55 protein-coding genes, 1 tRNA gene and 4 pseudogenes (2 of these 60 running past the window's edge) are annotated in these 56,156 nt (G+C 59.1%); 26 read left to right on the top strand and 34 right to left on the bottom strand.

Going from position 1 to position 56,156, the window contains the following annotated elements:
* Both AC3IP0_RS10680 and ptrR read right to left on the bottom strand, forming a co-directional pair.
* Positions 1–318: the start of an OsmC domain/YcaO domain-containing protein gene (locus AC3IP0_RS10680; RefSeq protein ID WP_489319199.1), read on the bottom strand. Its footprint begins 1,887 nt before the window's first position; only the first 318 of its 2,205 coding nucleotides appear in the window; it begins with the start codon at positions 316–318; its stop codon lies beyond the left edge, outside the window.
* Positions 319–395: 77 nt separating this feature from the next.
* A complete protein-coding gene (gene ptrR / locus AC3IP0_RS10675; RefSeq protein ID WP_008047600.1) occupies positions 396–1,274 on the bottom strand; it encodes a putrescine utilization regulator PtrR in 879 nt (292 codons plus the stop codon).
* A gap of 100 nt (positions 1,275–1,374) precedes the next feature.
* Between ptrR and AC3IP0_RS10670 the strand changes: the two genes are divergently transcribed.
* Complete coding sequence (locus AC3IP0_RS10670; RefSeq protein WP_489319198.1) at positions 1,375–2,766, top strand: aldehyde dehydrogenase family protein; 1,392 nt, start codon at positions 1,375–1,377, stop codon at positions 2,764–2,766.
* A gap of 183 nt (positions 2,767–2,949) precedes the next feature.
* Here AC3IP0_RS10670 and AC3IP0_RS10665 read toward each other — a convergent pair whose 3' ends face one another.
* Together AC3IP0_RS10665 and AC3IP0_RS10660 are read right to left on the bottom strand one after the other, a co-directional pair.
* Positions 2,950–3,261 (bottom strand): TM2 domain-containing protein, encoded by a 312-nt coding sequence (locus AC3IP0_RS10665; protein WP_489319751.1) that lies wholly within the window; start codon positions 3,259–3,261, stop codon positions 2,950–2,952.
* A gap of 270 nt (positions 3,262–3,531) precedes the next feature.
* Positions 3,532–3,735, bottom strand: coding sequence for a hypothetical protein (locus AC3IP0_RS10660; protein WP_489319197.1), 204 nt, complete (start codon positions 3,733–3,735; stop codon positions 3,532–3,534).
* Between the two features lie 576 nt (positions 3,736–4,311).
* Between AC3IP0_RS10660 and AC3IP0_RS10655 the strand changes: the two genes are divergently transcribed.
* Complete coding sequence (locus AC3IP0_RS10655; RefSeq protein ID WP_489319196.1) at positions 4,312–4,653, top strand: hypothetical protein; 342 nt, start codon at positions 4,312–4,314, stop codon at positions 4,651–4,653.
* A gap of 109 nt (positions 4,654–4,762) precedes the next feature.
* Positions 4,763–5,005, top strand: a complete 243-nt coding sequence (locus AC3IP0_RS10650) for a hypothetical protein (RefSeq protein ID WP_489319195.1) — start codon at positions 4,763–4,765, stop codon at positions 5,003–5,005.
* A gap of 210 nt (positions 5,006–5,215) precedes the next feature.
* Here the strand turns inward: AC3IP0_RS10650 and AC3IP0_RS10645 are convergent, their stop codons facing one another.
* Positions 5,216–5,497 carry an excalibur calcium-binding domain-containing protein gene (locus AC3IP0_RS10645; RefSeq protein ID WP_489327356.1) on the bottom strand — a complete coding sequence of 94 codons (282 nt, stop codon included), beginning with the start codon at positions 5,495–5,497 and terminating at the stop codon, positions 5,216–5,218.
* A 90-nt stretch (positions 5,498–5,587) separates the two neighbouring features.
* On the opposite strand from AC3IP0_RS10645, the pseudogene AC3IP0_RS10640 reads away from it, so the two are divergent.
* Together AC3IP0_RS10640 and AC3IP0_RS10635 are read left to right on the top strand one after the other, a co-directional pair.
* Positions 5,588–5,809: pseudogene (locus tag AC3IP0_RS10640) on the top strand (integrase); the annotation flags it as partial.
* A gap of 283 nt (positions 5,810–6,092) precedes the next feature.
* Entirely contained in the window at positions 6,093–7,547 is a 1,455-nt protein-coding gene (locus tag AC3IP0_RS10635) for a tyrosine-type recombinase/integrase (protein ID WP_489327355.1), read from the top strand.
* 365 nt (positions 7,548–7,912) lie between these two features.
* On the opposite strand, the gene AC3IP0_RS10630 is transcribed toward AC3IP0_RS10635, so the two are convergent.
* A complete protein-coding gene (locus tag AC3IP0_RS10630) occupies positions 7,913–8,866 on the bottom strand; it encodes a LysR substrate-binding domain-containing protein (protein ID WP_489327354.1) in 954 nt (317 codons plus the stop codon).
* 127 nt (positions 8,867–8,993) lie between these two features.
* Here AC3IP0_RS10630 and AC3IP0_RS10625 point away from each other — a divergent pair, with 127 nt between their 5' ends.
* From AC3IP0_RS10625 to AC3IP0_RS10560, 14 genes and pseudogenes are all read left to right on the top strand, one after another.
* On the top strand, positions 8,994–10,376 hold the full coding sequence (locus tag AC3IP0_RS10625; protein ID WP_489327353.1) for an MFS transporter: 1,383 nt from the start codon (positions 8,994–8,996) through the stop codon (positions 10,374–10,376).
* 77 nt (positions 10,377–10,453) lie between these two features.
* Positions 10,454–11,995: a UxaA family hydrolase gene (locus AC3IP0_RS10620; RefSeq protein ID WP_489327352.1), complete on the top strand. Its 1,542-nt coding sequence runs from the start codon at positions 10,454–10,456 to the stop codon at positions 11,993–11,995.
* A 35-nt stretch (positions 11,996–12,030) separates the two neighbouring features.
* Positions 12,031–13,512: an NAD-dependent succinate-semialdehyde dehydrogenase gene (locus AC3IP0_RS10615; RefSeq protein WP_489327350.1), complete on the top strand. Its 1,482-nt coding sequence runs from the start codon at positions 12,031–12,033 to the stop codon at positions 13,510–13,512.
* Between the two features lie 34 nt (positions 13,513–13,546).
* Positions 13,547–14,347: a 4-hydroxy-2-oxoheptanedioate aldolase gene (hpaI, locus tag AC3IP0_RS10610; protein ID WP_116263401.1), complete on the top strand. Its 801-nt coding sequence runs from the start codon at positions 13,547–13,549 to the stop codon at positions 14,345–14,347.
* A 205-nt stretch (positions 14,348–14,552) separates the two neighbouring features.
* Positions 14,553–14,651, top strand: a pseudogene (locus tag AC3IP0_RS10605) (LysR family transcriptional regulator); the annotation flags it as partial.
* Between the two features lie 381 nt (positions 14,652–15,032).
* Positions 15,033–15,566, top strand: a pseudogene (locus AC3IP0_RS10600) (GlxA family transcriptional regulator); the annotation flags it as partial.
* A gap of 451 nt (positions 15,567–16,017) precedes the next feature.
* A complete protein-coding gene (locus AC3IP0_RS10595; protein ID WP_489327347.1) occupies positions 16,018–17,070 on the top strand; it encodes an ABC transporter substrate-binding protein in 1,053 nt (350 codons plus the stop codon).
* 325 nt (positions 17,071–17,395) lie between these two features.
* Positions 17,396–18,322, top strand: coding sequence for an ABC transporter permease (locus AC3IP0_RS10590; protein ID WP_419709830.1), 927 nt, complete (start codon positions 17,396–17,398; stop codon positions 18,320–18,322).
* Positions 18,323–19,117, top strand: a complete 795-nt coding sequence (locus AC3IP0_RS10585; RefSeq protein WP_192308795.1) for an ABC transporter permease — start codon at positions 18,323–18,325, stop codon at positions 19,115–19,117.
* Between the two features lie 270 nt (positions 19,118–19,387).
* Positions 19,388–20,848 carry an NAD-dependent succinate-semialdehyde dehydrogenase gene (locus tag AC3IP0_RS10580; protein WP_489327346.1) on the top strand — a complete coding sequence of 487 codons (1,461 nt, stop codon included), beginning with the start codon at positions 19,388–19,390 and terminating at the stop codon, positions 20,846–20,848.
* A gap of 163 nt (positions 20,849–21,011) precedes the next feature.
* The gene (locus AC3IP0_RS10575) at positions 21,012–22,100 is read left to right on the top strand and encodes an ABC transporter ATP-binding protein (protein ID WP_489327345.1); all 1,089 of its coding nucleotides are present in this window, start codon (positions 21,012–21,014) and stop codon (positions 22,098–22,100) included.
* A 262-nt stretch (positions 22,101–22,362) separates the two neighbouring features.
* A complete protein-coding gene (gene gabT, locus AC3IP0_RS10570; protein ID WP_489327343.1) occupies positions 22,363–23,652 on the top strand; it encodes a 4-aminobutyrate--2-oxoglutarate transaminase in 1,290 nt (429 codons plus the stop codon).
* Between the two features lie 97 nt (positions 23,653–23,749).
* Positions 23,750–24,436, top strand: a complete 687-nt coding sequence (locus AC3IP0_RS10565; RefSeq protein ID WP_489327341.1) for an HAD family hydrolase — start codon at positions 23,750–23,752, stop codon at positions 24,434–24,436.
* 38 nt (positions 24,437–24,474) lie between these two features.
* Positions 24,475–24,966 carry an Lrp/AsnC family transcriptional regulator gene (locus AC3IP0_RS10560; protein ID WP_489327340.1) on the top strand — a complete coding sequence of 164 codons (492 nt, stop codon included), beginning with the start codon at positions 24,475–24,477 and terminating at the stop codon, positions 24,964–24,966.
* Positions 24,967–25,075: 109 nt separating this feature from the next.
* On the opposite strand, the gene AC3IP0_RS10555 is transcribed toward AC3IP0_RS10560, so the two are convergent.
* The 4 genes from AC3IP0_RS10555 to AC3IP0_RS10540 form a co-directional block, all read right to left on the bottom strand.
* The gene (locus AC3IP0_RS10555; protein WP_489327339.1) at positions 25,076–25,786 is read right to left on the bottom strand and encodes a cupin domain-containing protein; all 711 of its coding nucleotides are present in this window, start codon (positions 25,784–25,786) and stop codon (positions 25,076–25,078) included.
* 15 nt (positions 25,787–25,801) lie between these two features.
* Entirely contained in the window at positions 25,802–27,085 is a 1,284-nt protein-coding gene (locus AC3IP0_RS10550; protein WP_489327338.1) for an NAD(P)/FAD-dependent oxidoreductase, read from the bottom strand.
* 60 nt (positions 27,086–27,145) lie between these two features.
* Positions 27,146–27,850 (bottom strand): HAD-IA family hydrolase, encoded by a 705-nt coding sequence (locus AC3IP0_RS10545; protein WP_489327336.1) that lies wholly within the window; start codon positions 27,848–27,850, stop codon positions 27,146–27,148.
* A 142-nt stretch (positions 27,851–27,992) separates the two neighbouring features.
* On the bottom strand, positions 27,993–28,940 hold the full coding sequence (locus AC3IP0_RS10540; RefSeq protein ID WP_489327335.1) for a LysR family transcriptional regulator: 948 nt from the start codon (positions 28,938–28,940) through the stop codon (positions 27,993–27,995).
* 138 nt (positions 28,941–29,078) lie between these two features.
* Between AC3IP0_RS10540 and AC3IP0_RS10535 the strand changes: the two genes are divergently transcribed.
* On the top strand, positions 29,079–30,506 hold the full coding sequence (locus AC3IP0_RS10535; protein ID WP_489327334.1) for an aldehyde dehydrogenase family protein: 1,428 nt from the start codon (positions 29,079–29,081) through the stop codon (positions 30,504–30,506).
* A gap of 37 nt (positions 30,507–30,543) precedes the next feature.
* Here the strand turns inward: AC3IP0_RS10535 and AC3IP0_RS10530 are convergent, their stop codons facing one another.
* From AC3IP0_RS10530 to AC3IP0_RS10520, 3 genes are all read right to left on the bottom strand, one after another.
* Positions 30,544–32,277, bottom strand: coding sequence for a GMC family oxidoreductase (locus AC3IP0_RS10530; protein ID WP_489327333.1), 1,734 nt, complete (start codon positions 32,275–32,277; stop codon positions 30,544–30,546).
* Positions 32,278–32,286: 9 nt separating this feature from the next.
* Positions 32,287–33,336, bottom strand: coding sequence for an ABC transporter substrate-binding protein (locus AC3IP0_RS10525; protein ID WP_489327331.1), 1,050 nt, complete (start codon positions 33,334–33,336; stop codon positions 32,287–32,289).
* Positions 33,337–33,564: 228 nt separating this feature from the next.
* Complete coding sequence (locus AC3IP0_RS10520; protein ID WP_489327329.1) at positions 33,565–34,476, bottom strand: LysR family transcriptional regulator; 912 nt, start codon at positions 34,474–34,476, stop codon at positions 33,565–33,567.
* Between the two features lie 108 nt (positions 34,477–34,584).
* Between AC3IP0_RS10520 and AC3IP0_RS10515 the strand changes: the two genes are divergently transcribed.
* Positions 34,585–35,664, top strand: a complete 1,080-nt coding sequence (locus tag AC3IP0_RS10515; RefSeq protein ID WP_489327327.1) for a tartrate dehydrogenase — start codon at positions 34,585–34,587, stop codon at positions 35,662–35,664.
* Between the two features lie 107 nt (positions 35,665–35,771).
* Positions 35,772–36,698: a 2-hydroxyacid dehydrogenase gene (locus AC3IP0_RS10510; RefSeq protein ID WP_489327325.1), complete on the top strand. Its 927-nt coding sequence runs from the start codon at positions 35,772–35,774 to the stop codon at positions 36,696–36,698.
* Positions 36,699–36,794: 96 nt separating this feature from the next.
* On the opposite strand, the pseudogene AC3IP0_RS10505 reads toward AC3IP0_RS10510, so the two are convergent.
* The 11 genes and pseudogenes from AC3IP0_RS10505 to thrS form a co-directional block, all read right to left on the bottom strand.
* A pseudogene (locus AC3IP0_RS10505) lies at positions 36,795–37,521 on the bottom strand (flavin-containing monooxygenase); the annotation flags it as partial.
* Between the two features lie 35 nt (positions 37,522–37,556).
* A complete protein-coding gene (locus tag AC3IP0_RS10500; protein ID WP_489327323.1) occupies positions 37,557–37,907 on the bottom strand; it encodes an ArsR/SmtB family transcription factor in 351 nt (116 codons plus the stop codon).
* Between the two features lie 237 nt (positions 37,908–38,144).
* Positions 38,145–38,221: transfer RNA gene (locus AC3IP0_RS10495), tRNA-Pro, on the bottom strand.
* A gap of 89 nt (positions 38,222–38,310) precedes the next feature.
* Entirely contained in the window at positions 38,311–38,667 is a 357-nt protein-coding gene (locus AC3IP0_RS10490; protein WP_003179985.1) for a MerR family transcriptional regulator, read from the bottom strand.
* Positions 38,648–38,950, bottom strand: a complete 303-nt coding sequence (ihfA, locus tag AC3IP0_RS10485; RefSeq protein ID WP_002553164.1) for an integration host factor subunit alpha — start codon at positions 38,948–38,950, stop codon at positions 38,648–38,650. The genes AC3IP0_RS10490 and ihfA overlap by 20 nt, the downstream gene beginning before the upstream one ends.
* A gap of 3 nt (positions 38,951–38,953) precedes the next feature.
* Complete coding sequence (pheT, locus tag AC3IP0_RS10480; protein WP_489327321.1) at positions 38,954–41,332, bottom strand: phenylalanine--tRNA ligase subunit beta; 2,379 nt, start codon at positions 41,330–41,332, stop codon at positions 38,954–38,956.
* Between the two features lie 26 nt (positions 41,333–41,358).
* The gene (gene pheS, locus AC3IP0_RS10475) at positions 41,359–42,375 is read right to left on the bottom strand and encodes a phenylalanine--tRNA ligase subunit alpha (RefSeq protein ID WP_007975711.1); all 1,017 of its coding nucleotides are present in this window, start codon (positions 42,373–42,375) and stop codon (positions 41,359–41,361) included.
* A gap of 109 nt (positions 42,376–42,484) precedes the next feature.
* On the bottom strand, positions 42,485–42,841 hold the full coding sequence (rplT, locus tag AC3IP0_RS10470; RefSeq protein ID WP_007905879.1) for a 50S ribosomal protein L20: 357 nt from the start codon (positions 42,839–42,841) through the stop codon (positions 42,485–42,487).
* Positions 42,842–42,869: 28 nt separating this feature from the next.
* Positions 42,870–43,064: a 50S ribosomal protein L35 gene (rpmI, locus tag AC3IP0_RS10465; protein WP_002553160.1), complete on the bottom strand. Its 195-nt coding sequence runs from the start codon at positions 43,062–43,064 to the stop codon at positions 42,870–42,872.
* Between the two features lie 60 nt (positions 43,065–43,124).
* Entirely contained in the window at positions 43,125–43,676 is a 552-nt protein-coding gene (gene infC / locus AC3IP0_RS10460) for a translation initiation factor IF-3 (protein WP_172435341.1), read from the bottom strand.
* Positions 43,676–45,598, bottom strand: coding sequence for a threonine--tRNA ligase (thrS, locus tag AC3IP0_RS10455; RefSeq protein WP_489327320.1), 1,923 nt, complete (start codon positions 45,596–45,598; stop codon positions 43,676–43,678). The genes infC and thrS overlap by 1 nt, the downstream gene beginning before the upstream one ends.
* A 374-nt stretch (positions 45,599–45,972) precedes the next feature.
* On the opposite strand from thrS, the gene AC3IP0_RS10450 reads away from it, so the two are divergent.
* Both AC3IP0_RS10450 and AC3IP0_RS10445 read left to right on the top strand, forming a co-directional pair.
* Positions 45,973–46,275, top strand: a complete 303-nt coding sequence (locus AC3IP0_RS10450; RefSeq protein WP_489319151.1) for a hypothetical protein — start codon at positions 45,973–45,975, stop codon at positions 46,273–46,275.
* A gap of 292 nt (positions 46,276–46,567) precedes the next feature.
* The gene (locus tag AC3IP0_RS10445; RefSeq protein WP_003179963.1) at positions 46,568–46,780 is read left to right on the top strand and encodes a cold-shock protein; all 213 of its coding nucleotides are present in this window, start codon (positions 46,568–46,570) and stop codon (positions 46,778–46,780) included.
* A 70-nt stretch (positions 46,781–46,850) separates the two neighbouring features.
* Here the strand turns inward: AC3IP0_RS10445 and AC3IP0_RS10440 are convergent, their stop codons facing one another.
* Both AC3IP0_RS10440 and AC3IP0_RS10435 read right to left on the bottom strand, forming a co-directional pair.
* Positions 46,851–47,171, bottom strand: coding sequence for an I78 family peptidase inhibitor (locus AC3IP0_RS10440; RefSeq protein ID WP_008047240.1), 321 nt, complete (start codon positions 47,169–47,171; stop codon positions 46,851–46,853).
* Between the two features lie 165 nt (positions 47,172–47,336).
* Complete coding sequence (locus AC3IP0_RS10435) at positions 47,337–47,642, bottom strand: hypothetical protein (protein ID WP_150727144.1); 306 nt, start codon at positions 47,640–47,642, stop codon at positions 47,337–47,339.
* A gap of 132 nt (positions 47,643–47,774) precedes the next feature.
* Between AC3IP0_RS10435 and AC3IP0_RS10430 the strand changes: the two genes are divergently transcribed.
* Positions 47,775–47,966 (top strand): hypothetical protein, encoded by a 192-nt coding sequence (locus AC3IP0_RS10430; protein WP_046041585.1) that lies wholly within the window; start codon positions 47,775–47,777, stop codon positions 47,964–47,966.
* A 54-nt stretch (positions 47,967–48,020) separates the two neighbouring features.
* Here the strand turns inward: AC3IP0_RS10430 and AC3IP0_RS10425 are convergent, their stop codons facing one another.
* The 8 genes from AC3IP0_RS10425 to AC3IP0_RS10390 all read right to left on the bottom strand — a co-directional run bounded on the left by AC3IP0_RS10425 (position 48,021) and on the right by AC3IP0_RS10390 (position 55,703).
* Positions 48,021–48,989: a nucleoside hydrolase gene (locus tag AC3IP0_RS10425; RefSeq protein ID WP_489319747.1), complete on the bottom strand. Its 969-nt coding sequence runs from the start codon at positions 48,987–48,989 to the stop codon at positions 48,021–48,023.
* A gap of 103 nt (positions 48,990–49,092) precedes the next feature.
* Positions 49,093–49,497 (bottom strand): D-ribose pyranase, encoded by a 405-nt coding sequence (rbsD, locus tag AC3IP0_RS10420; protein WP_489319150.1) that lies wholly within the window; start codon positions 49,495–49,497, stop codon positions 49,093–49,095.
* Positions 49,494–50,411, bottom strand: a complete 918-nt coding sequence (gene rbsK, locus AC3IP0_RS10415; protein ID WP_489319149.1) for a ribokinase — start codon at positions 50,409–50,411, stop codon at positions 49,494–49,496. The genes rbsD and rbsK overlap by 4 nt, the downstream gene beginning before the upstream one ends.
* A gap of 74 nt (positions 50,412–50,485) precedes the next feature.
* Positions 50,486–51,505, bottom strand: coding sequence for a LacI family DNA-binding transcriptional regulator (locus AC3IP0_RS10410; protein WP_489319148.1), 1,020 nt, complete (start codon positions 51,503–51,505; stop codon positions 50,486–50,488).
* Between the two features lie 3 nt (positions 51,506–51,508).
* On the bottom strand, positions 51,509–52,486 hold the full coding sequence (locus tag AC3IP0_RS10405; protein ID WP_111282081.1) for an ABC transporter permease: 978 nt from the start codon (positions 52,484–52,486) through the stop codon (positions 51,509–51,511).
* Positions 52,483–54,036: a sugar ABC transporter ATP-binding protein gene (locus tag AC3IP0_RS10400; RefSeq protein ID WP_489319147.1), complete on the bottom strand. Its 1,554-nt coding sequence runs from the start codon at positions 54,034–54,036 to the stop codon at positions 52,483–52,485. The genes AC3IP0_RS10405 and AC3IP0_RS10400 overlap by 4 nt, the downstream gene beginning before the upstream one ends.
* Before the next feature lie 55 nt (positions 54,037–54,091).
* Positions 54,092–55,048: a sugar ABC transporter substrate-binding protein gene (locus AC3IP0_RS10395; protein ID WP_489327318.1), complete on the bottom strand. Its 957-nt coding sequence runs from the start codon at positions 55,046–55,048 to the stop codon at positions 54,092–54,094.
* Between the two features lie 193 nt (positions 55,049–55,241).
* The gene (locus AC3IP0_RS10390) at positions 55,242–55,703 is read right to left on the bottom strand and encodes a hypothetical protein (protein ID WP_489327317.1); all 462 of its coding nucleotides are present in this window, start codon (positions 55,701–55,703) and stop codon (positions 55,242–55,244) included.
* A gap of 352 nt (positions 55,704–56,055) precedes the next feature.
* On the opposite strand from AC3IP0_RS10390, the gene AC3IP0_RS10385 reads away from it, so the two are divergent.
* Positions 56,056–56,156, top strand: partial view of an asparaginase gene (locus AC3IP0_RS10385; protein WP_489327316.1) — the 5' portion only. 988 nt of this gene lie beyond the right edge of the window; only the first 101 of its 1,089 coding nucleotides appear in the window; the start codon lies at positions 56,056–56,058; its stop codon lies off the right edge, out of view.

The raw sequence follows: 56,156 nt of genomic DNA, 5'->3' as shown, positions 1-56,156 counted from the left end.
CAAGATCCCCTGACGGTCCTTGGCGGAGATGTCCGCCGGCAATTCGACCTGAATCTTGAAAATCTGGTTGTAGCGGTTTTCCGGATCAACAATGTTGTTCTGCGACAGGCGGATATTTTCGGTGGGGATATTGCGGGTTTCGCAATACAACTTCACGAAGTACGCCGCGCACAACGCCGACGAAGCCAGGAAGTAATCGAACGGCCCCGGCGCCGAGCCATCGCCCTTGTAGCGAATGGGTTGATCGGCAATCACCGTGAAGTCGTCGAACTTGGCCTCAAGTCGAAGGTTGTCGAGAAAGTTGACCTTGATTTCCATGCATGCTTACCAGAATAACGAGCTATACGATTTGGCCGCCATTATCCGGTTTTTCAGCACGGACCGTTAACTTTCCACTATTTTTCGACCAACACCACCCCGCGCTCCTCAAGCAAGCGCACAAACATCGTCAGGCTCTGCGACACAGTCCCCCTACGCCACACCAGCCAGGTGCGCAGATAGCGGAACGACTCCGACAACGGCCAGACGCTGACCGTCGTGCATCCAGGCATGCTTTCGAGCATGCTGCGGGGCATCAGCGCCAGGCCGGCACCGGCGCTGACGCAGGCCAGCATGCCGTGATAGGACTCCATTTCGAAAATCTTGCCGGGCACCGCCGCGCCATTGGCGAACCAGCTTTCGAAATGATGGCGATAGGAGCAGTTGGAGCGAAAAGCATAGATGTTTTCGCCATTCACATCCTTCGCCCGATGAATCGGTTCATGGTTGAGGGGTGCGATCAGGACCATTTCCTCCTCGAATGCAGGCACGCCCTCCAGCGCCGGATGCAACACCGGACCATCGACGAATGCAGCGGCCAGCCGCCCCGACAGCACCCCATCGATCATGGTCCCGGATGGCCCGGTGGACAGGTCCAGTTCGACCTTGGCGTGCTTCTGGTTATAGGCGGCCAATAACTCTGGAATACGTACCGCGGCAGTACTTTCCAGCGAACCCAGGGCGAAGGCTCCCTGGGGTTCTTCACCCGCCACTGTTGCGCGCGCCTCCTGAACCAGGTCGAGAATACGACGAGCGTAATCCAGAAAGCTCCAGCCGGCCGGCGACAGGCGTAGACGACTCTTCTCGCGGATAAACAGGTCCACACCCAGATCCAGTTCAAGCTGCTTGATTCTGGTGGTGAGATTCGATGGCACCCGGTGGATATGCTGGGCGGCCACGCTGATGCTGCCGTGCTCGGCGACAGCCTTGAAGATTTCGAGCTGAACCAGATCCAAATCATTCTCCAAACGTGAACGTTATGCTCAGTATTATTCAGTTTCCAGAAAACATATAGCCCCATACCCTGAGCACATTCCTACCTCGCAGGACGGTGCCATGACCAACGTATCCAGCCTTACCCATGCCATTTCGATCAACCCGACCACGGGCGAGCAGATCGGTCATTACCCTTTCGAATCCGATTCGGCACTACAGGCCGCGCTGACGCGGGCCGCTACCGGATTTCGCGCCTGGCGCGGTAAACCGGTTGAGCAGCGCGCGCAGCTGTTGATCAACCTCGGCCAGGCCTTGCGCAACAATGCGCAGGCCATGGCGAACATGATCACCCTGGAGATGGGTAAGCCGATTGCCCAGGCCCGCGGTGAAATTGAAAAATGCGCGCAGCTCTGCGATTGGTACGCCGAACACGGCCCCGCCATGCTTAGCCCGGAACCAACCTTGGTGGAAGGCGGCAAGGCACGCATCGAATATCGTCCCCTGGGCCCGATTCTCGCCGTGATGCCTTGGAACTTCCCCATCTGGCAAGTCCTGCGCGGCGCGGTCCCCACATTGCTCGCCGGCAATACCTTCGTGCTCAAGCACGCGCCAAACGTCATGGGCAGCGCCTACCTGCTGCTGGACGCTTTCAGGCAAGCGGATTTTCCCGAAGGTGTTTTCGAGGTCATCAACGTCACCCCGGAAGGTGTATCCAGGGCGATCGCCGATCCACGTATCGCGGCCGTCACCCTCACCGGCAGCGTGCGTGCGGGCATGGCCATCGGTGCTCAGGCCGGAGCTGCACTGAAGAAATGTGTATTGGAGCTGGGTGGTTCCGACCCATTTATCGTGCTCGACGACGCGGACCTCGATGAGGCAGTGAAAGCCGCCGTGATCGGGCGCTATCAAAACACCGGGCAAGTCTGCGCCGCCGCCAAACGCCTGATTGTCGAGCAAGGCGTTGTCGAGGAATTTACCCGCAAGTTCGTTGAAGCCACCCAACAACTGGTTGTCGGTGATCCACTGGCTACCACCACCTACATCGGCCCGATGGCTCGCTTCGACCTGCGCGACGAACTGGATCAACAGGTGCGCGACACACTGGAAGAAGGTGCGACGTTGCTGTTGGGTGGAAACAAGGCGGAAGGCCCCGGCAATTACTATGAACCCACCGTACTCGGCGACGTGACCGATCAGATGACATCATTCAAACAGGAATTGTTTGGTCCTGTGGCCTCAATCATCACGGCCCGAGACGCTGCCCATGCGCTGGAACTGGCCAATGACAGCGAGTTCGGCCTCACCGCCACGCTCTACACGCGCAATGCCGAACTTGCCCGACAGATGGCAGGCGAACTTGAAACCGGCGGCGTATTCATCAACGGCTATAGCGCCAGCGATCCGCGTGTCAGTTTTGGCGGCGTGAAGAAGAGTGGCTTTGGCCGGGAGCTCTCGCATTTCGGGGTGCGCGAATTCTGTAATGCACAGACGGTTTGGCTGGATCGGCGTTGAGGGGAGCGTAGTGCTCCAGGGATAAACCGGGGGGTATTTTTCAGACATGAAAAAGCCCAATCTTTCAGATTGGGCCAAGTCATCGGAAAATATGGTCGGAACGAAGTGATTCGAACACATCCCCTTTATTGTGATTTCGCAAAGAATCATCCGCGGCTTTCAGCGCAGGTATTGCGCACGGCTCTAGCCTTGCTGAATCAGCGACACCTCAAGACGAGCTCTGTGCCGCACTTCTTCAGCGTGCTCTCTGACAATCGCAGGAATCAAAAAGGCGTCTATCAGTAGCCAGATCCCCGTGATGATGAGCGGAAACAGAGTAAAACAGCCAATGAGTGTAATAACCAGTTGAACGGCTGCCGTTCCGGTTTTACCCAAATAGAAACGGTGACCTCCAAACCCACCCAGGAAGAACCAAAGCAGATAGGCAACGCCCGTTGATTTTTTTCCATTGGCGACTTTCTGTTCGACGAGCATTTCGGCTTGCAGGGAAGACATCGAGATCTCCTTGATCAGTTGCATCCGTGAGCAATAGACCCACAGCTGGATTGCCAAAAGATAGCATTTTGCAATCAGAAAAACACAGAGCGAGAAAACTCCTACCGCATTTCGATTCGCATCGGCCCTGAAGGTGCGCGGGAAGCCCTTCGTGTACGGAACGAAATCATTATTAGCGAAAACCTGGCGCGCGACTTCCACAATCAAAGTCTTCTCGAAATCAGACAAGACCCCGGCGAAGAGATCATCGCGCCCAACTGAAACCTGAAATCAGTTGCTGCGGCTGAGTTGAACGTTCTGGGATGTACATTCGGTGGTGCTGACAGTACCCATGAAAGCATTCATCTTCACGGCGCACTTCTCGATATTCAAGCCGTTACGTCCATCGCTTGAGATGTTGGTGACATATGGGCCAGCGGTTGTGCAGCCAGCCAAAACAGCGAGCAAGCCCAAGGCAACGACATTGAATTTCATATGAGTCCTTTCGAGCGGTGGCCTGAGCCAAATGGTTCGCCGAAAACGGCATTGAAACGTAGTCGAAAGCTTAGACCAACCCGAAAAAATCACCCACTCCCCTGTCCCATCCGGTCACGGTGAAGCAATGATTATCGCCATCGCGACGCCCCTCTACATGGCCTGGCTCATCTACAAGGGGGCGCGGCGATGACGTCAGACTCGCTTCTTCCCCTTTGCCCAGCCAGCGACCATCAAGACCAGGCCAGGAATCCAAAGGCCGGGCGCGGTGATAGCAAGACCGCAGACAACTAGCGGCAGCCCGGTTAAAAACAACGGATTTCGAAACGCCTTTTCCATAGCGACAACTCCATTAAGAATTTCTCTCATTAAACCATATAGCCTGCCAGTGAACTGCGAATAGTCACCAGCACCACTGCGCCTCACAGGGTACTCCGTCGTTGTCTCTGCTACTCGAGCGACCAGGACACACGAGGCAGTCTTCTTGCGCCGTGACCTTGGTATGAGCTGAAGATTCCACCAGAAACGCACCTACACTGAGATGTACAGCGATTGAGAGAACATGGAGCTCCACGTATGCGGACTAGCGCCCTTGTGATACTCCTTGTCAGCTATGCCGTGCTGATGGTGGTTTTTTTCAAACTAAATGCTCGAAACAATCGACGCCGCAGAGAAGGTCTTTACGAAGCCTTTGAAACTACAATGCGAGAGCATGGGATCAAATCTTTCGAGATCCTCAAGGAAAATATTTATATCGGTAACAACTTTCGGTCATCAGAACTGTACCGGGTATTGCTGGACGATTCCGGGCACTACTTTCTTTACCTGCACTCCAGCAACACACAGCCAGTTTTCATGCCGCTGACCGAGGAGCGAGCGTTACAGGCGGCACAGGGTGACATAGGAATTCAGGCATAGATCATCGCAACCGCTGCCACCAGGGACCATGAAGAAGTGGCGGGTGCCCGGCCCGGCACCGGGCTTTTTCCTACCTGCTACGCTTTTCTTAGACAAAGGAGAAGCGGCCATGCCCCTACCAGACGATCCTACCCCCGCCCTACTCAGCCGACTCAATCAGAACATCATGGCCTTGGGTTGCGCCATTGAAGAAATAGGCATTTGGATCAAACAACGCGGGTCTACGGAAGTGTCCGTCCGTATTGAGGATCATCTGGCCGTGATCACCGCAAATGCGGACTTCATAGCTGAAACTATTGCCGAGCTGATTGCCAGGTGTGAACCTGAAGAAGAGGAAGATCCCGAGGACTGAGCCCTCGGCATCGCCATGGTGGCAACTGTCGTCCAATGGGCGCCGCGTTCCCCCGAATATCTTCATACCAACAGTCACCTCTGGGGAGATTGTGTGTAACGCAACCGGGGAGGTGAACCAATAAAACGTAGCTCACCTTTAAAGCGTGCCTTACGCCCTTCATCAGATTTCCACAATCCACCTGCTAGCTTGCCGGTGAACGGCAAATAATCACCGGCACCACTGCGCCTCACAGGGTACTCCGTCGTTGTCACCGTCCATTTCCACTCCTGGGCAATTTTGCAGAAATTTTTTGGCCTCTGCGCACGAGGTCATCTGCGAACAATATTTGCGCCCATCGCATTTGACTGGAGCCGAAACAGGCTTCGGCACAGTCACGACCGTAGCGGTGATTTGGGGATTCGATAGCCGAGCCTCAGCCCAGGACTGTAATTCTGGGGAAAGCTTCCAAGCCAACAGACCAACAACAAGCACAACCAAAATCAGCTTCATCTTGATCCATCCATGATGAGAGAGCGTTTGTGTTCTCACGCTGCCTGCTTTACAGCGTAATCCACTGATCCACATACAGCCTGCCGGTGAGAGGCGGCCAACTGCTACGCGGGATGGAAAAAAGAAGAGATGCCGGGCTTCCATGAAGTGCGAGCGCTTTCGCTGCACCCGTACAACAAAGCCGGAAAGGACGGGCAGAAAATCGCGGGGGATGCCAGCGAAGGCATGGCTAAAAACTACCAACGTGACCACGAGGAAATCATCTGGTCAGAGGCAATTCCGGATCTGAATATCCGCGAAATCACCGGGTAGTTTTGCGCGAGTTTTGCGCAGGCACAAAAAAGCCGATCTATCTGATCGGCTTAAGTTTCTGATTTTACTCAGGAATAATAGTCGGGACGGAGTGATTCGAACACTCGCCCCCTAGCACCCCATCTCCTTTTTCATACTTCTTGAAAGACTCCAAAATTTCACCCCGGATTCTTCGAATCCAGTATTTACTTGAGCTCCAGCGATGTTCTGCTCTACGAGAGTCCAGTAACGTCCATCAAGAGCCGACGTTTTTGTGGGGGGAAAAGTAGGGGGAGTCCGTTTCATGGCCAAAATTACCATCAAAGAACTCGAGTCGCTGACCGCCAATGATGCCGGCCGGATCCTCCGGGAGGATGGCAATCTGGCCGGTCGAATCTCCGTCCGTAAGGACGGTGTGTCGGTCAGCTTTTTTTATCGCTATCGCTGGGGCGACCAGAACAAAGAGTACGCCTGCGGAACCTGGCCGCGCAAATCCCTGACAGACATCCGCAAGGCCCGCAACCAGGCCCGAGCGCTCATCGATGAGCAGATCAATCCCAACGAACACAAGAAAACCGTCAAGGCACAGGCATACGCCGCGGCTAACGTAGAGGCCGAACAAGTAAAAGCGGCGAAGGTGCAAACGCTGACCGTCCAGGATCTGGCCAAGGCGTGGCTGTTGGATGGCGTCGCGCGCAAAGACGGCAATGCCGAGTTGCAGCGCCGTTTTAACAAGGACCTTTTGCCAGCCCTCGGCAAGACCGCGGTGAACAATGTGTCCGAGCACGATATTCGGGCGCTGATCCGCACCGTGGTCAACCGCGGCGCTCACCGACAAGCCATCAGCTTCTTCGCCGACCTTACCCAGATGTTCAGCTGGGCTAGAAAGCGCCAACCTTGGCGGGCGTTACTGGTTGAGGGTGATCCGACTGAACTGGTCGACATCTCCCCCCTGATCCCTGCCGACTACGAAGCGGAACGAAGCCGCATCCTTTCCCCGGCGGAGCTGTTGGAACTGCACAACCGCTTCCAACAAATGACCGCCGATTACAACGCCCTCCCCGCCGGGCTAAAATACGACGGCATTCGGCCGTTAAAAAAGGAAACCCAATTCGCGCTCTGGATCAGCCTGGGCACCCTGTGCCGGATTGGCGAGTTGCTGCAGGCCGAATGGAAAAATGTCGATCTGGACCGGCAGACCTGGTTCCTCCCCAGTGAAAACGTCAAAGGCACCCGCGGCAAAAAACAGGACCACCATGTCTTCCTCTCGCCCTTCGCCCTGCATTTCTTTCAAGAACTCAAGGCCCTGACGGGCGACTCTCAGTGGTGCTTTCCGAACAAGCAGGATGATGGGCATGTGGACGTGAAAGTAGTGAGCAAGCAGGTGGGGGACCGCCAGGCCCGGTTCAAAAACCGCAAGGCTCTCTCCAGGCGGCGTCACGACGATACCCTGGTCCTTGCCGACGGCCAGAACGGTGACTGGACACCGCATGACCTACGCCGTACGGGCGCGACCATGATGCAGGCCTTGGGGGTCAGTCTGGACGTCATCGATCGCTGCCAAAATCATGTGCTGGCCGGCTCGCGGGTGAGGCGCCACTACCTGCATCACGATTATGCCGAAGAGAAGAAAAACGCCTGGCATCTGCTGGGCGACCGACTCAGCGCCGTGCTGTCCTCAACCTACGAGCATTCTCCGGCCGAATCGATGCTGTCTTTTCCAGCGTATACCACGACAGGCTCTTTACCGCCTTCTTAAGTCGGCGTCTTTAGTCTTGAGTCCTCATTGCGCAAACATCGTCGAGCACGTTCTTCAGCTTGATTTCGGCTCCATGACCGGCAGAAATCGGCCAGAAGGACGGTCGCTGGTATACCATGCGCGGATGCCATCGTCCGAGATACACCTGAGATTGTTCACGACTTTTTGCGCCCCCTCGGGTAGATGCCTCAAGGTCTACCTCGCCGAGGTTTCGAGATGCAGGATGCAGCGCGTCATAGAGTGATCGTGCTGGCGTGCCCCCTTGTTCCACTACGACCTGTTGAGCCAGACGCTCTTCTCGCTCTGCGCCGTCGACGCTCTCGAACACAGCCACCAGGTTCTCGGTACAGCCGCCGCATGCACATTCACTCAGGCGCAGTCTCACCTCTAATGTCCATGGCCTGTTCATGCAGAGCGTCGATGAGGGTGCTGGCAACGGGGGTTCTCAGCCCGTTACGTAGCAGAATGATGCCCACCGCCGGTAACTCGATCGGCACCTCCAGCGGCAAGGTGTGACCAAGGCCTACGGATTCGAGGTAATGCGCGACCTCACTCGCGACGAAACAAACGCACCCTCTTTTCCTCATGAACGTCATCGTCACCAAAAAAGAAGAGGTTTCGATAATGTCAGCTGGGGGTTGCAGCTTATGCTTGTAGAACATCTGATTCAGCTTGACCCGCGAGGATGCCCACGCTGGGGGAACGACCCAGGGAAGCGCCGCCAGATTATGCCAGGCGGGTCGGGCCACTGTGGCCAGTGGATGATCGGCGGCGACGACAACCCTCATGGGGTCGGCGTATAACGCCTCTGTTTCAAGGTCCGGAGAGCTGTAGCCCGGCTCCAGTCGGCCCACGATGAAATCGAGCTCGCCTGTGCGCAGCCTCGGCAACAGGCGCGTGAGATCACCTTCCTCGATCGACACCGTCGTCTGTGGCGAGCTGACCTTGAGGCGGCCGACAGCTCCTACCAGCAATCCAGGTGTGGCGACGACCATTGCGCCGACGCGGATACGACCGGCTCCGCCACTGGCGACTGAAGCGATGTCGTCACAGGTACGGTCAAAATCCACAAGCACCGAGCGCGCAAATCGGACAACTTGCTCGCCGTAGGCGGTCGGCCGAGTGCCTCGCGTAGAGCGGATGAATAACTCAAGTCCGAACATCTTTTCGATTTCCGCCAGCGACTTGCTGACTGCCGGTTGGGTAAGCGACAAAAATTCCGCTGACCGCCCCAAATGGCGGAACTCATCCAGCGCAACGACGAGCTGCAAATGCTTGAGCTTGAGGTTGGAGCGCAAAACTCTATCGATGTCACTCACCTGCTTTATCTCCGGCAGAAGAAGCGTATATGTCGAAACCGTTATGAAGTATGTCCACTTATTCATTGTTCAGCAATGTAACGACGATTCAGTATCGAAGAACAAAAACAATGACCGGAGACAAGCAATGCGCACTCCAAGTACCACAAAACCGCTAAGTGACGCCGTGGTGAATCAAGGCAAGAAATCCAACGCTCGTTGGGTTGTGGCAGCTCTGATGTGGTTTGCCATCGCCATCAACTATATCGATCGCACCGTTCTCTCAGTCGCAGCACCTGAGCTCGTCAAAGAATTCAGCCTGACGCCCGAGATGATGGGTATCGTCTTATCTGCTTTTTTCTGGTCCTACGCTCTGCTACAAATTCCTGCTGGCTGGGTGGCAGACAAATTCGGGCAAAAAATGGGGCTTGGCATCGCCGTAGGCTCATGGTCTCTCGCTACGGCTGCGACAGGGCTGGCGACTGGCTTTGCATCTTTGGTCGGACTGCGAGTGGCACTCGGCGTCGGTGAAGCCGGCGCTTATCCGGCCAATGCCGGGATCGCGTCCAAGTGGTTCCCGGACAAGGAACGGGCAACCATTTCGGGGCTTTTTGACAGTGCCTCGAAATTCGGCGGTGCCGTGGCGATGCCCCTCATCGTGACATTGATGATGACTTTCGACTGGCGCATGACGTTTGCAATCGTGGGCCTGACCGGCCTCGTCTGGAGCCTGATCTGGTGGTGGTACTTCTCGGACACACCAGAGAAACACAGAAGCGCCAACGCAGCCGAGGTGGAATACATCCGGGGTGGTCAGACCCAGCAGCACGGTGTTGATGCCACGATTGCGATGAAATGGTACGAACTGCTCAAGCACCGCAATATCTGGGCGATGTGCCTGGGCTTCTTCACCATCAACTACATCTCGTATTTCTTCATCACCTGGCTGCCCACTTACCTGGTGAAGGAACAGGGGATGGGCCTGCTTCAGATGGGCATGGTCGCCTCGCTTCCGCTGATTTGCGGCCTCTTCGCCGAGATTGCTGCCGGGTGGCTTTCCGACAGGGTGGTCCACAGTGGACGCCTGTCGCTCACCGCGACACGCAAACTGTTTCTCATCGTGGGTCTCTCGATGGCGCTGTGCATCGGACTGGCTCCGTTGACCACGTCGGTTGGGCTCACTGTCCTCTTGCTGTGCATCGCAAAGGCCGGCACCACCGTCGCGGCTTCGCAAGTCTGGGCTCTGCCGGGTGACGTCGCGCCGAAGAACATGACCTCGACCGTGGCCGGATTGCAGAACATGGTTGCGAACTTCGGCGGCGTACTGGGGCCGGTGATCACCGGATTCATCGTTGCCTCGACAGGGTCGTTCAAAATGGCTCTGGTCTTCTCAGCTGTGCTCGGAATGCTAGGCATCCTGAATTACGCATTCCTGCTGAAGAAGGTCGAACCCATCGTCGCGTCCAAGCCGACCGAGCCTCGGCACGCCACCACATCCTCGCAGGTGTTGAATGACCCCTATAGCCGCTGATGCCTGATGAGCTACGCAGGGATAACGCCTGCGTTTTTCCTTCTCCACCGCCGTAATCTGGACGCCAGGATTGTTTCATGACGACTACCACGACCCATGCCACTCACAAACTGATACGTCTACACGCCAACGACAACGTCCTCGTCGCTCGCCAATTGATCGGCCTTGGAGACGAGCTGCCTGAACTGGGAGTACGCGTCCGGGCGCAAGTGCCGGCCGGGCACAAGATCGCTGCGCAGGACATCATGGCCGGTGAACCCGTGCGTAAGTACGACACGATCATCGGTGTCGCTTCGCGCAATATCATCAAGGGCGAGCACGTTCATTCCCACAACATCGCACTCATCGATTTCGACCGAGACCCAGGCTTCTGTCAGGATGTGCGCCCGGTGGACTATGTAGCGCCCGATAAACGCGCTACGTTCATGGGCATCGTGCGAGCAGACGGCCGTGTTGCCACGCGCAACTTCATCGGAATCCTTTCGTCGGTAAACTGCTCGTCGACCGTGATCAAGAAGATCGCCGAACACTTCACGCCCGAGCGGCTCGCCGCCTATCCGAACGTCGATGGCGTCGTAGCATTCGCCCAGACAAGCGGGTGTGGAATGTCGTCCCCAAGTTATCATTTCGACGTGCTGCAGCGCACCATCGCCGGGTATGCCCGCCATCCCAATCTGTCGGCTGTACTGATCGTCGGACTGGGTTGCGAGCGAAACCAAGTGGCCAGCCTCGTCGATTCTCAGCACCTGGTGCCCGATCGCAATCTGCGCACGTTCGTGATGCAGGATACCGGCGGCACGCGTGCAACCATCGCTCAAGGCATTGCAGCGATCGAAGCGATGCTGCCCGAAGCCAACGATATAAAGCGTGTCCCGGTCAGTGCGGCGCACCTGAAAATCGGACTGGAATGCGGCGGCTCCGATGGTTTTTCAGGCATCACCGCCAACCCGGCATTGGGGGCTGCGATGGATATTCTAGTGCGTCATGGCGGCACGGCCATTCTGTCCGAGACACCCGAGATCCACGGTGTGGAGTTCATGCTGACGCGACGTGCGATCAGTCCCGAGGTGGGCCAGAAGCTACTGGACCGCCTGGCCTGGTGGGAAGAATACACGCGAGGTCAGAATGGCCAGTTCAATGGCGTCGTAGGCCCCGGTAATCAGGCCGGTGGTCTGGCCAATATCTTCGAAAAATCGCTGGGGTCTGCCATGAAAGGCGGCACGACACCGTTGCAGGCGGTGTACGAGTACGCCGAGCCGATTGACAAGGCCGGGTTCGTGTTCATGGATTCACCGGGCTATGACCCTGTTGCCTCAACCGGTCAAATCGCCAGCGGTGCCAACCTCATTTGCTTCACAACGGGACGGGGCTCGATGTTCGGGAGCAAGCCGGCGCCAACGATCAAACTCGCCAGCAACACCCCGATGTTCACCCGTCTGGAAGAAGACATGGACATTAATTGCGGCCTCATTCTTGACGGTGAGCTGTCGGTTGAGCAGATGGGTGAGCGCATCTTCGAGCACATCCTGGAGGCCGCTTCAGGCGCCTCGACCAAGAGCGAATTGTTGGGGCTTGGGGATCACGAGTTCGTGCCCTGGCACCTGGGCATCGTCAGCTGATCCAACCCGTTTGCACACATTCAAGGAACCTCGGCATGAGCTTGAAACTGACCCGCAACGACCTGATTCGAACGCAGAATTTCATTGGTGGCCGTTGGTGCACCAGAGATCCAGAGGCGCTGCTATCTGTCACCAACCCCGCCGACGACAGCTATATCGCCCAAGTGCCCGACAGCAACGCCATTGACGCGCGTGAAGCCGTCGATGCCGCTCATTCGGCCTTTGCAGCCTGGCGCACCACCCCTGCCAAACAGCGCGCGCAACTGATCAAACGCTGGAACGATCTGATTCTTGAGCATCAGGAGGATCTGGCCAGGCTGATATCGCTGGAGCAGGGAAAACCCATCGCAGAGGGGCGCGGCGAAGTGGTCTACGCCGCCAGCTATGTCGAGTGGTTTGCCGAGGAGGCGACGCGCTCATATGGCGATGTGATCCCGGCGCCAGTCGCGGGTCGCCGCATGATTGCAATCAAGGAACCTGTTGGCGTGGTCGCTGCGATCACGCCCTGGAATTTTCCGGCGGCGATGATTGCCCGCAAGATCGCTCCAGCACTGGCGGCAGGTTGCACCGTCGTCTGCAAGCCGGCCGAAGACACGCCACTGACGTCCCTTGCGCTTGTGCGCCTGGCTGAGGAAGCAGGCTTTCCGGCAGGAACGCTGAACATCGTCACCGCTTCGCGGGAGCGTACACCCGAAGTGGTAGACGCCTGGCTGGCTGATTCACGGGTGCGCAAGATCACCTTTACAGGGTCGACGCCAGTGGGCAAGCACCTGGCCCGAATGTCGGCCGACACATTGAAAAAGTGCTCGCTTGAACTGGGTGGTAATGCCCCATTCATTGTTTTTGACGATGCGGACCTCGACGCTGCGGTGGACGGTCTGATGGTGTCCAAGTTTCGCAATGGCGGTCAGACCTGTGTGTGCCCCAACCGGATCTATGTGCAGAGCGCTGTGCACGACCAATTCGTTGAAAAGCTGGTGGCAAGGGTCAGCGCGCTGAAAGTCGGGCCAGCCTCCCATAGCGATTCTCAGATCGGTCCGATGATCAATGCGCGAGCCGTCGACAAGATCGCTCGCCATGTGGATGACGCTGTATCAAAAGGCGCAGAAATCGCCACTGGCGGTCGACGCATCCGCGAGGGTGTCGCCGACGGCCCGAACTACTACGCGCCCACTGTGTTGATCAATGCGACCCCGCAAATGGAGCTCTGTAATGAAGAGACATTCGGCCCCGTCGCACCGATTTTCCGGTTCACGACTGAAGCGCAAGTGATTGACCTGGCCAACGACACTCCATTCGGGTTGGCGGCCTACTTTTATACCCGGGACGTCAAACGCGTCTGGCGCGTGGCCGAGGCCCTGGAATCGGGCATCGTGGGCATCAACGAAGGCGCTCTCGCCGCAGAGGCCGCACCGTTTGGGGGTGTCAAAGAGTCGGGCTATGGCCGTGAGGGTTCACGCTACGGCCTGGAGGACTACATGCACATCAAATACCTTTGTCAGGGCGCCCTGAACTAGTTCCGACAAACACAACAGAGGAGTACAGGCAATCATGGGAAATCCGTTCAAGACCGCGCTTTCGCGAGGCGATAAGGTCATCGGTCTCTGGCTTTCACTGGCCAATTCCTACAGCGCCGAAATTTGCGCCACAGCAGGCTTCCAATGGTTGCTGATCGACGGTGAACACGCGCCAAATGACGTGCGGAGCACACTTGCACAGTTGCAGGCCGTTGCGCCTTATCCGGCCCATCCAGTGGCACGCACCGTCGATGGAAATCCGGCAATGATCAAACAGATGCTCGACATCGGCGTTCAAACGTTGCTCGTACCAATGGTCGATACCGCCGAGCAAGCCATCGCTCTGGCAGCCGCTACCCGCTACCCGCCGCAAGGCACAAGAGGCGTGGGTGCAGCGGCGGCTCGTGCCTCGCGCTGGGGAGGCTACACGGACTACCTGGAGACGGCCAACGACGATGTCTGCTTGTTGGTGCAGGCTGAATCCAGGGTTGCACTCGAGAACCTTGAAGCCATTTGCGCCGTCGAAGGCGTGCACGGCATTTTCATTGGGCCGGCTGATCTGGCCGCCTCAATGGGGCATCGTGGGCATCCTGAGCACCCTGAAGTGCAGCAGGCGATCGAGAAAGCCATACGCACCATCGTTGCCAGTGGCAAAGCCGCTGGCACTCTGACAGGCGATGCCAAACTCGCACGGCACTACCTCGAACTGGGGGCCACCTTCGTCGCAGTAGGGCTCGATCTGACGCTGCTGGCACGGGCGACCCGCGGATTGGCCAACGACTTCGGTCTCGGCGCTTTATCGGCACCCCCTGCAAGTGGCGCCTCACCCTACTGACTGCTCAGGGAAAGCTGTTCCATCAAGCCGCGGCATGGGTAGGTTGCTACCACGTCGCGCCCTGGAGGCAATGTCACCCAGCCCGCCACAGTACTTCGCCTTTCACCAGAGAGGTGAATCGATCGATGAGCAGTGCTGGGTAATGAAATCGAAGATCCCGCAAGCCAGCGCCACAATCTCCTGAATCGAGCCTTCCAAACAGGAGAAGGTCAGTGCAACCCTGTCGAGCAACGACGGGGAAGTGACCGTGAGTCTCGCGCTGGAGGGGCATGGGCTGATCCTGAGATCGCGCTGGGACGTGCAGCCGGGCGACGTCATGCTCTTGTACGGATTGAGCGTCCCCTATGGGTCATTGCCAACTTGAAGCGCAACGCGCTCAGTGAACGTCGCAACAGTCATTGGCTAGGGTTAGTGAGACTGATACCACGGTAGAGAAAGTGGGCAGAAATCGGACTAGACTGCGCCCGTAACGCATATTTGAGGGAGCCAGCAACCGATTCCAGCCGGGACCCGTCGCGTCTTTTTGTATCTCATCTTAAGAGCGTCATGTATTTCTGGCTGACTTCAGCCCCCAGCGATTCTGAAAGCGGTGAATTGATCAAAGACAATCAGGTCACCCGCTCATTTTCTGTGTTTTTAGCCGCCACGGGCGCCTCGCGGCAACCATTCCCCACATTACAGGCGCATGCAGGAGGCTTTCCCGCGAATCAGCATGAGCGCGAGCCTGTTTACCCTCGACCGCAGCCGGTTCACCAGCTTTGGCGGAACGGCGCCCATGGATATGATGCTGCACCTGATCGGTCGCGATCACGGTTGCAAATTGTCTGCGGACATATCGGAGACTTTCGTCTACGAGTGCATCAACGAACAGGATCATCAGCGCGTGCCGCTCAAGCATGTACTGGACACCCATCAAACGAAACTGCAGGAAATCGTCGCGTTGATGGAGGCCAACCTCGAGGAACCGATCGATCTGGATCACCTCGTGCAAATGTGGACCTGTCACGTCTAAAGCTGGAGCGCTCGCTTCAGAAATACCTGAACTGCGCACCATCACGTTATTACCTGCGGCTACGCCTCATTCGAGCGCGGCAGTTGCTCAAGCAAACGTCGATGTCGATCATCGAGCTGACGGCCGCCTGCGGTTTTGTATTCACACCCCACTTTTCCGAATGCTATCGCGGGTACTTCGGTGTATCGCCGAGCGACGAGCGCTGCAGCTCAGGCGCCAGTCGCAAGCCCGCCATGCCTGCCATCGCTCAACCGTGATGGGTGCAACCGGTCACAGCGTTCGACCAGGCACGAAACGAATCGACATTTGCGAGCGTCCGCATGAGCCCGCGCCCCACAAACTAGATAGACGCCCCACGCCGATGCCGCCCCGGAGATTGACCGTTAACACGCCGGAACGCCACGCCAAATACCGCATCGGATAGATACCCCAGCGGAGCCGCTACGGACGAGACGCTCTCGACGCTCTCCCCCAGCACTCGACGCACGAAATACCGTGACCGTTCCGATTTTCGCAATAAACAGCTTTTCATCCGCAAATTTATAGCCGCTTCCTTCATGGACAAGCCGGTACATTAGACCTTCATGGTCCCGCAGAGCGACCGACAACAAAACCTACAGCTCGCCCAAGAAATCTGCCAACCATTCGGAGTCTTTCCATGAGCACATTGCGCACCACAGCTTTCAAACTCGCGAGCCTGGCCCTGTTAATCGGTGGCGCCACCCAGGCCATGGCCGAGGACATCACATTCGTTTCCCAGGGCGGTGCCTATCAGGAAGCACAGAGCAAGGCGATTCTCGAGCCGGCCGCGAAAAAACTCGGCCTGACGCTCAAGCAGGACAGTTCACCGAAGGCCTACCCGATCATCAAGACCCAGGTCGAAAGCGGCAAAGTCACCTGGGACGTGGTCGACTTGCCCACTGGGGATTGCATCCGGGGCGAGGCCGAAGGCCTGTTCGAGAAGCTCGACCTGTCCCTGATTCCCAACGCCGCGCAGATACCCGACAGCCTCAAGGACGAATACAGCGTCGGCTATATCAGTTACTCCACGGTGCTGGCGTATCGCACGGACGCCTTCAAAGGCGACAACGTACCCAAAACCTGGGCCGACTTCTGGGACACCAAGAAGTATCCGGGCCAGCGCTCCCTGCGCAATTTGCCGCGCCCGACCCTGGAAATCGCGTTATTGGCGGACGGTGTGCCGGTGGACAAGCTCTACCCGCTGGACGTTGATCGCGCCTTCAAGAAGCTCGAACAGATCAAGCCCGACATTGCCACTTGGTGGACATCCGGCGGGCAGTCGGCGCAACTGATCAGCGACGGCGAAGTGGACATGATTCAGGCATGGAACGGCCGTATCACTGCCGTTCAGGCCGCAGGCGCGCCGGTGGCCTTCGATTACAACCAGGGCGTACTGGAAACCAACTCACTGTGCGTACTCAAGGGTTCCCCGCATAAGGTGGCGGCGATGAAGTTCGTCAACGAAGCCATCGATGCGAAGCTCCAGGCGGTGCTGCCGATGATCATCGACTACGGCCCACTGAACCCCGAGGCGTTCAAGACCGGCGTGATCCCGGCCGAGCGCGAGGCCAAGCTGCCGTCCTCTCCCGAGAACATCTCCCGCCAGGCCCTGCTCTCGGCGCAATGGTGGGCCTCTCAGGATGGGGTCAAGGCAGAAGAGCGCTGGCTGGCCTTCGTCCAGAAAAAGTAACAGCCGATTGTCGCTACGCCGCAGGCCAAACGCCTCGGCGCAGGACATGCCGTCTGCCTCCCCGATTTCGACATAAAGCACTTCGGCGCCGGCCAATTCCACCCGCTTCGTTCGTTGGCATCCCGGTACATTAGGCCTGAGGGTCCCGCAGAGTGACCTGTGCAGACAACTCGCGCTCGCCCTAAGTACCTGCCCACCATTGGGAGTTCTTTACATGACACTATCCGAGAACCGCACCTTGCAGTCCGCGAGGACGATTGCCACCGCCAGCACTGTCCGCCAGCGCTGGATTCCCTCCAGCCCCCTACAGTGACGAGAGGTCTTTATGTCAAACGCCTATCTCGCCAAATCCATGCCCGACTCCAGCGACCAGCCTCAGCCGCCTTTGACCAGCGAAGACGCCCTGGCCCGCGAAGAACGCAAGGAACACACCTCGATGCTGTTGTTGCTCACCCCCGCGCTGGTGATGGTGGTGGTGCTGTTGATCATGCCGCTGTGCTGGCTGGCCTTGCAGTCAGTCCAGACCGAGGAAGGGTTTTCCCTGGCCAACTACATCCGGATTTTCCAGGAAACCATCTACTGGGACACCTTCGCCCTGACCTTCAAGATCAGCTTCATGGTGACCATCCTGTCGATCGTGATGGGCTTCCCCATCGCCTACGCCGCCTCGCGCCTGCAGGGTTTCTGGGCCAACCTGATCCTGATCTGCGTGATCCTGCCGTTCTGGACCAGCGTGCTGGTGCGTGCCTATGCCTGGCTGGTGTTGTTGCAACGCCGCGGGCTGGTCAACCAGACGCTGATGGACCTGGGCATCATCGACCAACCCCTGACGCTGATGCACAACACCACCGGCACAGTGATCGGCACCCTGCACGTGATGCTGCCGTTCATGGTCCTGCCGCTGTATTCGGTGATGAAGAAGATTCCCCAGGACCTCATGCAAGCCTCGGAAAGCCTGGGCGCAAAACCCTTCTACACCTTCCGCCGCGTGTTCCTGCCAATGGCTGCGCCCGGGATCATGGCCGGTTCGATCCTGGTCTTCGTCATCTGCTTGGGCTTCTTCATCACCCCTGAACTGCTCGGTGGCGGTCGCACGATCCTGGTGTCGATGCTGGTGCAACGCAACGTCGAGCTGTACCACGCATGGGGCGCCGCCAGTGCTGTCGGCCTGGTGCTGCTGTTCGTGGTGTTCCTGATTTTCTGGGGCATCAACCGCTTCATTCCCATCGAACGCATTCTGGGAGCTCGCTAAATGAACCTGCTTGCCAACCTGCGTCACCTGCGCCTGTCACACGTGCTGTTCACCGTCGTGGTCGCGGTGATCCTGCTGTACCTGATCATCCCGGTGTTGATCGTGGTACCCATGTCGTTTTCCGAAGCTCGCTTCCTGCAGTTCCCGCCCAAGCAATGGTCTTTCCATTGGTACGAGGCGTTCTTCAACAGTGTGGAGTGGATGTCGGCGGCACGGGTCAGCCTGATCACGGCATTTTTCACCATGGCGATCAGCCTGCCGATCGGCATGGCGGCCGCCTACGCCATCAACAACTCGAGCCTGAAGGTGGTGCGCACGCTGCAGATCATTCTGCTGCTGCCGATGATGGTGCCGATCATCCTGATCGCGGCCGGCGTGTTCTTCGTCTATGCCCGGGTCGGCCTGATCAGCACGCTGACCGGGCTGGTGCTGGCGCACATCATGCTCGCCCTGCCCTATGTGATCATCGCGCTGCTGGCCGGCTTGCGTAATTTCGACATGTCGCAGGAAATGGTGGCGCGCAGCCTGGGCATGAACCGCTTCCGGGCGTTCATGGCCGTGACCCTGCCGCAGATCAAGCCGAGCGTGGTGTCGGCCACGCTGTTCGCCTTCATCACCTCGCTGGATGAAACCGTGGTGGCCTTGTTCATTTCCGGTGGCGACAACCAGACTCTGACCAAGCGCATGTTCACGGCGCTGCGTGACGAGATCGATCCGACCATTGCCGCCATCAGCTCGATCCTGATCCTGGCCTCCTTGATCCTGGTGGTGATCGCAGGACGCAACAAGCAGTAATCGCTTCCGCAGAAACGCCTTTGCCCGCCTGGGCGGTGCGCCGGACATTGATGATGTCCGGCGCACCGCCCAGGCGGGCAAAGGCGTTTCCGGGGGGTCATTGCGTAGCGGTCGATCACGCGCCACCCGGCCATTTCCAGCCCCAGCACAGCCTGCCGTCACGCGCCTGATTTCAGCATCTATCACCCGTGCGCAGGCTCATCTCGGCATCGGCCACTGGACGGGGCTTTTTACAATGGACCCATCGTTCGCACCCTCGAGGCCCTGATCATGTTGAAAAACCAACTGCGTGACCCTTCCCTGCTTGTCGAACGCGCCTACGTCAACGGCGCCTGGATCGAGGCCGATGACGGCGCGACGATCGACGTGACCAACCCCGCCGATGGCAGCGTGATTGCCCGAGTCCCGGCGTTGCAGGCCGCTGAAACCCGCCGCGCAATCGAGGCCGCGCAAGCGCGCTTCAGCACCTGGCGCGAAGTGCCTGCCGCCGAACGCGCGCGCTATCTGGAGGTGTGGTTCAGCCTGATCATGGAAAACCAGGAAGACCTGGCGCTGATCATGACCACCGAACAAGGTAAACCGCTGACCGAGTCCCGCGGAGAAATCGCCTACGGCGCCAGTTTCGTCAAGTGGTTCGCCGAGGAAGCCCGGCGCATCTATGGCGACACGATTCCTTCTCCTGCCGCCGACCGGCGCATTCTGGTGCTCAAGCAACCCATAGGCGTCGTCGCGGCCATCACCCCCTGGAACTTTCCGAACGCGATGATCACCCGCAAATGTGCGCCAGCCCTGGCGGCCGGTTGCACGGTATTGGTCAAGCCATCGGAGATGACCCCGCTGTCGGCCCTGGCGCTGGCGGTACTGGCTGAACGCGCGGGCATCCCGGCCGGCGTGTTCAACGTCCTGACCGGCCTGCCTGCCGGGGTCGGCGGCGAGATGACCGCCAACCCCGATGTGCGCAAGCTGTCGTTTACCGGTTCCACCCGGATCGGTCAGTTGCTGATGAGCCAGTGCGCCGCCACTATCAAGCGCCTGAGCCTGGAACTGGGCGGCAACGCGCCGTTCATTGTCTTCGACGACGCTGACCTTGACCTGGCCATCGCCGGCGTCATGCAAAGCAAGTTCCGCAACGCCGGCCAGACCTGCGTCTGCGCCAACCGCATCCTCGTGCAGGACGGCATCTACGACCGTTTCGCCGAACGCCTGAGCGCTGCCGTGGCCCAGTTGAAAGTCGGCGACGGCCTGCAAAGCGGTGTCACCATCGGGCCATTGATCAACGCCGCCGCCGTGGACAAAGTGGCACGGCACATCAACGACGCGCTGGAGAAAGGCGCGAGCATCGCCATCGGTGGCGCTCCTCAAGGCGAGGGGCTGTATGTGCAGCCGACCGTGCTGCGCGATGCCAACGCCGACATGCTGCTGGCCACGGAAGAAACCTTCGGCCCGGTGGCTCCGCTGTTTCGCTTCAAGGATGAGGCCGAGGCTCTGACCCTGGCCAATGCCACGCCCTACGGTCTCGGCGCGTACTACTTCACCCAGGACATGCGCCGCGCCTGGCGCGTGGGTGAGCGCCTGGAGTTCGGCATGGTCGGGCTCAACACCGGGATCATCTCTATGGAGGTAGCGCCCTTCGGTGGCATGAAGCAATCGGGCACCGGCCGCGAAGGCTCCAAGTATGGGCTGGACGAGTTTCTTGAGGTCAAGGCCTGGCACATCGGCGGCCTGGACTGATCGAGGCGGCAGGCGTAAAGCAGCCTGTAGCCCCCCCACACGCGCCGGACAGCAGATCCTGTTGGTCCGGCGCCCCAAAACGGCACGAATCAGGCCTGCGCCTGTGTTCAGATAACCAGCAGGCTTATCGGGCAATCCCTGGTTCTACAGAGGACGACGCTTCATGAATTTCACTGAAGGTTTTGAATCGGTCAGCGTTAACAAGGTGTGCAAGCACTACGGCAACCTCAAGGCTTTGAACAACGTGGACCTCAAGGTCGAAGCCGGGGAATTCATGTCATTGCTGGGCCCGTCCGGTTCGGGCAAAACCACCTTGCTGAGCATTCTGGGTGGGTTCATCCGGGTCAGTTCCGGCAGCATTTTATTCGGCGAGCGCGACGTCACCCTGATGCCGCCGCACAAGCGCGAAATCGGCGTGGTGTTTCAGAACTACGCGCTGTTCCCGCACATGACCGTTGGCGAAAACGTGGCCTTTCCGCTGCGTGCCCGTGGCGAAAGCGCCAACAAAAGCCGCAACCGGGTCAAGAGCGCCCTGGCGACCGTGGAGCTGTCGGGCTATGAAGACCGCAACATCGCGGCGCTGTCTGGCGGGCAACGCCAGCGCGTGGCCCTGGCCCGCGCCATCGTCTTCGAACCCAAGCTGATCCTGATGGACGAGCCGCTGTCGGCCCTGGACAAGCAACTGCGCGAAATCATGCAAATCGAGCTGCGTGCCCTGCACAAGCGCCTGGGCGCCACCATGATCTACGTGACCCACGATCAGCGCGAAGCCCTGACCATGAGCGACCGTATCGCAATCATGCGCGGTGGCCAGCTGGTGCAGGTCGATACACCGCGCCGCCTGCACGATCACCCGGCCGATGATTTCGTCGCCAGCTTCATCGGCGAGAGCACCCTGGTGCCGCTGCAACGCAGCGCGGACAACGGCTTGACCCTGGGCAACACGGCCCTGCGTACCACCCGCCCGGTGCCGGCATCGGGGGATGTATTCCTGGCCCTGCAATCAGAAAAACTGCTGCTGGACAACGACAGTTCGGGACCGGAATGGAACCGCCTGCGTGGCCGTGTGGCCGACATCGTTTTCCAGGGCGAAAGCTTGAAAGTGTTCGTCAACCTCGAAGGCGGACCAACGGTTAGCCTGCGCCAACCCAGCCATCACGAAGGCAACCTCAGCCTGCCGCCCATTGGCGCGCCCATGATGATGCGCCTGCACCCGGAAGACACCATCGTCGTGCCACGCGCCGGGGTTTGATTCACCCAGAACATTTCGGCCCGTAGCAGCACGGCTTGTCGGCATTTGCGATGCAAGGTCCCGCCGACAAACCGTTCTGCCACGGGCCGATGTCGTTTCTGGCACAAACGATACCCGGCGCCCTGCGAAGCGAAATATTTCGTCACACCCCTGCAAAACAGTCGATCACTGCGCCCGACACCCCAAGTTCAGCGCTTGTGGTTCCGGGCAATCCTTATCCTGATGACATCACCCGCCACCTTCGGCATTCACGGAGATAGAGATGAATTCTGCACTGACTGAAAACCAACGCCTGCTGGCCTTGCGCGAACACCATGTACCGCGTGGTATCGCCACCGCCCACCCGGTTGTCGCGGCGCGCGCCCAGGGGGCCGAACTGTGGGATGTCGATGGCAAGCGTTACCTGGACTTCGTTGGCGGCATTGGCGTGCTCAACGTCGGCCATAACCATCCGAAGGTGGTCGAGGCCGTGCGTCGGCAGGTCGGCGAGATCTCCCACGCCAGCTTCCAGGTGGTGGCTTACGAGAACTACATTCAGGTGGCCGCCCGCCTGAACAAACTGATCGGCGGCGACGCCCACTACAAAAGCGTGCTGTTCACCTCCGGTGCCGAAGCCGTCGAAAACGCGGTGAAGATCGCCCGTGGCTACACCAATCGTACGGCTGTGATTTCCTTCCGCGGCGGCTTCCACGGCCGTACCCTGCTGGGCGTAACCCTGACCGGCATGAGCCAGCCCTACAAGCAGAACTTCGGCCCCTTCCCCGCCGAGATCTATCACGCCACCTACCCCAACGCCTATCGCGGTGTCAGCAGCGATCACGCGCTGGCCGAATTGGATGAGCTGTTCGCCACCGACGTGGCGCCGGACCGTGTCGCCGCGATCATCATCGAACCGGTCCAGGGCGATGGCGGCTTCCTCGCCGCGCCCAAGGAATTCCTGCAAGCCCTGCGCGCCCGCTGCACTCAGCACGGCATCGTGCTGATTCTCGACGAGATCCAGGCGGGTTTCGGCCGTACCGGCACGATGTTCGGTTTCCAGCATGCCGACATCCAGCCTGACCTGGTGACCGTCGCCAAGAGCCTGGCCGGTGGCATGCCGCTGTCTGGCGTGGTCGGTCGCGCCGAGATCATGGATGCGCCGACCCCGGGCGGCCTGGGCGGCACCTATGGTGGCAACGCCGTAGCTTGTGCCGCGGCGCTGGCCGTGCTGGACCTGTTCGAAGAGCAGGATCTGCTGGCACAGGGCGAGACACTGGCGGCACAACTGAATGAAGGGTTGCTGGCCCTGCAGAAACGTTACCCGAGAATCGGCGACGTGCGCGGCCTGGGCTTCATGCAGGCGATCGAAATGGTCGCCGACGATGCTGCCCGCAGCCCCAATGCCGCACTGGCGCAAAAGGTCATCGATGAAGCCCGGCACGCCGGTTTGCTGGTGATCAAGTGCGGTGTGCATCGCAACGTGGTGCGCTTCCTCGCGCCGCTGGTGACCACGCAGGAGCAAGTGGCAGAAGCCTTGCAGATGCTCGAAAAAGCGTTGGCCGCCGCCTGCTGAACGCAGTAACGGTAACACCCGGCCCGACCTGCCCCGGCAGTGTCGGGCCCCGGGTTGAATCATGATGGAACCGGCATGGCCTACTCAGGAGCAAGTCATGAGAGTCACCCATTACAAGGCATTGGGCCTGTCATTCGGCACGTTGGTTGACCGCGAACGGGGCATTCTCGAAGGCCTGCGACCGCTGGCAGTGCAAAGTGAATCCAGCGCCAGCGATGCGCAGTTGCTCAGCACTTACCGACAGGTGGCGCAAGAGCTTGCTAGCAGTGCACCGCAGATCAGCGCAGCCGCTTTCCACGGCCAGCTTTACCAACGTGTGGCGCAACAATTGCACGTCATTCCGGGCTGGGATGAAAGTGTGGCATTCAGTAGCTCTTCATTCCTGTGGCCGATTTTTGAAGACGCGCCCGGTGCCCTTCAGTACCTGGGCAAGTTCTACCGTTTGATACTGATCGCCCCACCCCAGGGTATCGATGTACTTGCCCTGGCACGTCGCCTGCCGGTCGAATTCGATGCGATCATCGAACCCAGCGATAAGGATTGGCACAACAGCCTGGAGAGCGAGTTGCATCGCCTGGGGCTGGAGCGTTCGGAACTGTTACCGGTGCGCAGCACGGAAAGCGATGACCCGTGGAACGAGCGGGTGGATTTTCCGGTCTGCACACTCCGTCGCGGCCATGACCAGCCGTGGAACCATTCGCCTCAGGCAATGGACGGCAAGCGCTGTGAGTACGCCAGCCTCGCTGACCTGGCCCATGCCCATCAAAAGGCATTGCACGCCTGAGTACGACGGCCCTGATTTGACATTGCGAGGACTGATCAATGGACGCTGCAACCAAGCTCGACCGTATCGACATCAACATCCTGGTCCAATTGCAGAAGGACGGGCGCATGACCAACGTCAGCCTTGCCGAAGCCGTTGGACTGTCGCCCAGCCCTTGCCTGCAACGCGTCAAACGCCTGGAGACCGCCGGGTACATCAGCGGCTATGAAGCCCACGTCAATCTGGCCAAGTTCGCCAACTCGGTGACCGTGTTCACCGAAATGACCCTCTCGGACCACAAGCGGGCCGACTTCGTGAAATTCGAATCAAGCATCCGCAACATCGACGAAGTGCTGGAGTGCCACTTGATCAGCGGCGGCTACGACTACCTGGTGCGCTTCCTGTGCAGCAGCATTCAGCACTATCAGGAGCTGATGGAATCGATCCTCGACAAGAACATCGGCATCGAGAAGTACTTCAGCTATATCGTGATCAAATCGCCCGTGGTCAAGAGCACCGTGCCACTGCGTAGCCTCGTTCGGGCGGTATAAAACAAAACCTGCAGCCGTGCGGCTTGCCGTGGATGGTGATCACAGGATCGCTATCGCTGGCAAACCGCGCGGCTGCAGATCAAGTTGACCCGGCAGCGCCCCTCCCCACTTACGACAGAATGCAGAACACCTTGCGCACGGTCTCTTCGCTGGTCCACGCATTGGTGGCGCCCTTGGGCACGATCACCGTTTCTCCCGCCCGCACATGATGGCTGTCGCCTTGCTCGGCCTGCAGGGTCACCGAACCTTCCAGGATAAACATCAGCTCGCTGTAACTCGGCTCGACCTGCTTGCGAGCGTACGCCTCGCATTGCCACAGCCCGATGCGCAGGTTACCGGCGCTGAACAGGGTTTCGCTCCAGGCTTTCGGCGTGGCGGTCAACAGCACATTGGCAGCCGGCGGATTCGTCGGTGCTAGCGGTTGGGAGAGATCGATCCTGATGGGAGCCCCGGGCATGCCAGTACTGGCTGAAAGCCCCGGAAACACCATGAACAGCCGGCGCAGTTGCCCACGATGCTGCCAGCGCAACTTGACGCCACGGGGCACGACGAAACAATCCCCCGCCGTCAGTTGCAGATCGAACCCCTCACCCTGCAAACGCAACTCGCCGGCTTCAATCACACCCAGCTCAACCCAGGGAAACGCCTCGATCAGCAGGTTCGCCCCCGTGCTGGTACTGCTGCCGGCCGCATAGCCCTGCACCGGGTCGTGGAAGTTGATGACGCGACCGGCTGCCAGTGGATCGCCCTGCAGGGCGAAGGGTGCGCAGGGCAATTGGCGATCGGTATGGGGGTGAGTGAAATGCAGAATCGGTGGCATACGCTTAACGCTCGCTCATCGGCCGATGACATCTAGGAATTGCTGCCAGCCCGCCGCCAGGCGCACGCCCGGCGCACGGAAGGCATGCAGAGGAATGGGATTGAAATGCTCGCCAGCCAGCAAGCCGAGCTCGACCTTCTCGCCCGCCGTCATGGCGGCCAGTTGCCTGCCCATCCAGGTCGACATCGCGACCCCGCCACCGTTGTAGCCAATGGCGTAGTAGCTGCGCTCATCGAGCTGCCCGGCATGGGGAAGGTAATCCAGGGTCATCGCCACCAGGCCCGACCAGCTATAGGCGATGGCCTGGTCGCGCAGAATCGGGAAAACATCGATCATGCTGCGCTGTAAAGCGTCGAACGCGCTTTGTGAGTCGTCCTTGCCGAAAGCGCCCCGCCCGCCAAAAATCAAGCGATCGCCGATGACGCGGAACCAGCGCAACATGCGCTTGGTGTCACCACACACCTGCCCGCCCGGCATGATCGCAGTGAGGATGTGCGGTGGCAGGGGCTCAGTGGCGATGATTGCACTGCGGAACGGAATCAACCGCCGATGCAGCGTATCGGTGGCGCGGGTCTGGTTGGAATAACCGTTGGTGGCGTAGATCACGTGCCTGGCACTGACCCGCCCTTGCGGCGTCTGCACGATCACCCGGTCACCTTCGCGACGGACCTGCCCGGCCGGGCTGTTGATAAAAATTTTCACGCCATGGTCGACCAGGTGGCGAGCCATGCCGCGCGCGTAATTCAAAGGATGGATACCGCCGGCCTTAGGTGTCAGCAAGCCGCCGGAAAAGATCGTCGAACCGGTCATTTCCCGCACCTGGTCGGCCGAGATCATCTGTGATGATGTGCCGCCGGTTTCGCGTTTGATCCAGTTCGCGGTGGACTCCAGTGCGCCCAGCGCATGGACGTTGTGCGCAGCAGCGATATGCCCGCCCAGATGCAGCTCGGCACCGGTCAGGCCGAGGGTGTCGACCATTTCCACCAGGCTGTCCACCGCCGCGTAACCGGTGCGGTACATCTGCAACGCGGTGTCGCGGCCAAAGCGCGACATGAGCGTGGGAAAGCCCACCCGAAACTTCGGTGACACCACGCCACCGTTACGTCCGCTGGCGCCCCATGCCAGGGTATTGGCCTCGACGATGAGTGGCTCGCGGCCACTGCGGGCAATGTGATGGGCTGCCGAGAGGCCGGTGTAACCCGCACCGATGATCACCACGTCGCACTGCCGCTCGCCTTCCAGGGATTGCAGCGCGGGTGCCGGTTGGGCGGTGGCCGCCCATAAGCTCTGAACAGTCATGCCAGCCTCTCAACTCAATAAGGATTGGCGCTCACGGCCAAGACCCGAGCGCCGTGGGGATCAACCCAGCTCTTTCTCGACCGCGTCAGCCAATTGCGCCAGCGAGGTGAAGTGGTAATGCGGCTCGGTGCGTTCCGATTCAAGGGTGCCGCCGGTGCCTTTCTGGGCAAAACGACGCTCGATCCAGCAGGTCTGGTAACCCAGGCGCATGGCCACGCCAATGTCGTGGTACTGGCTCTGGGCAACGTGCAGGATGTTTTCGAACAGGATGCCCTGGGTCGCCAGCACACCCCGGGTGTAGGCAAAGAACTGCGGATCAGGCTTCTCGAAACGCACGTCGTCAACGGTGACCCGCACGTCGAACGGTTGGTCGAGGGTTTCAGCCATGTAGTTCAAGGCCCAGATCTGCGAGTTGGTGGTGGCCACCAGCTTGAAGTGTTTGCGCAAACGCTTGAGTGCTTCGACCGAATCAGGGAACGCCGGGAAGTTCTTCACAGACTGCGCCAGGCCTTTGGCGTAGTCGTCGTTGTCCGGCAGCCCCAGTTTGGAGGCGATGACGTGGTAGCAACGCTCCAGGTCATCCGGCCACCAGCCCGAATCGCTCGAGGCGCGGGCCTCGCGATAGGCTTTGAGGATGTCGTCGTCGCTGCGGACCTTGCCCGCTTCACCCGCGACTTCGCGCACATGGGCCAGGATTCCGGCTTCGAAATCGATGAGGGTACCGACAACGTCAAACGTCAGGGCTTTGAACTGTTTGAAAGACATAGGGCGCTCCGCAGGAAAAGTCGTAAGGGTGAAACTGACTGGACAGGCCCATTATCTGCCCGCCTTCTCGCGAAATATTCTGTTTTGCCCTACCCCAGAGGCATAACCTACTGTTTTTTTACTCGACGTGCCGCACCTGTGCTCAATGGGTCGATTCCAGGGTGGCAAGCAACCCCAGATGAGGGTAAAGAGCGTCGATCCTGATCATGTCCTCGTGCATCTCTTCGATGATCCAGTCACGCACGCTTTCCACGATCGGGCGCACCGGGCGATTGGCCGGAACGACCAGGCAGCAACGCCTGGAATTGACCCGAAAGGCGTCCGTCGCCGGCACCAGCTCACCCTTGCACAGGGAGTTCGAAACCACGTTCAACCACCCCAGCGCCATGCCCTGGCCCAACAAGGCGGCCTGCACCACCACGGCATAATCGGAGAACACCAGCGCGTTGTCGGCGCGTCCCGGCGTCTCGAAAGCGGCGGCCCAACCGCGATCCTGGTTGTCCATGCTGATCAGCGTCGGCACCTGTTTCTTGCCCTTGCCCTGAACGACATCGGCCAGGTACTGGGCGTTGCACACCGGCAGGGTTATTTCCGGAATAACCAGTGTATCCATGGCTTTCAGGCTACCTGCTTCCAGATAACGCATGCCTAGGTCGACGTCCACCAGGGGGCCGCCGATCCTGCCGGACATCAATTGATAGCGCATGTCGACGGTGGGGAATCGCTGGCTGAAACGACTCATGCGCGGCATCAGCCAGTGGGTGGTGAACGCCGTGGACACCGACAGCGTCACGGTCTCGATCCCCGTCGCCCGAGCCTCGATCTCACTGATGGCCGACTCGATGGTACTGAAGCCTTCCTGCACGCGGCGGTACAAAATGCTGCCGCTTTCAGTCAGCCTCGCCCCGCCGCGAACACGCTCGAAAAGCTGCACGCCGAGGTGCTCCTCCAGACGCGACAACATGCGACTCACGGCCGGTTGGCTGACGCACAGTTCATCCGCCGCCCGGGTGAAGCTGCCACATCGAGCGGCCGCTTCGAAGACGAATAACGAGCTGGAGCTGGGGACCTTGCGACGAAGATTAGACATAACCTGAGTTTATGCCTGGCACAACTATTAGTAAATTGTCCCGAACAAAATTCCCCGCCTATTCTGGTGAGCGGCTGCGTAAGGCGGCCCACGGATATTCGGCGCGGCACTCCTCCCCTCACGAGACCCTTCCTTGCTATGAAAAACAACCTGAAGTTTTACATCGATGGCCGCTGGGTGGAGCCTCACAGCTTCGATCGCCTGCCCGTGATCAACCCTGCCACCGAACAGGCATTCTGCGAAATCGCCATGGGTGACCTGAACGATGTCGAGTCCGCCGTCATGGCCGCCCGGCGCGCCTTTTCAGCGTTCTCAAGCACTTCACCTGGGCAGCGCAAACTTCTGCTGCAACGGGTTCTGGATGTCTTCATGGCGCGCTACGACGAAATCGCCGAGGCCATCGTCCAGGAAGTCGGCGCGCCGAAAGCCTTGTCCCACGCTTGGCAAGCCGGGATCGGAAAGCGTCACCTGGAGCAACTGCTGCGCACCCTCGACACGTTCGAGTTCCAGAAATTGCGCGGCACCACACTGATTACCCATGAGCCCGTGGGCGTGGTTGCGCTGATCACCCCCTGGAACTGGCCGATCAATCAGATCGTCTGCAAGGTCGCGCCGGCCCTGGCCGCCGGTTGCACCATGGTCCTCAAGCCGAGTGAAATCGCACCGATCAATGCCTTGCTGTTTGCCGAAGTCATGCACGAAGCCGGCGTGCCGGCAGGTGTTTTCAACCTGATCAACGGTGATGGTCCGACGGTAGGCGCCGCCTTGTCTGCACATCCGCAAGTGGACATGGTTTCGTTTACCGGCTCGACCCGCGCGGGTACGGAGATCGCGCGCCTGGCCGCGCCGACGGTCAAGCGCGTACACCAGGAACTGGGCGGTAAATCGGCAAACATTTTGCTCGACGACGTCGATCTGCAAGCGGCAGTGACCTGCGGTGTAGACAGTTGCTTTGGCAATAGCGGCCAGTCCTGCAATGCGCCGACACGCATGCTGGTGCCCGCCGCGCTGCACGACCAGGCCGTGGACATTGCCCGCCGCGCCGCACAAAAACACATCGTCGGCGCTCCCGATGCAGCCGCCACGACCATGGGACCGGTGATCAGCGAGCGTCAGTACGACAGCATCCAGCGGATGATTGCCATCGGTATCGACGAAGGTGCGCAGCTGGTTTGCGGCGGGCCGGGTCGACCCGATCACCTGCCCCAGGGCTATTACGTGCAGCCGACGATCTTCGCCCAGGTCACCCAGGACATGTCCATCGCCCGCGAGGAAATTTTCGGACCAGTGCTGGTCATCCAGGCATACGTAGAGGAAGCGCAAGCGGTCAGCATGGCCAACGACAGCGTGTTTGGCCTGGCGGCCTACGTTCAATCGGCGGATCAGGCGCGAGCCCGCGACGTTGCCCTGCAGATGCGTGCCGGCAGCGTCTACATCAATTATCCGAGTTGGGATTCCGGTGCGCCGTTTGGTGGCTACAAACAATCGGGCAATGGCCGCGAATACGCCGAATGGGGGCTGGAGGCGTTTCTGGAAATCAAGGGGATTGTCGGTTGGGGGGCTTGATGCCCCCGTCCTGACAGCTCCGCCGGCCAGGTGGTTGCTACAGTTGAGCCGCCACCTTGGCCTCGCAGTCCGGCACCTTCGCCTCAGCCTTGATCAGGTCGGCCATCCGCTCGGCGATCATCAGGGTGGGGACGTTAGTGTTGGCGCAGGGAATCGAAGGCATCAGCGAGGCATCACACACACGCAGCCCTTCGACACCGATCACTCGACCGTCACCGGTGGTGACCGCCAGTGGATCATCGGCGCGCCCCATGCGGCAGGTGCCTGACGGATGCCAGGTGCCACCAACATTGCGCTGCACGAAATCGGTCAGTGCCTTATCGTCGGCGAGCAGCTTTTTCAGGGTGACCCCCTGGGTTACCAGGCCATGAATCAGCAACCCCCGCAACGGCCCGGCGACATCCAGCAGCAGGCTCAAGGCGCCGCGTTGCAGCGCATTGATCCAGCCCGGCATCGCGACCCTGGCCACCCGTGGCGAGTAGCTCGATGGAAACACCACACTGCACTCGCGGCTCAAAGCTTGCGCCGATAACGTCTGGGCCCCGAAGCGTAAAGCCTGCTTCAGACGCTCGAGGTCCCGCACATCGCCAAGCATGTCGAAGCGCACTTGCGGTTCGTCATGGGGGTCGCTGGACGTCAGACGCAGACATCCCCGGGAATAGGATTTGTTGACCCAGAAAAAGATCGTGCCCAATCGATAACCAATCGAATGCCAGCCCGATCGAGAAAGGATTGCGCCGTGCATATCACACGGCACCGTATCGGCCAGCCCGGAGGAAAAGCGCACGATGGCCTGTTCATGGTGCTCTTCGGGAAACGCCGTCCGGCCTTCGCGGTTGAGCAGCGCAGACACCGCAATCGAAGGATGCTCCATCAGGTTGGCGCCCACCCCTGGACGGTCCGCAACCGACGCAATGCCCAGCGAAGCCAGGTCATCCGCCGGACCGATCCCACTGCGCAGCAACACGGCGGGACTGTGGATCGCACCGGCACAGACGATGACCTCACGCGCCTTCAAGGACTCGACGCCCCCTTGGCTGTCGATAATCCTTGCGCCCGTCGCTCGACCGGCCTCGATCAACACCCGGTCCACCACGCAGTGGGTGCGCAGGGTCAGGTTCTTGCGCTTGCGCACCTCATCGGTCAGGTAACACACCGATGTCGGGATTCGCTCGCCCTGCTCGCTGACTCCAATGGCACCGACGAACACGCCCTCCTCCCAGGGCCCGTTCTGATCGACCTTGTGCGCAAGGCCGCGTCCGCCCAGGACCTTCATCACCCCTTTGACGAAAGGCGAAAGGCGCTGCGGTGGCGTACGCCGGATCCTTACGGGACCGTCGCTGCCATGCAGCGCCTGGTCCTGCGGCCCGCAAAAGTCGGTGTCGTTTTCCAGCTTGCGAAAGTACGGCAGGCAGGTTTGCCAGTTCCAGCCTTCGGCCCCCAGCGCTTGCCATTCGTCATAGTCGGCCGGCGCGCCACGGTTGGTCATCAGGGCGTTGATCGCCGAGCCTCCACCAAGGATCCGCGCCTGCTCATAGCGCCGCGTGACAGCGGCACGACGCCCCATCAACGCGGTCAGGCGCTGCCAGATATTACTGACATCCAGATAGGCCCGCCCCGGGTACCGGCTGCGTATCTCGGGGGGCATCGTGTGCAGGGAAATATCGCGCCCCGCCTCGATCAGGCACACCTGTTTGTCGGGGTCCTCCGAGAGCCGGGCGGCCAGCGCACACCCGGCCGACCCGCCCCCCAGAATCAGATAATCGATCATGCCGGCACCTTACTGAACGAACTTGAGCCAACGATCCTTGGCCGCAATCCCTTCGGCGGACGCCCACCACTCTTCCGACATCAGCGCTTGCCGGGCCGCGTTATCCGGCGAGCTTGGCAGTTCCTTGGCCCGCTCGGCGGTGATCTTGCCGGTGGCGAACGCTGACGGGTTACCCGGACCGTAGTCGATGTAGAGCGGCAGGTTGGCTTGCAGTTCAGGCGACACCGCTTCGTTGAGGAACTTCACGGCCGCCGCATAGTTGGGGGCATTTTTCAGGATGCACAGCTGGGTGTTTTGCAGCAGGCCGTCGTTGTAGGTGAAGGCCACGTCCGGATTGCTCTTTTGCACGGCACTGGCGCGACCGTTCCAGATCATCAGCATGTCGACTTCGCCATCGGCGAGCAATTGCGCCGACTGACCACCCGAGGTCCACCACACGGCGATGTTCGGCTTGATCTGCTCGAGACGCTTGTAGGCACGGTCGACATCCAGCGGGTAAAGCTTGTCGCGAGGCACGCCGTCGGACAGCAACGCTGCTTCCAGGGTGCTCATCGGATCGTTACGCAAGGCACGTACGCCTGGGAAGTTCTTCACGTCCCAGAATTCGGCCCAGGTCTGCGGCACTTTCTTCAGGTTTTTCTTGTTGTAGCCAATGACCGACGAATAGAACTCGTAGGCCACCGAGTACGGTGTGCGGTAGGCCGCCGGCATGCTCTGCACATTCGGCAGCTTGCTCAGGTCCAACGGTTCGATAAGCCCTTCCTTGCCTCCGCGCAAGCAGTTGGAGGGCGGTGTATCGATCACGTCCCAGACCGGTTTTTTCGCTTCGCCCTGGGCCTTGACCATCGGCCAGGCATCGGGCGCGCTGTCCTGCTTGATGGTCATGTTCAAAAGCTTGGCCGCCGGATCCAGGATAGCTTTGGTCTGGGCATCCTGGTAAGCGCCGCCTTGGGAAACAAAGGTGATTTCGTCGGCCACGGCGGGCATCGCGCACGCCACCGAAAGACCCAACAGAGAAATGACAGAACCGAACGATTGAGCAACAGACAAGGTTTTCATGGCAAATCATCCTGGACGTAGATTAATTCGGCAGCGTTAAAACCTCGACTGAACACCCTGCACCGGCGTGCGTTGCTCAGGTTTGATTTTATTGTTAGACCGAGCGGGACATTTCGACGTTACAAGAGCATGACACCACGGGGCAATGCACGAATAGTCAGGGAAGTCATAACCTCAAGTCATGCTGTTTTTCCCTGACGCCTGCCAGCGCCCTCCCGGGCCACTCGCTTACCTGAGCGCGGCGAACGGCAAGCGCCTGGCCAGCTCCTGGGCGAGGTAGCGGGCGAACTCCGAGATGCGTTGCGGAATATGCCGGCGATGCTGATAGACCACGAACACATCGGCCCTGGGCGCCTGGTAATCGCTCAGCACTGCCCGCAGGCGCCCGTTTTCAAGGTATTCCTGAACATTCCAGCGCGAACGCAGGATCAGCCCATGCCCGTCCAGGGCCAGGCGTAACGCGACTTCTCCATCGTTGCTCGACAGCGTGCCGCTGACCTTGTGCGAGTAATCCTGGCCATCCTTGCTGAAACGCCAGATCGCGTAATCACTGCCGAACTGACGCAGCACGATGCAGTTATGCCGTACCAGATCCGCCACCCCGGTCAGCTCTGGCATAGCTTCAAGGTATTGGGGAGACGCACAGAGAATGCGCGGGTTTTCCAGCAGGCGCACAGCGATCAGCCGCGAATCGGGCGGCTCGCCCATGCACACGCTCATGTCGAACTGATCATCCAGCAGGCTCGATGGCTGGCTGGACAACTCCAGGGAAAGCTCCAGCTCAGGGTGCAATCGGGCGAAGCTGGAGACCACCGGCGCCAGATGCTGCCGACCGAAACCCAGGGTGCCATTGATCCGCAAGCGCCCCTGCAAGGTCGGCTGCCGGCTGTTGAGCGCACTCTCCAGTTCTTCCAGTTGCCGCAGGATCGGCCGCCCTCCTTCCAGGTACAAGGTCCCCTCCGGCGTCAGTGACAGTCGCCGGGTGGTGCGCTGCAACAATTGCACCCCCAGACGCGCCTCAAGCTGGCTCAGGCGTTTACTCACCGCCGGCAACGACAGGCCGAGGTGCCGCGCGACTTCGGTGAGGCTGCCGCGTGTCGCCACCTGCTGGAAGAAGCTCAAGTCATCGATCATCGCCATGGATTCTTTCCCTAAAACTAAGAATGGCTTTCGCTCAAGACTAATTATTAATACAGGGTTACTGCATACACTGGCAATCAGTCCACATCAATCCCAGGAGTCGAATCCATGAGCAAAGCCCAGTACAAGATTGCAGTGATCCCCGGCGACGGCATCGGCAAGGAAGTCATGCCCGAAGGCGTGCGCGTGCTCGACGCCGTGGCGGCCAAACACGACCTGGAACTGCAATGGCACTGGTTCGATTTCGCCAGCGCCGATTACTACCTGGCCCACGGCAAAATGATGCCCGACGACTGGTTCGACCTTCTCAAGGACTACGACGCCATCTACTTCGGTGCGGTGGGCTGGCCAGACGTCGTGCCGGATCACATTTCCCTGTGGGATTCGCTGCTGCAGTTCCGTCGCGAGTTCGACCAGTACGTCAACCTGCGCCCTTGCCGCCTGATGCCGGGCGTCAAGGCCCCGCTGGCCAACCGCAAGCCCGGCGACATCGACTTCTGGGTCGTGCGGGAAAACACCGAAGGCGAATATTCCAGCGTCGGCGGCAAGATGTTCCCGGGCACCGAGCGGGAAATCGTGTTGCAGGAGACCGTCATGACCCGCGTCGGCGTCGACCGCATTCTCAAGTTCGCCTACGACCTGGCCCAGAGCCGCCCGAAGAAACACCTCACCTCCGCGACCAAATCCAACGGCATCGCGATCACCATGCCGTACTGGGATGAGCGCGTCGCCGAGATGGGCAAGAAATTCCCTGAGGTGAAGGTCGACAAGTACCACATCGACATCCTCACCGCGAACTTCGTCCTGCACCCGGACTGGTTCGACGTGGTGGTCGCCAGCAACCTGTTCGGTGACATCCTGTCCGATCTCGGCCCCGCCTGCACCGGCACCATCGGTATCGCGCCGTCAGCCAACATCAACCCGGAGCGCAACTTCCCGAGCCTGTTCGAACCGGTGCACGGATCGGCGCCGGACATCGCCGGCAAAGGCATCGCCAACCCGATCGGACAGATCTGGTGCGGCGCGATGATGCTCGAACACCTGGGCCACCCGGCGGCCGGCGCGGCGGTGCTGGCGGCCATCGAAACGGTACTGGCGATGGGGCCGGAGAACGCGCCATTGACCGCCGACATCGGCGGCAAGGGCAACACCGAAGCCCTGGGCAAGGCCATCGCCGCTGCGGTCTGAGCTGGCAAATAACGCGCAATCTTCCGTTCACGGCCCGTGATACGGGAGATTGTTGCGCGTGACTTTGGCATCGTGTGAACACCTTTCCAGCGTTTGCGAGAGACACCATGACCCTGCTGTTCAAAGTCGACGATGCCCGTGGCTGCGCCTGGAAATCGCTGTTCGAAAAACACGCGCCGGACATCGACGTGCGCTTCTGGCCGGACATCGGCAACCCGCTAGACGTACGCTACTTCGCCGCCTGGCAACCGCCACGGCAGTTGCATGAGCGCTTTCCGAATCTGGAAGTGATCTTCGCCACCTCGGCGGGAGTCGATCAATTCGACCTCGGCGAGCTGCCAGAGCACATCAAGATTGTACGCATGCTTGACCCCGGCATCGCTCAAGGCATCGTCGAGTACGCCTGCTTCGCCGTGTTGAGCCTGCATCGACAGATCCCGCTGTACCTGCATCAACAACAGGCCGGGCGCTGGCAAGACCACCTCCTGACCCCAGCAGCGCAACGTCGGATCGGCGTCATGGGCCTGGGCAACCTGGGTATTGCGGTGCTGCAGAGCTTGCGTGCGTTCAACTTCCAGTTGCATGGCTGGGCACGCTCGCTTAAGAGCATCGACGGCGTGCAATGCCATGCCGGCGACGACCAGCTCGAGCCCTTTCTCAACCAGTGCGATATCCTGATCTGCCTGCTGCCACTGACCGACGACACCCGCGGCATACTGAACGCGAGGACGCTGGCCGCACTACCAAAGGGTGCCAGCCTGATCAACCTGGGCCGGGGTGGTCATCTCAAGGAAGACGATCTACTTCAAGCGCTGGATGACGGGCAACTGAGCCACGCCATTCTCGACGTGCTCAACGAAGAACCGCCATCGCCGGATCATCGGTTCTGGCAGCACCCACATGTCTGGCTGACGCCGCACGTTGGCGCAATGACGGCACCGCAGAGCGCTTTCGAGGGATTGCTGGCCAATATCAGGCGTCATCAGGTCGGCGAATCCCTGCAAGGCTTGATCAAGCGCGATCATGGCTACTGAGGCTCCGTACAAACGCTTGGGGCGATGGTGTCCACTTACTATGATCTGCCCCCCTTAATGCTGGAGTTCGGAAGGTGACTTAGCCGGACGCTTACAGCGCAGATAGATCCCGTCATCAAGTACCGGCGTACTTTGGTCGTTCAACCAACGGGTCTTTTCCAACCCTGACCATTTCAGCCACGCATGAAAATCCAGGCCCAGTATCTTTTGCGGAAAAAACCGAATTGGCTCCCTGCTTGCCAGCACGACTTTGCTCACATGGGCCAGCTCATAAGCAATTTGAACAGCCGAGTTTGCAGCACCGACCACAACCACTCGTTGATCACCAAAGCCATCGGCATTTCGATATTCCGCGCTGTGCAAACTGCGCCCGAGAAAGCTCTGAAGCCCTTGAATATCTGGAATGAAAGGCTGATTGAACCCACCCGTGCACACGACTAGCGCCTTGGAGCAGAAGATTTCTCCATCGTCCGTTTGAAGCTGAAACAGCCCGCGCTCTCTTCGTACATGCTGTACCCAGGCGTACTGACGAATTGGCAATTTGAATGCCTTTGCATAGTCTTCCAGGTAGCGCACGACATCATCACGAAGCGGGTAATGATCGGGGTCTGCCGGGAAGCGCATGCCTGGCAATGACGAGTAAGCAACTGGAGAAAAAAAGCTTCAGACTGTCGTAGTAATTGCGCCAATTCCCTCCCGGCGACCGCTCAGCATCCAAAATAAGGAACCTGAGGCTTTGCTGCTGTAAGTGCCAACCGCACGCTAATCCTGCCTGGCCTGCGCCGATCACAATGACATCCAGGATTTCATTCATTACATTCATATATGCACACTCATGCACACTACAGAGCAAAAAAACTATCCGGACGTACCTGGGCAGCAAAATGGGGCGAGGCTTTTCATATGCTGAAGAATGGCTTCGAGGCGTGTCACCACCGCCGGACCGTCCACCTCGTAGAACATCTGCCTGCTGACCTTGGTGCCGCGGACAATACCTGCCTCTAACAGCACTTGCAGATGTCGGGAAACAACTGAGCGCTCCTGAGGTAGTGCTTCCGCAATTTCTCCGATGTCGGCGCGCCCCAATTGCATCACGCGCTTGAGCACAGCTACACGCGAAGGCTCGCAAAGCGCCTTGAAAAAAGCGCCATCGAGAGACTCGATTGCAGCGTCAATCGCGCGGGTTCGGTTAAGAGTTCGATTAGTCATGCAATCGACTATATGTGCATATTCATGCACGCGTTAACACTCCGAATTTGCACCTCGCACAGGACTAAAAGCTGTGCCATGAAGGTAACCAACTCCGCGAGAAAGCCAACAATTCAGGGTGTAACCCCATATGGTGCTGGTAAAGATTCCACCGAGAGCCAGTCGTTTTGTAGGGGTAAAAACGCCTAAAAATAAAAAGGGGTCGCGAGATAAAATCTCGCAACCCCTTGAATTATATGGTCGGGACGGAGTGATTCGAACACTCGACCCCTAGCACCCCATGCTAGTGCGCTACCGGACTGCGCTACGCCCCGACTAGGCGTGAAACCTGTTCCTCATCTCGAGGAACGCTCAAGAATATATCGCAAGCTTTTGAAAACTGGAAGTATTTAAAAGCGAGAATTTATTTCTTGAGTACCACCAGAACATCTTCCAGCTCGGCGATCATCTGGCGGATCATTTGTTTGTATTGGGTGGTGTCGTCTTTGGCTTCATCACCGGACAAACGCAGGCGCGCTCCGCCGATGGTGAACCCCTGATCGTAAAGAAGCGCGCGGATCTGCCGGATCATCAGCACGTCCTGGCGCTGATAATACCGGCGGTTTCCGCGGCGTTTGACAGGGTTGAGTTGAGGAAACTCCTGCTCCCAGTAGCGCAGCACGTGTGGTTTTACCGCACACAGCTCGCTGACTTCACCAATGGTGAAGTAGCGTTTGCCCGGGATGACGGGGAGCTCGTCGTTATGACTTGGTTCCAGCATAAGCCTCAACTCGGGCCTTCAACTTCTGCCCTGGACGAAAGGTGACCACACGGCGAGCCGTGATCGGGATTTCTTCCCCCGTTTTCGGATTGCGGCCAGGCCGCTGGCGTTTGTCCCGAAGGTCGAAATTGCCGAAACCGGACAATTTGACTTGTTCGTTGTCTTCGAGAGCGTGCCTGATTTCTTCAAAAAACAGTTCGACCAATTCCTTGGCCTCCCGTTTATTCAGGCCCAGCTCTTCATACAGACGTTCCGCCATCTCAGCTTTCGTCAGAGCCCCCATACGTCACTTCCTTAACGTGGCGTTCAACCTTTGTTCGAGCGAGGTGAGGATGTTTTGCGTTGCGGTATTCACCTCATCGTCATTAAGAGTGCGCGATGGATGCTGCCAGGTCAAGCCGACTGCGAGGCTTTTTCTATCAGGATCAATGCCTTTACCCTGATACACGTCAAATAGCCTGAGGTCTGTCAGCCATTCGCCTGCATTTTCACGGATTACGTCCAGTACAGCCGTGGCTGCAACGTCTTTGTGCGCAATCAGTGCAAGGTCACGACGCACTTCAGGAAAGCGCGATAACTCGTGGAATTTAGGCATTTTGCCCGACGCCACTTCCGCCAGAACCAACTCGAAGACGAAGACCGGACGGTCGAGACCGAGGGTTTTCGACAATTCAGGGTGGATCGCGCCAATGAAGCCGACTAGACGACCGTCACGTTCGATGCGCGCGGTTTGACCCGGGTGCAGCGCTGGGTGCTTGCCCGGCACGAAAGTGAACGCGTCCAGGGCGCCGGCGAAGCCCAGCACCGCTTCCACGTCAGCCTTGACGTCGAAGAAGTCGACGGTATCGCGACCCTGCGCCCAGCCTTCCGGCAGGCGACTGCCGCAAACAACACCCGCCAACATCGGCTCTTGCTTCAAACCTTCGAGCTGACCAACGAAACGCAGGCCGCTTTCGAACAGACGCACGCGATCCTGCTGACGATTCAGGTTGTGCTGAAGCGCCTTGACCAGACCCGGCCACAGCGACGAACGCATGGCAGCCATGTCATTGGAGATCGGATTGGCCAGCAGCAACGGTTCAACACCCGGATTAAACAGTTCGAACTGTTTCGGATCGATGAAGCTGTAGGTAATAGCTTCCTGATAACCACGGGCAACCAGCAGGCGGCGCAGTTCAGGCAGGTCACTACGGGCTTCTGCCTTGGCTTGCGGCGCCAGACGCGCTTGCGGATAACGAACGGGCAAACGGTTGTAGCCGTACAGGCGTGCCAGTTCTTCGATCAGGTCGACTTCCAGGCTGATATCGAAGCGATGGCTCGGTACGTCTACACGCCACTGCCCTGCCCCGTCGGCAGTAATGGCCAGGCCCAAGGCATTGAGCAGACGCTCCACTTCAGCCGAATCCATTTCCATACCCAGCATCTGGGTAATGCGCTGGGCACGCAGGGTGATCGGAGCAATTTTCGGCAGGTGCTGTTCGCTGACGGTCTCGATAATCGGACCCGCTTCACCACCAGTGATTTCCAGCAGCAAGCCAGTCGCGCGCTCCATGGCTTCGCGGGCCAACTGCCAGTCCACGCCACGCTCATAGCGATGGGATGCATCGGTGTGCAGGCCATAGGAACGGGCCTTGCCTGCTACGGCGATCTGGTCGAAGAAAGCGCTTTCCAGGAACACATCACGGGTGGTCGCGGAAACACCGCTGTGCTCGCCACCCATGACACCGGCGATTGCCAGTGCGCGGGAGTGGTCGGCAATCACCAGCGTATCGCTACGCAGGCTGACTTCCTGGCCGTCGAGCAGCACCAGCTTCTCGCCCTCTTCAGCCATGCGCACACGGATGCCACCGTTGATTTCGGCGAGATCGAAGGCGTGCAGCGGCTGACCCAGCTCCAGCATCACGTAGTTGGTGATGTCGACGGCAGCATCGATGCTGCGTACATCGGCACGACGCAGGCGCTCAACCATCCACAGCGGCGTAGGTCTGGACAGGTCGACGTTACGAATCACACGACCGAGGTAGCGCGGGCATGCAGCGGGCGCCAGCACTTCTACCGAACGCACTTCATCGTGCGCGGCAGGAACCGAAGCCACCACCGGACGGACCACAGGAGCGGCGTACAGTGCGCCGACTTCACGGGCCAGACCGGCCAGGGACAGGCAGTCACCGCGGTTCGGGGTCAGATCGACCTCGATGCTGGCGTCTTCCAGGTCCAGATAAACGCGGAAATCCTTGCCTACCGGCGCATCGGCCGGCAGTTCCATCAGGCCGTCATTGCCTTCACCGACCTGCAGCTCGGATTGCGAGCACAGCATGCCGTTGGACTCAACGCCACGCAGCTTGGCCTTCTTGATCTTGAAGTCGCCTGGCAGCTCGGCGCCGATCATGGCGAAAGGAATCTTCAGGCCCGGGCGCACGTTTGGCGCACCGCAAACAACCTGGAAGGTTTCCGAACCGTTGCTGACCTGGCACACGCGCAGTTTATCGGCATCCGGGTGCTGCTCGGTGCTCAGCACCTCGCCAACGACCACGCCACTGAAAACACCGGCGGCCGGCGTAACGCTATCGACCTCAAGACCGGCCATCGACAGACGAGCAACCAGCTCGTCGCGACTTACCTGCGGGCTAACCCAGCCACGCAGCCATTGTTCACTGAATTTCATCCTGCTCTCCTAAGAATTCGTTACGACTAGCGAAATTGCGCGAGGAACCGCAAGTCGTTGTCGAAGAACAGACGCAAGTCGTTCACGCCGTAACGCAGCATGGCCAGACGCTCTACGCCCATGCCGAAGGCAAAGCCCGAGAACTCTTCCGGGTCGATCCCGGACATGCGCAGCACGTTCGGGTGAACCATGCCGCAGCCCATCACTTCCAGCCAGCCGGTCTGCTTGCAGACGCGGCAGCCTTTACCGCTGCACATCACGCACTCCATGTCGACTTCAGCGGATGGCTCGGTGAACGGGAAGTACGAAGGACGGAAACGCACCGCCAGTTCCTTTTCGAAGAACACCCGCAGGAACTCTTCGATGGTGCCTTTGAGGTCGGCGAAATTGATGTCGCGATCGATCAGCAGGCCTTCGACCTGGTGGAACATCGGCGAGTGGGTGATATCGGAGTCGCTGCGGTATACGCGGCCTGGGCAGACGATGCGGATCGGCGGCTGTTTCGACTCCATGGTGCGGACCTGTACCGGCGAGGTATGGGTGCGCAACAGCATGTTCGCATTGAAATAGAAGGTGTCATGCATCGACCGGGCCGGGTGGTGGCCTGGGATGTTGAGCGCTTCGAAGTTGTGATAGTCGTCTTCGACCTCAGGGCCTTCGGCGATGCCGTAGCCAATACGGGTGAAGAACTGTTCGACGCGTTCCAGAGTGCGGGTAACCGGATGCAGACCACCGGAGGTCTGACCACGGCCAGGCAGGGTCACGTCAATGGACTCGGCAGAGAGTTTGGCAGCCAGATCGGCTTCTTCAAACAATGCCTTGCGCGCATTAAGGACCTCTGTGACACGCTCCTTGGCAACGTTGATCAGCGCACCGACCTGCGGACGCTCTTCTGCCGGCAAATTCCCCAGGGTCTTCATCACCTGAGTCAATTCACCCTTCTTGCCAAGGTAGTGAACCCGGATTTGCTCCAGGGCATTGATATCTTCAGCGCTTTGCACAGCCTCTAGAGCTTGAGAGACGAGCGCATCCAGGTTTTCCATGTACAGACTCCAGATACAAAATAGGGGAAGAGCTTGAAGGCTCTTCCCCTATTTATGACGTTTAACACCTGGCCCCACAGATGCGAGGTCGGGTGACTGTCGGGGGTACTTAAGCCAAGGTGGCTTTAGCTTTCTCGACAATCGCAGCAAACGCCGCTTTTTCGTTCACTGCCAGATCAGCCAGAACCTTACGGTCGATCTCGATGGACGCTTTTTTCAGGCCGGCGATGAAACGGCTGTAGGACAGACCGTTGATACGAGCACCAGCGTTGATACGAGCGATCCACAAAGCGCGGAACTGACGTTTTTTCTGACGACGGTCACGGTAGGCGTATTGGCCTGCCTTGATTACCGCTTGCTTGGCAACACGGAATACGCGGGAGCGTGCGCCGTAGTAGCCTTTAGCAAGTTTCAGAATTTTTTTGTGACGCTTACGGGCAATGACGCCACGCTTTACACGAGCCATGAGTTACTTCCTCTATTCTTGACTAAAATTAACGAAGGCGCAGCATGCGCTCGACTTTTGCCACGTCAGACGGATGCAGCAAGCTGCTACCGCGCAGTTGACGCTTACGCTTGGTCGACATTTTGGTCAGGATGTGGCTCTTGAAAGCGTGCTTGTGCTTGATACCGTTAGCAGTTTTCAGAAACCGCTTAGCAGCACCACTTTTGGTCTTCATTTTTGGCATGTTCGGATACTCCGCATTCAGTTGATAAACATAATCAGAAGGCCTGCCGTGCCCTGTTGATTACTTCTTCTTTTTCGGGGCGATGACCATGATCAGCTGGCGTCCTTCCATCTTAGGATGCTGTTCGACCGAACCGTACTCGAGCAAGTCACCTTCAACTCGCTTGAGGAGTTCCATCCCCAGCTCCTGGTGGGCCATCTCACGGCCGCGGAATCGCAAGGATACCTTGGCCCTGTCCCCGTCACTCAGGAAACGTACCAGGTTGCGCAGTTTTACCTGGTAATCCCCTTCCTCCGTCCCTGGACGAAACTTGATTTCTTTAACCTGAATCTGCTTCTGGTTTTTCTTGGCCGCAGCAATCTGCTTCTTCTTTTCGAAGATCGATTTGCCGTAGTCCATCAGTTTGCAAACAGGTGGTACTGCATCGGCGGAAATCTCCACCAGATCCAGCTTGGCCTCTTCAGCCTTAAGAAGCGCGTCTTCAATTGACACAATCCCAAGCTGTTCACCTTCAGCTCCAATTAACCGAACCTCGCGTGCCGAGATATTCTCGTTGATCGGGGCTTTCGGTGCAGCTCGTTTATCTTGTCTCATTTCACGCTTAATAATAATTACTCCGAATCTGGGCGACCACGCCGGGAAACCGCTTGCGCGAGAAACTCAGCGAACTGGGCGACGGGCATCGAGCCCAGGTCAGCACCTTCACGAGTACGCACAGCGACAGTCTGCATCTCGACTTCCCGATCTCCGATAACCAAGAGATAAGGAACCTTGAGCAAAGTATGCTCGCGGATTTTAAAGCCGATCTTTTCATTTCTCAAGTCAGACTTGGCACGAAACCCGCTTTCGTTGAGAGTTTTTTCCACTTCGGCGGCAAAATCAGCCTGTTTATCGGTGATATTCATCACCACTGCCTGGGTCGGAGCCAGCCACGCGGGGAATGCACCCTCGTAGTGCTCGATCAGAATTCCGACGAAACGTTCGAAGGACCCCAGGATCGCCCGGTGCAACATGACCGGGTGCTTGCGGCTGTTGTCTTCGGAGACGTATTCGGCTCCCAGACGGACAGGCAGGTTAAAATCGAGCTGCAGGGTACCACATTGCCAGACGCGACCAAGGCAATCTTTCAGCGAGAACTCGATCTTCGGACCGTAGAACGCACCCTCGCCCGGCTGCAGATCGTACGGCAGGCCCGCGCTATCAAGGGCTGCGGCCAGTGCAGCTTCGGCGCGATCCCAAAGCTCGTCGGAACCGACGCGTTTTTCCGGACGAGTGGACAGCTTCATTTCGACATCTTTAAAGCCGAAATCGGCGTAGACGTCCATGGTCAGCTTGATAAACGCGGCGGACTCGGCCTGCATCTGCTCTTCGGTGCAGAAGATGTGGGCGTCGTCCTGAGTGAACGCGCGCACGCGCATGATGCCGTGCAAGGCACCCGATGGCTCGTTACGGTGGCATGCACCGAACTCGGCCAGGCGCATCGGCAACTCGCGGTAGCTTTTCAGGCCCTGATTGAACACTTGCACGTGGCAAGGGCAGTTCATTGGTTTGATCGCGTAGTCGCGGTTTTCCGACTGGGTGGTGAACATGTTGTCGGCGTAGTTGGCCCAGTGCCCGGATTTCTCCCACAGGCTGCGGTCAACGACTTGCGGCGTCTTGATTTCCAGGTAGCCGTTGTCGCGCTGAACCTTGCGCATGTACTGCTCGAGCACCTGGTACAAGGTCCAGCCGTTCGGGTGCCAGAACACCATGCCAGGCGACTCTTCCTGGGTGTGGAACAGGCCCAGGCGCTTGCCGATCTTGCGGTGGTCGCGTTTTTCGGCTTCTTCAATGCGCTGGATATAAGCCGCCAGTTGCTTCTTGTCTGCCCATGCGGTGCCGTAGACGCGCTGCAATTGCTCGTTCTTGGCATCGCCGCGCCAGTAGGCGCCGGACAGCTTGGTCAGCTTGAAGGATTTCAGGAAGCGGGTGTTCGGCACGTGCGGACCGCGGCACATGTCGACGTATTCTTCGTGATAGTACAGGCCCATGGCCTGTTCGTTCGGCATGTCTTCGACCAGGCGCAACTTGTAGTCTTCGCCACGAGCCTTGAACACTTCGATCACTTCGGCGCGCGGAGTGACTTTCTTGATCACGTCGTAATCTTTCTCGATCAGCTGCTGCATGCGCTGTTCGATGGCCGCCAGGTCGTCCGGAGTGAAAGGACGCTCGAAGGCGATGTCGTAATAGAAACCTTCGTCGATGACCGGACCGATGACCATCTTGGCGGTCGGGTACAACTGCTTGACCGCGTGGCCAACCAGGTGGGCGCAAGAGTGGCGAATGATCTCCAGCCCCTCGTCATCCTTTGGCGTGATGATTTGCAGCGACGCGTCGCTGTCGATGATGTCGCTGGCGTCGACCAGCTTGCCATCGACCTTGCCGGCAACGGTGGCCTTGGCCAGGCCTGCACCGATGGATGCGGCGACCTCGGCTACGGAAACCGGGTGATCGAATGAACGTTGACTGCCGTCGGGAAGAGTAATAGTTGGCATGGCGCCTCCTCTCCTAGTGGTGACCCCTACCAAAGGTCACGTGGGTTGGGATGAGCCAGTACAAGATCCGGTCCAGGCCGTTCAATGACGAACGCCTGCCTTACAGCGGCAGGAGCCTTGCGGCCAACCGGGAAACCGAACCAGAGTGACTGGGATTCAAATCAGGGTTAATCGTGCATCTGCCGCCACCGGGACTGAAGGTCCGTCGGAGCCTGCAAACGCCCGAGCCACGCATGCTAGCACAGATGAACGGTTGCCACGGTGCGCAGGTTTTGCAGCAGGGCAAATTGGCTGTTTTTATGCCAGAGTGCTGAACTTGAAGCGCACTACCCCCTCAGATAACAAGATATCTGACCCACAAGGAGTATCTCAGCATGCGTCTGAATCGTTTATTCGCCGTAGTCGCCCCCGTCATTCTCCTGCTGCCACTGGCCGCCCATGCAGAATGGCCGAAAGGTGAACGAGAGAAATACATGGCTCAGTGCGTTCCTGCCGCTGCCGAGAAGATTGGTACGCCATCAGCGAAATCCCACTGCGCCTGCGGTGCCGATGCCATCAAATCGTACCCTGCCGCCGATATTCAGGCCCTGATGAACAACACGGCCAGCGACACATTGAAGCAGCAGGCACTGGGCAAAATTGCAGCCTGCAAGGCCACCAAAAAAGAGCAAAAATAAGCACGCCCCCACGCTTTCAGCCCCTGAAATACTGTTAAAAAGCTGCTGAAACAGGTCCTTTCGTACAATTTATTCAGGTTTTTCAGCTTTTTTTATCGCCTTAACTTTCGGCCGGAAGCCTTATAGAACGGGGCTTTCAGCCGCCAAAGGACACAAAGAAAACACGACTGGTTGGCAAACAGTGCGTCCGGGGGGCTCCCAAAGCGAACATTTCGACTATGATACCCGGGTGTGCCCAGTTGGCCTGAGCAGCACAGTACTACTGAAAATATATGTTTCTTGGAGATACACCATGTCTAATCGCCAAACCGGCACCGTTAAATGGTTCAACGATGAAAAAGGCTTCGGCTTCATCACTCCTCAAGGTGGCGGTGACGACCTGTTCGTACACTTCAAAGCTATCGAAAGCGACGGTTTCAAAAGCCTGAAAGAAGGCCAGACTGTTTCCTTCGTGGCTGAGAAAGGCCAAAAGGGTATGCAAGCTGCTCAAGTTCGCCCAGAGTAATTTCCAGGCGCACTAAAAAAACCCCGTCCATGTGACGGGGTTTTTTATGGGTGAAACAAAAGCCGAACGATCAGCCGCAGTTGACGCGGGTCACTACCCGGCTGGCATCGGTGTTCAGGTTCAGGCGATCGGAACGGTACTCCAGCGTCACCATATCGGTTGGCAGCAGGAACCGTGCACTTTGCGCCCCTGCGCGGGTACGCGCCTGCTCGAGCAACTGCGGCGATGCCTGTTTGCCGATGGTGAACTCGGCAGCCTTTGCCTCACAGCGACTGTGACCCGTGTCAGTCGTCGCAACATCTGTTGTTGCCGACTCCGTAGAGGGAGTGCTGCAACCGGCCAGCGTGGCAACGGCCAACAAAGTACCCAATGACGCGAGCTTCCAAGGCATGAAGCCTCCTTATTCAATGATTAGGCTGAGATCGTGCGACAACCAGACTGGCGTTTGGTTTCACAGGGAGCACTGGCACCCTGCCCATGATCCGGACGAACCGCGATTCTGCCTGAGCTCCGCCCTGCCCTTAATCATTGAATCGTGACTGAATATGAAAAACGCTCAATAGATGTCGATATAGTCGAAAGGCGGATTGGGCCAGTTCTCTTTCAAGGCATTGAAGATTTGCATGACCCAGACCTCATCGCTGGCCGCGACCCGCCCGACATAACCGGAGCCCTTGGCCCAGGTTTCGAGTCGGAACAACAACCCGTCGATATCGGTACCGCCCACGACACCCGAGGAGATGTAGGCAATGCCGCCTTTGGTGACCCGCAACTGGGTGTGCTCATCGTCACTGGCGCCGGCCAGCAACTGACGTACCGCCTCGAGGGTCAGGCCATCCGGGGAGTTCAAATCGATCTGCACAGCGCGTTCCTTGAATATTCATCAGAGACCAAGTGTCGCACAGCCCTCCTTTCCTGCCTAAGTCGAGGTGTCAAAAGCCCCGCAAAATGGTTAACTCGGCACTCAGACCTCCCCGACTTCACGAGTGCCATCATGACCACCGTAAGCATCGACGCTGACATCAAGGCCAAGTGGCAAGACGGCCACAGCTCCTACAGCCCAAGCAGCACGGAAGAGCTCGCCATTATCGGTATCGACCTGCTGGTCAGGGACCTTGGAACCGAAGCCGCCCAATCGTTCATCGAGCAGATTTTCGAGAAACATCTGTCAGACCAGAAGACCTAAACGGTTAGCGCGAGGGAGTGAAGCCCGCAGGCAAGCACTTGCGGGAGATGATGCTTACTTCAGGCGGGCCAGGCGCTCGGTCAGCAGATCGAAGAAGCCCTGGGCGTCGCCGCTTTCTACCCAAAAGGCGTTCTTTGGCGCTTTCAAGCCGTCATACCAGTCGACGATGGTTTGTCCAAAGGTCGGTCCTTCGCGGCTGTCGACCACCACGTTGACCGAGCGACCGCTGAACAATTGCGGCTTGAGCAGATAAGCGACAACCGTGGCGTCATGCACCGGACCACCTGAAATGCCGTAGTGCTCCATGTCGCCCTTGATGTACTCATTGAGAATATCGCCCACCAGGCGGCTGGCGTTGTTGTTCAGCGCGGCAATCTGATTCAGGCGCGCTTCGCTGGTAAGGATCTTGTGGGTCACATCCAGCGGCAGGTAGGTCAGCTTCACGCCACTGTTGAGCACCACTTCGGCCGCTTGCGGGTCGGCGAACAGGTTGAACTCGGCCACCGGCGTGATGTTGCCGCCGTTGAAGTGAGCACCGCCCATGACCACCACTTCCTTGATGCCCTGAACGATACCCGGCTCCTGGATCAACGCCAGGGCCAGGTTGGTCTGCGGGCCTAGCATGGCGATGGTAATGCTGTGGGGCTCGGCAGATTTCAGGGTATCGATCAGATAAGTGATGGCGCTGCCCTTGGCCAGACCTTTCCTGGGCTCATGCACGGCAATGCCCGACAACCCTTCCTTGCCATGAATGTCCTCGGCGTAGATGGGTGTGCGCATCAGGGGTTTGGGCGCCCCCGCATAGACCGGAACCTCTTCGCGCCCCGCCCACTCCCGGGCCAGTCGCGCATTACGCGAGGTCTTGTCCAGGCGAACGTTGCCGGCAACGGTGGTCAATGCCCGAACATTCAGTTCGTCCGGCGACGCCAGGGCGAACAACAGGGCAACAACGTCGTCAGCCCCTGGATCGGTGTCGATGATCAGGTCGATCTTTGGTGCCGCGTGGGCATTCGTTACGGTCATCAGGGACAAAAGCAGCAGGCTCCGGAGCAGTGGGTGCAGTTTCTGAGCATAACGATACGGGGCGCACGCCTTGTGCCGGGGACATCAAAACGCGGACAGCCCGTCAAAACGTAACGCCGGCGACCAGCACAATGTTGCAGTACGGTTGGCATTCGCCTGTACGAACAATCGCCCTGGCTTGTCGGCTCAGGACCTTGAATTGTTCATGGGTGAGCACCTCGCGCCGACCCAACGCACCTTCGCCGTTCAGGTCTTCCAGCGCGACCAGGGCCGACGGCTTTTTATCGAAGATTTCCTGAGCCAGCACATGGCTTTCGACCTGCATCTCACTGAGCACGACCTTCAAGGTGCTGACAAAATCCGGAATGCCATGGGTCAAGGCCAGGTCGATCAATTCAACGCCCGGAGGAACCGGCAGCCCCGCGTCCCCGATGACGACCCTGTCGCCATGCCCCAATGAAGCGATCAGCCGCGACAGCGCAATGTTGAGCAGGGGTGTCTTTTTCATGGAATTTTAAACGCCTGTACATCACTCAAGGCGGGAATCGACGGTTGCGCGCCAGCACGGGTGACCGACAGCGCCGCAGCCACCTGCCCAAAGCGGATCGCCTGCACCTCATCTTGACCCGCGGCCAGCGCCGCGGCGAAACCGCCCACAAACGTATCGCCGGCCGCCGTGGTATCGACCGCCTTTACCACGGGCGCGGGGAAATGCTCGAAGCGTTGACCATCGGCAAACAGCGAACCTTGCGCGCCAAGGGTGATGATCACCTTGCCGGCGCCCAGGGCTATCAGGCGGGTCGCCGCGGCTTGCGCGGTGTCCAGGGAGTCCACCGACAGTCCGCTCAGGGCCGACGCTTCGCTCTCGTTGGGAATCAGGTAATCGATGGACGCGTACCAGTCCGATGGCAACGGACGGCTAGCCGGTGCCGGATTGAGGATGACTGTCTTGCCCAGATCGCGACCGCGCTTGAGCGCATGGCCAACAGAAGCGTCGGGCACTTCCAGCTGACAGATGAGCACGTCCGCCGCCTGTATCTCCGAATCAAAACGGTCGATGGCTTCAGCGGTCAATTCACCGTTGGCGCCGGGAACGATCACGATGGTGTTCTGACTGCTGTCATCGACCACAATCAACGCCACGCCGCTGGAACCGTCAACGGTGCTCACCGCCTGGCAATCGATCTGCTCGGCCAACAGCGCCCCGCGCAGCGCCTCACCATAAGCGTCATTGCCCACGCAGCCGATCATCGACACCTGGGCTCCCAGCCGCGCCGCAGCCACGGCCTGATTGGCACCCTTGCCGCCGGAGACGGTGGTAAACGACTGACCGATCAGCGTTTCACCGCCCTTGGGCAAGCGTGGTGCCCGGGTCACCAGGTCCATGTTCAAACTGCCTATTACCACTACTTTTGCTGGCATACATTGCTACTCATCGATTCTGTTTCGGCGGCGCTTTTGATTCAGCGGCTTTCTGTTTTCAACGGCTTTTTGTTTCAACGGAATTGGGCAAACGCGCCGGTCAGCGGCGCCGTCGATTCACGTATGACGATACTCGGCGTCACGATCCGCTGATCGGTCGCCAGGCCCGGCGTGGCGATTCGCCGTAAAAGCACTTCGGCGGCCATTTCGCCGAGCTGCAGGATCGATTGCCCGACCGTGGTCAACGACGGGTAGACATATCGACTCATCTGGATATCGTCGAAGCCGATCACCGACAGCTCGCTCGGTACGCGAATATTGCGCTCGGCGGCGGCCCGCAGCACGCCGATGCCGATCATGTCGTTGGCGGCAAAAATGGCGCTAGGCGGATTGCTTTCCAGCAGAATCGCGGCGGCGCTGTAACCGCCGGTGCTGGTGAAATCGCTTTCCAGCATGCGCCCGGGAGAGACTTCGACGCCCGCCTCTTTCAAGGCCCTGCGATAACCCGCCAGACGCATCTGCGCCACACTGGTGTTTTCCGGCCCGCTGATCGTGGCGATATCCCGGTGCCCCAACTCCAGCAAGTGCCGGGTCGCCAGATACGCGCCGTATTCATGATCGATTCGCACCAGGTCCGCATCGACACCGTCCAGTCCGCGGTCGACGATCACCATGGGCGTGCGGACGCCTTTCAGACCTTGTACCAGGCCACTGTCGCCACCGGCCGAGGCGACAATCAGGCCGTCGATGCGTTTTTCCAGCAGCACGCGCAGGTAGCTGCGCTGCTTGTCCGGATTGTCGTCGGAGTTGCACAGGATGACGCAGTAACCGTTACGCTCGCAGTAATCCTCGATACCCCGGGCCAGTTCGGCGAAATACGGATTGAGACTGTTGGGCACCAACAGGCCGATGGTCGCCGTGGTCTTGGCCTTGAGCGAACGGGCCACGGCACTGGGAACGTAGTCGAGGGTCTGGATGGCCGCTTCGACCTTGATCCGGACTTCTTCACTGACCGGGCGGGTCTTGTTCACCACATGGGAAACCGTGGTGTAGGAAATGCCGGCAAGGGCTGCCACATCTTTGATAGTCGCCATGACTCAGGTCCGCCGGCTTGCGCGTTGACTGCGATAAGTATCCAGCACCACCGCCACCACGATCACCGCGCCGGTAATGATGCGTTTGGTCGGCTCGGTTGCCCCGATCTGCGCCAACCCCGCGGCCAGCACGGAAATAATCAGGACGCCAAAAAACGTGCTGATCACCGAACCGCGCCCGCCCATCAGGCTGGTGCCGCCGATTACGACGGCCGCGATCACCTGCAACTCAAGTCCTGAGCCGGCATTCGGGTCGGCGGCCTCCAGGCGAGAAATCTGGAACAACGCGGCAATACCGGCCAGCAACCCCATCAGGCTGAAGACCAGGATTTTGTATGGCTTCGGATTGATCCCCGCCAGCCGCACGGCCTCTTCGTTGGTGCCGATACCGATCAGGTAACGACCGAACACCGTGCGGGTCAACACGGCCTGGGCGACGAAAATGATCAGCAACGCGATGATGAACGACGGCGAAATGCCGAAGGCAATGGGATTGGACAACCAGGCGAACGCATCGCCGATGTAGGCCGTACGCGAACCGGTCATCTGGTACGCCACCCCGCGAGCCATTTCCAGCACGCCCAGGGACACGATGAAGGACGGAATCCGCCACGCCACCGTGATCGAGCCGGTGATGGTACCGGCGAGCGCCGCGACGGCCATGCCCAGCAACGCCGCCGGCAGCACGCCCCAGCCCCAGCCGAGAATCGCCACGCTCACGGTCGAGGCCGCCAGCGCCAGCACCGAGCCTACCGACAGGTCGATGCCACCGATGATCAACACAAAGGTCATGCCGACCGCCAGCACCATCAGGTCCGGAATCTGGTTGGCCAGGGTGCTGAAAGTATCGTACGACAGGAAGTGACTGCTCAGCACCGAGAACAGCACGATCATCGCCAACAAGGCACCCGCCAGGCCAAGATAGGTGCCCAGGCCGTAGAAGTTGCCACTGCGGTTGCCGGCGAAAGAAGCGGTTTTCATGGAAGATCCCTAGGCGCGGCTTCAAAGAGCTGCGCATCACGTTTTTGGTAGCCGGCGAAAGCAGCGGCGAGCAACTCATCCTGGGTCCAGCTGTCGCGATCGAACGTATCGATCAGGCTTCCTGCCGACAGCACACCGATCCGGTCGCAGATCAGCATCAGCTCGCGCAAGTCGCTGGAGACCACCACCAGCGCCTTGCCCTTGCGGGTCAATTCGCCGAGCAGGTTGTAGATATCGAACTTGGCGCCGACGTCGATGCCGCGGGTCGGCTCGTCAAACAGCAACACCGAGCAATCGCGCTCCAGCCAACGGCCGATGACGACTTTCTGCTGATTGCCGCCGGACAGCTCGGACACCAACTGTGCCGGACCGGAGCTGCGAATGCGCATGGCGTCGATCTGACGCTGGGCCAGGGCGCTTTCGCCATCGTTGTCGACAACACCTGCGCTGGAGATGCCGGGCATGTTGCCCAAGGCGATATTGGCGCCGATCGACTGCGTCAACAAAAGGCCTTCGCCCTTGCGATCTTCCGTGATCAACGCGATGCCATGCCCGACCGCATCCACTGGCGAGCGCACATTGATGACCTGCGCCGGTGCCCCAAGGGCAATCGTGCCGCTGTCGGCGATATCGGCACCGAAAATCAGACGCAGCAACTCGGTGCGCCCCGCGCCGATCAAACCGGAAATCCCGAAAATCTCTCCGGCACGGACTTCAAACGACACGTCGCGAACCTTGTCGGCACGGCTCAGACCCTTGACCGTCAACACCGGAGCGCCGATCTTGCGCGCCCCCATATCGATGTGTTCGCCGAGCTCTCGACCGACCATCAAGGTGACCAGTTGCTCGCTGTTGTAGTTGGCCATCGGCTCGACACAGACCAGGTTGCCATCGCGAAGCACGGCAATGCGCTGCGCGACTCGCGCCAGTTCTTCGAGGCGATGGGAGATGTAGATGATCGATACGCCGCGAGCCTGCAGGCGGGTGATCTGCTCGAACAGCATTTCGACTTCGCGAGCAGTGAGCATCGCGGTCGGCTCATCGAGAATCAGCACATGACAATCGCCAATCAGGTTGCGGGCGATCTCGACCATTTGCTGGTGGCCGATGCCCAGTTCGCCGACCAGGGTGTCCGGATCAATGGCGTCGAGCCCGACATGAGCCATGGCCTCGATGGCAGCCTTGCGCAACTGCTTGCGACTGATCCAGCCACCTTTGCTGGGCAGGTTGTCGAGAAACAGGTTTTCCGCCACCGACAGGGTCGGCAGCAGATTGAGCTCCTGCATGACCATGCGGATACCCAGCGCTTCAGCCTGAGCCCGGCTACCCGGACGATAGTCCTGCCCCTGAAACTTCATCTGGCCGGCGGTCGGCGTGACCAGCCCGCCAATAATCTTCGAAAGCGTGCTTTTGCCTGCACCGTTCTCGCCGGTCAACGCCAGCACTTCCCCGCGCATGAGCGTCAGGTCGATGCCGGTAAGAACCGGTTGGGCGTAGGTCTTGCCGATACCGCTGACCGAGAGGACAGCGTTCGGAGCGCAAACTGACATAAAAAATCTCCATGCGCTCGTCCGGCTGGACGAGCGCCGTTACGTCGCCAGAAGGCTACTTGGTGACCAGTTCTACCGGCGTTTCGATCACGCCATTGGCGCCGCCGTCGACCTTCTCGCCCTTGAGAATCTTCAATGCAGTCTCGATGCCGAACACCGCCTGCCTGGCCGCAAACTGGTCCGCGGTGGCCAGCACGCGACCGTCCTTGAGCATTGGCTGGATGGCATTGATGTTGTCGTAGCCGACCACTTGCACCTTGCCGGCCTTGCCCGCGGCGCGCACGGCAGATACCGCGCCGACCGCCATGCTGTCGTTGCCGGCCAACAAGGCCTTGGTTTGCGGGTATTCGCTGAGAATCGACGCGGCGACCTTGTTGCCCTTGTCGATCTCCCAGTCACCGGATTGCAGGGACACGACCTTGATCTGCGCCGCCTCCATCGCATCCTTGAAACCTGCGGTCCGCTGCTGGGCATTGGTGGTGGTGGACACACCTTCGATGATGCCGACTTCGTCACCGGCCTTCAGCTGTTTGGCCAGGTAGTCGCCCACCAGCCGTGCGCCCTTGCGGTTGTCCGGGCCTACGAACGGAACATTGATGTTTTTGCTTTTGACGACGGCGGGGTCCAACTGGTTGTCGATGTTGATCACGGTGATACCGGCATCGATGGCTTTCTTGATCACCGGGACCATGGCTTTGGAGTCTGCCGGTGCAATCACCAATGCATTGACCTTGGCCAGGATCATCTGCTCGACGATGCGCGTCTGGCCTGCGGTGTCGGTTTCATCCTTGATGCCGTTGGAGATGAGGTCGAATTCGCCGGAGTGATCTTTCTGGTAGGCCTTGGCGCCGTCCTCCATGGTCAGGAAGAACTCGTTGGCCAGGGATTTCATGACCAGTGCGACTTTCGGTTTTTCAGCGGTTTCAGCAAAAGCCGAAGAGACAGGCAATGCAGCGGATGCGGCAGCCAGCATAGCGACAGCGAGAAGACGTCCAGCGAATGGCAGCTTCATGGGTTCACTCCGATCTTATGATTATTGTGAGCAACGCTTGCGCTGGCGTAAGCTTCACGGCCCACCGCGATGAAAAGCCATCATTGGAGCCGCGCAAACGTTTGCGTGAACCAAACTATGCGAACCCTGCCGATATTTGTCAACGACCTGAAAAACGCTTTCAGCGATGCCTGGCGAAAAAACGGCATTCAACTCATGCCGTGGTGTTGACCACCGATCCTGTGCCAGCACCCTTGGCCAGCTCCTTGACCAGGCTCGCACTCACTTGCAGGATGGCGCCGTTGGTGTCAGCAACCTGCCCCTGTATGGCCGCTACCGCGGTGGTCTTGGCTTCCGGGGTTGGATAGGACGCCGCCTGGGCTTGCGCCAGTTGCTGCTGTTGCTCGCGCAATTGCTGCTGCAACTCCTTCAGGCGCTTGAGCAAGACCTTCACCGCAACGCTGGTGTTATCGCTGGTTTCCGATTCGGCCTGTGCGCCGGCACTCTCCCCCAGACCTACCGGGCCCGTCTTGACCTGGGTAGCGTCACTTTTCTTTGTACCCAGCGCTTGAGCAGCCGCATCAGCTGTTGCGTCGCTCAAGGCACGAAGGGTCGTGGCCGATTTGCCACCGATGGTGATGCCGGCGGCATTGGGAATGCCAACAGATAACGACATGTGAACTCCTGAAGAAAAAGATCCCTTGAAGGAGCATCGACCGGCGCGGGCGTTTCTTTAGTCGTTAGTGATGATTTGACCCGTTGAAACCTTAAACAAGACCGCGATCCGTTTCGGAGAGCCGAACGCGAAAGTTAAACATGTTCGGCATTCCGGACGCACCGCCCCCGAAACCGGCTTGGACACAAACAGCAATACCGTTACAAATCATTAACTTAAGCGTATTTTTCGATTCAGAGTATTACTGGTACAGATCCTGCTCTTCCCCTCGCACCCCCGGCGTTCAGATTCGCCCGGGGCGTATCTAGATGAACCTGCATCTGCACCGTCTCACAACTAGAAGAGAAAAATAATGACATCTGCACTCAAGACCTTTGTTCCGGGCGCCTTGGCCCTCCTGCTGCTCCTGCCCGCCGCCCTTCAGGCCAAAGAAGCCGAAACCCAACAGAAACT

Source organism: Pseudomonas sp. GL_103, assembly GCF_057835175.1.
The sequence above is the reverse complement of the archived record's forward strand: the minus strand, read 5'-3'. Positions and strand labels throughout refer to the sequence as shown.

Excerpts from the sequence above, each read along its gene's own strand:
- AC3IP0_RS10425 (WP_489319747.1), bottom strand. The coding sequence starts at position 48,989 with ATGACCGTAACGAATGCCCACGCGGCACCAAAGATCGACCTGATCATC.
- AC3IP0_RS10540 (WP_489327335.1), bottom strand. The coding sequence starts at position 28,940 with ATGTCTAATCTTCGTCGCAAGGTCCCCAGCTCCAGCTCGTTATTCGTC.
- AC3IP0_RS10590 (WP_419709830.1), top strand. The coding sequence starts at position 17,396 with ATGTCAAACGCCTATCTCGCCAAATCCATGCCCGACTCCAGCGACCAG.
- AC3IP0_RS10625 (WP_489327353.1), top strand. The coding sequence starts at position 8,994 with ATGCGCACTCCAAGTACCACAAAACCGCTAAGTGACGCCGTGGTGAAT.
- AC3IP0_RS10510 (WP_489327325.1), top strand. The coding sequence starts at position 35,772 with ATGACCCTGCTGTTCAAAGTCGACGATGCCCGTGGCTGCGCCTGGAAA.
- AC3IP0_RS10655 (WP_489319196.1), top strand. The coding sequence starts at position 4,312 with ATGCGGACTAGCGCCCTTGTGATACTCCTTGTCAGCTATGCCGTGCTG.
- AC3IP0_RS10575 (WP_489327345.1), top strand. The coding sequence starts at position 21,012 with ATGAATTTCACTGAAGGTTTTGAATCGGTCAGCGTTAACAAGGTGTGC.
- AC3IP0_RS10450 (WP_489319151.1), top strand. The coding sequence starts at position 45,973 with ATGCGTCTGAATCGTTTATTCGCCGTAGTCGCCCCCGTCATTCTCCTG.
- AC3IP0_RS10635 (WP_489327355.1), top strand. The coding sequence starts at position 6,093 with ATGGCCAAAATTACCATCAAAGAACTCGAGTCGCTGACCGCCAATGAT.
- rbsK (WP_489319149.1), bottom strand. The coding sequence starts at position 50,411 with ATGCCAGCAAAAGTAGTGGTAATAGGCAGTTTGAACATGGACCTGGTG.
- rbsD (WP_489319150.1), bottom strand. The coding sequence starts at position 49,497 with ATGAAAAAGACACCCCTGCTCAACATTGCGCTGTCGCGGCTGATCGCT.
- hpaI (WP_116263401.1), top strand. The coding sequence starts at position 13,547 with ATGGGAAATCCGTTCAAGACCGCGCTTTCGCGAGGCGATAAGGTCATC.
- ihfA (WP_002553164.1), bottom strand. The coding sequence starts at position 38,950 with ATGGGGGCTCTGACGAAAGCTGAGATGGCGGAACGTCTGTATGAAGAG.
- gabT (WP_489327343.1), top strand. The coding sequence starts at position 22,363 with ATGAATTCTGCACTGACTGAAAACCAACGCCTGCTGGCCTTGCGCGAA.
- AC3IP0_RS10565 (WP_489327341.1), top strand. The coding sequence starts at position 23,750 with ATGAGAGTCACCCATTACAAGGCATTGGGCCTGTCATTCGGCACGTTG.
- AC3IP0_RS10580 (WP_489327346.1), top strand. The coding sequence starts at position 19,388 with ATGTTGAAAAACCAACTGCGTGACCCTTCCCTGCTTGTCGAACGCGCC.
- rpmI (WP_002553160.1), bottom strand. The coding sequence starts at position 43,064 with ATGCCAAAAATGAAGACCAAAAGTGGTGCTGCTAAGCGGTTTCTGAAA.
- AC3IP0_RS10595 (WP_489327347.1), top strand. The coding sequence starts at position 16,018 with ATGAGCACATTGCGCACCACAGCTTTCAAACTCGCGAGCCTGGCCCTG.
- AC3IP0_RS10440 (WP_008047240.1), bottom strand. The coding sequence starts at position 47,171 with ATGCCTTGGAAGCTCGCGTCATTGGGTACTTTGTTGGCCGTTGCCACG.
- thrS (WP_489327320.1), bottom strand. The coding sequence starts at position 45,598 with ATGCCAACTATTACTCTTCCCGACGGCAGTCAACGTTCATTCGATCAC.
- rplT (WP_007905879.1), bottom strand. The coding sequence starts at position 42,841 with ATGGCTCGTGTAAAGCGTGGCGTCATTGCCCGTAAGCGTCACAAAAAA.
- AC3IP0_RS10550 (WP_489327338.1), bottom strand. The coding sequence starts at position 27,085 with ATGACTGTTCAGAGCTTATGGGCGGCCACCGCCCAACCGGCACCCGCG.
- AC3IP0_RS10500 (WP_489327323.1), bottom strand. The coding sequence starts at position 37,907 with ATGACTAATCGAACTCTTAACCGAACCCGCGCGATTGACGCTGCAATC.
- AC3IP0_RS10650 (WP_489319195.1), top strand. The coding sequence starts at position 4,763 with ATGCCCCTACCAGACGATCCTACCCCCGCCCTACTCAGCCGACTCAAT.
- AC3IP0_RS10520 (WP_489327329.1), bottom strand. The coding sequence starts at position 34,476 with ATGGCGATGATCGATGACTTGAGCTTCTTCCAGCAGGTGGCGACACGC.
- AC3IP0_RS10390 (WP_489327317.1), bottom strand. The coding sequence starts at position 55,703 with ATGTCGTTATCTGTTGGCATTCCCAATGCCGCCGGCATCACCATCGGT.
- AC3IP0_RS10515 (WP_489327327.1), top strand. The coding sequence starts at position 34,585 with ATGAGCAAAGCCCAGTACAAGATTGCAGTGATCCCCGGCGACGGCATC.
- AC3IP0_RS10620 (WP_489327352.1), top strand. The coding sequence starts at position 10,454 with ATGACGACTACCACGACCCATGCCACTCACAAACTGATACGTCTACAC.
- AC3IP0_RS10405 (WP_111282081.1), bottom strand. The coding sequence starts at position 52,486 with ATGAAAACCGCTTCTTTCGCCGGCAACCGCAGTGGCAACTTCTACGGC.
- AC3IP0_RS10400 (WP_489319147.1), bottom strand. The coding sequence starts at position 54,036 with ATGTCAGTTTGCGCTCCGAACGCTGTCCTCTCGGTCAGCGGTATCGGC.
- AC3IP0_RS10530 (WP_489327333.1), bottom strand. The coding sequence starts at position 32,277 with ATGATCGATTATCTGATTCTGGGGGGCGGGTCGGCCGGGTGTGCGCTG.
- AC3IP0_RS10545 (WP_489327336.1), bottom strand. The coding sequence starts at position 27,850 with ATGTCTTTCAAACAGTTCAAAGCCCTGACGTTTGACGTTGTCGGTACC.
- AC3IP0_RS10665 (WP_489319751.1), bottom strand. The coding sequence starts at position 3,261 with ATGTCTTCCCTGCAAGCCGAAATGCTCGTCGAACAGAAAGTCGCCAAT.
- AC3IP0_RS10430 (WP_046041585.1), top strand. The coding sequence starts at position 47,775 with ATGACCACCGTAAGCATCGACGCTGACATCAAGGCCAAGTGGCAAGAC.
- AC3IP0_RS10615 (WP_489327350.1), top strand. The coding sequence starts at position 12,031 with ATGAGCTTGAAACTGACCCGCAACGACCTGATTCGAACGCAGAATTTC.
- AC3IP0_RS10410 (WP_489319148.1), bottom strand. The coding sequence starts at position 51,505 with ATGGCGACTATCAAAGATGTGGCAGCCCTTGCCGGCATTTCCTACACC.
- AC3IP0_RS10525 (WP_489327331.1), bottom strand. The coding sequence starts at position 33,336 with ATGAAAACCTTGTCTGTTGCTCAATCGTTCGGTTCTGTCATTTCTCTG.
- AC3IP0_RS10555 (WP_489327339.1), bottom strand. The coding sequence starts at position 25,786 with ATGCCACCGATTCTGCATTTCACTCACCCCCATACCGATCGCCAATTG.
- AC3IP0_RS10445 (WP_003179963.1), top strand. The coding sequence starts at position 46,568 with ATGTCTAATCGCCAAACCGGCACCGTTAAATGGTTCAACGATGAAAAA.
- AC3IP0_RS10585 (WP_192308795.1), top strand. The coding sequence starts at position 18,323 with ATGAACCTGCTTGCCAACCTGCGTCACCTGCGCCTGTCACACGTGCTG.
- AC3IP0_RS10645 (WP_489327356.1), bottom strand. The coding sequence starts at position 5,497 with ATGAAGCTGATTTTGGTTGTGCTTGTTGTTGGTCTGTTGGCTTGGAAG.
- AC3IP0_RS10490 (WP_003179985.1), bottom strand. The coding sequence starts at position 38,667 with ATGCTGGAACCAAGTCATAACGACGAGCTCCCCGTCATCCCGGGCAAA.
- pheT (WP_489327321.1), bottom strand. The coding sequence starts at position 41,332 with ATGAAATTCAGTGAACAATGGCTGCGTGGCTGGGTTAGCCCGCAGGTA.
- AC3IP0_RS10560 (WP_489327340.1), top strand. The coding sequence starts at position 24,475 with ATGGACGCTGCAACCAAGCTCGACCGTATCGACATCAACATCCTGGTC.
- pheS (WP_007975711.1), bottom strand. The coding sequence starts at position 42,375 with ATGGAAAACCTGGATGCGCTCGTCTCTCAAGCTCTAGAGGCTGTGCAA.
- AC3IP0_RS10535 (WP_489327334.1), top strand. The coding sequence starts at position 29,079 with ATGAAAAACAACCTGAAGTTTTACATCGATGGCCGCTGGGTGGAGCCT.
- AC3IP0_RS10660 (WP_489319197.1), bottom strand. The coding sequence starts at position 3,735 with ATGAAATTCAATGTCGTTGCCTTGGGCTTGCTCGCTGTTTTGGCTGGC.
- AC3IP0_RS10670 (WP_489319198.1), top strand. The coding sequence starts at position 1,375 with ATGACCAACGTATCCAGCCTTACCCATGCCATTTCGATCAACCCGACC.
- AC3IP0_RS10395 (WP_489327318.1), bottom strand. The coding sequence starts at position 55,048 with ATGAAGCTGCCATTCGCTGGACGTCTTCTCGCTGTCGCTATGCTGGCT.